General features: G+C 42.9%; 53 protein-coding genes and 2 pseudogenes. 35 read left to right on the plus strand and 20 right to left on the minus strand.

Annotated elements, in window-relative coordinates:
- The first annotated feature begins 719 nt into the window (after window positions 1–719).
- Window positions 720–2,201, plus strand: coding sequence for a family 10 glycosylhydrolase (locus F6K49_RS05270; RefSeq protein ID WP_293021865.1), 1,482 nt, complete (start codon window positions 720–722; stop codon window positions 2,199–2,201).
- Here the strand turns inward: F6K49_RS05270 and F6K49_RS05275 are convergent.
- Both F6K49_RS05275 and rpe read right to left on the minus strand, forming a co-directional pair.
- Window positions 2,134–2,319, minus strand: a complete 186-nt coding sequence (locus F6K49_RS05275; RefSeq protein ID WP_293042749.1) for a hypothetical protein — start codon at window positions 2,317–2,319, stop codon at window positions 2,134–2,136. The genes F6K49_RS05270 and F6K49_RS05275 overlap by 68 nt on opposite strands.
- A gap of 105 nt (window positions 2,320–2,424) precedes the next feature.
- The gene (gene rpe / locus F6K49_RS05280; RefSeq protein WP_293094776.1) at window positions 2,425–3,132 is read right to left on the minus strand and encodes a ribulose-phosphate 3-epimerase; all 708 of its coding nucleotides are present in this window, start codon (window positions 3,130–3,132) and stop codon (window positions 2,425–2,427) included.
- 273 nt (window positions 3,133–3,405) lie between these two features.
- Between rpe and F6K49_RS05285 the strand changes: the two genes are divergently transcribed.
- Window positions 3,406–3,870 (plus strand): CAAD domain-containing protein, encoded by a 465-nt coding sequence (locus F6K49_RS05285; protein ID WP_293021868.1) that lies wholly within the window; start codon window positions 3,406–3,408, stop codon window positions 3,868–3,870.
- 598 nt (window positions 3,871–4,468) lie between these two features.
- Here the strand turns inward: F6K49_RS05285 and F6K49_RS05290 are convergent.
- Window positions 4,469–5,659 carry a HetZ-related protein 2 gene (locus F6K49_RS05290; protein ID WP_293065499.1) on the minus strand — a complete coding sequence of 397 codons (1,191 nt, stop codon included), beginning with the start codon at window positions 5,657–5,659 and terminating at the stop codon, window positions 4,469–4,471.
- A gap of 989 nt (window positions 5,660–6,648) precedes the next feature.
- Between F6K49_RS05290 and F6K49_RS05295 the strand changes: the two genes are divergently transcribed.
- Window positions 6,649–6,945: a DUF2470 domain-containing protein gene (locus F6K49_RS05295; protein ID WP_293021872.1), complete on the plus strand. Its 297-nt coding sequence runs from the start codon at window positions 6,649–6,651 to the stop codon at window positions 6,943–6,945.
- A gap of 77 nt (window positions 6,946–7,022) precedes the next feature.
- Here the strand turns inward: F6K49_RS05295 and F6K49_RS05300 are convergent, their stop codons facing one another.
- Both F6K49_RS05300 and F6K49_RS05305 read right to left on the minus strand, forming a co-directional pair.
- Window positions 7,023–7,424 carry an Hsp20/alpha crystallin family protein gene (locus F6K49_RS05300; protein ID WP_293021873.1) on the minus strand — a complete coding sequence of 134 codons (402 nt, stop codon included), beginning with the start codon at window positions 7,422–7,424 and terminating at the stop codon, window positions 7,023–7,025.
- A gap of 1,077 nt (window positions 7,425–8,501) precedes the next feature.
- Window positions 8,502–8,699 (minus strand): annotated as a pseudogene (locus tag F6K49_RS05305) (IS1 family transposase); the annotation flags it as partial.
- A 492-nt stretch (window positions 8,700–9,191) separates the two neighbouring features.
- Between F6K49_RS05305 and F6K49_RS53200 the strand changes: the two are divergent.
- A complete protein-coding gene (locus F6K49_RS53200) occupies window positions 9,192–9,437 on the plus strand; it encodes a TIGR03985 family CRISPR-associated protein (RefSeq protein WP_366514129.1) in 246 nt (81 codons plus the stop codon).
- A gap of 456 nt (window positions 9,438–9,893) precedes the next feature.
- Window positions 9,894–10,016, plus strand: coding sequence for a hypothetical protein (locus F6K49_RS05310; RefSeq protein WP_293021874.1), 123 nt, complete (start codon window positions 9,894–9,896; stop codon window positions 10,014–10,016).
- A 27-nt stretch (window positions 10,017–10,043) separates the two neighbouring features.
- Here the strand turns inward: F6K49_RS05310 and crtH are convergent, their stop codons facing one another.
- Window positions 10,044–11,594 carry a carotenoid isomerase gene (gene crtH, locus F6K49_RS05315; protein WP_293094780.1) on the minus strand — a complete coding sequence of 517 codons (1,551 nt, stop codon included), beginning with the start codon at window positions 11,592–11,594 and terminating at the stop codon, window positions 10,044–10,046.
- Window positions 11,595–11,980: 386 nt separating this feature from the next.
- A complete protein-coding gene (locus F6K49_RS05320) occupies window positions 11,981–12,148 on the minus strand; it encodes a hypothetical protein (protein WP_293021876.1) in 168 nt (55 codons plus the stop codon).
- A 126-nt stretch (window positions 12,149–12,274) separates the two neighbouring features.
- On the opposite strand from F6K49_RS05320, the gene upp reads away from it, so the two are divergent.
- The 3 genes from upp (at window position 12,275) to F6K49_RS05335 (ending at window position 13,938) form a co-directional block, all read left to right on the plus strand.
- A complete protein-coding gene (gene upp, locus F6K49_RS05325; protein WP_071104472.1) occupies window positions 12,275–12,925 on the plus strand; it encodes a uracil phosphoribosyltransferase in 651 nt (216 codons plus the stop codon).
- 300 nt (window positions 12,926–13,225) lie between these two features.
- Window positions 13,226–13,561 (plus strand): hypothetical protein, encoded by a 336-nt coding sequence (locus F6K49_RS05330; protein ID WP_293021879.1) that lies wholly within the window; start codon window positions 13,226–13,228, stop codon window positions 13,559–13,561.
- Between the two features lie 128 nt (window positions 13,562–13,689).
- Window positions 13,690–13,938, plus strand: a complete 249-nt coding sequence (locus F6K49_RS05335) for a YggT family protein (protein WP_293021881.1) — start codon at window positions 13,690–13,692, stop codon at window positions 13,936–13,938.
- A 69-nt stretch (window positions 13,939–14,007) separates the two neighbouring features.
- On the opposite strand, the gene F6K49_RS05340 is transcribed toward F6K49_RS05335, so the two are convergent.
- Both F6K49_RS05340 and F6K49_RS05345 read right to left on the minus strand, forming a co-directional pair.
- Window positions 14,008–14,448, minus strand: coding sequence for a hypothetical protein (locus tag F6K49_RS05340; RefSeq protein ID WP_293021883.1), 441 nt, complete (start codon window positions 14,446–14,448; stop codon window positions 14,008–14,010).
- A 151-nt stretch (window positions 14,449–14,599) separates the two neighbouring features.
- Entirely contained in the window at window positions 14,600–15,826 is a 1,227-nt protein-coding gene (locus F6K49_RS05345; RefSeq protein ID WP_293065512.1) for a sulfite exporter TauE/SafE family protein, read from the minus strand.
- Between the two features lie 192 nt (window positions 15,827–16,018).
- On the opposite strand from F6K49_RS05345, the gene F6K49_RS05350 reads away from it, so the two are divergent.
- Entirely contained in the window at window positions 16,019–16,660 is a 642-nt protein-coding gene (locus tag F6K49_RS05350; RefSeq protein WP_293065515.1) for a hypothetical protein, read from the plus strand.
- A gap of 18 nt (window positions 16,661–16,678) precedes the next feature.
- On the opposite strand, the gene F6K49_RS05355 is transcribed toward F6K49_RS05350, so the two are convergent.
- Complete coding sequence (locus F6K49_RS05355) at window positions 16,679–17,131, minus strand: helix-turn-helix domain-containing protein (RefSeq protein WP_293021888.1); 453 nt, start codon at window positions 17,129–17,131, stop codon at window positions 16,679–16,681.
- 252 nt (window positions 17,132–17,383) lie between these two features.
- Between F6K49_RS05355 and map the strand changes: the two genes are divergently transcribed.
- From map to F6K49_RS05400, 9 genes are all read left to right on the plus strand, one after another.
- Window positions 17,384–18,217, plus strand: coding sequence for a type I methionyl aminopeptidase (map, locus tag F6K49_RS05360; RefSeq protein WP_293094785.1), 834 nt, complete (start codon window positions 17,384–17,386; stop codon window positions 18,215–18,217).
- A gap of 271 nt (window positions 18,218–18,488) precedes the next feature.
- The gene (locus tag F6K49_RS05365) at window positions 18,489–18,617 is read left to right on the plus strand and encodes a hypothetical protein (protein ID WP_293065522.1); all 129 of its coding nucleotides are present in this window, start codon (window positions 18,489–18,491) and stop codon (window positions 18,615–18,617) included.
- A gap of 248 nt (window positions 18,618–18,865) precedes the next feature.
- On the plus strand, window positions 18,866–19,015 hold the full coding sequence (locus F6K49_RS05370; RefSeq protein ID WP_158069737.1) for a hypothetical protein: 150 nt from the start codon (window positions 18,866–18,868) through the stop codon (window positions 19,013–19,015).
- A 951-nt stretch (window positions 19,016–19,966) separates the two neighbouring features.
- A complete protein-coding gene (locus F6K49_RS05375) occupies window positions 19,967–20,656 on the plus strand; it encodes a Uma2 family endonuclease (protein ID WP_293021892.1) in 690 nt (229 codons plus the stop codon).
- Window positions 20,657–21,307: 651 nt separating this feature from the next.
- Window positions 21,308–21,829: a photosystem I assembly protein Ycf3 gene (locus F6K49_RS05380; RefSeq protein WP_293021894.1), complete on the plus strand. Its 522-nt coding sequence runs from the start codon at window positions 21,308–21,310 to the stop codon at window positions 21,827–21,829.
- A gap of 116 nt (window positions 21,830–21,945) precedes the next feature.
- Complete coding sequence (gatC, locus tag F6K49_RS05385; protein ID WP_293038553.1) at window positions 21,946–22,236, plus strand: Asp-tRNA(Asn)/Glu-tRNA(Gln) amidotransferase subunit GatC; 291 nt, start codon at window positions 21,946–21,948, stop codon at window positions 22,234–22,236.
- A gap of 177 nt (window positions 22,237–22,413) precedes the next feature.
- Window positions 22,414–24,324 carry a tRNA uridine-5-carboxymethylaminomethyl(34) synthesis enzyme MnmG gene (gene mnmG / locus F6K49_RS05390; protein ID WP_293094791.1) on the plus strand — a complete coding sequence of 637 codons (1,911 nt, stop codon included), beginning with the start codon at window positions 22,414–22,416 and terminating at the stop codon, window positions 24,322–24,324.
- 80 nt (window positions 24,325–24,404) lie between these two features.
- Window positions 24,405–25,583 carry a hypothetical protein gene (locus F6K49_RS05395; RefSeq protein WP_293094795.1) on the plus strand — a complete coding sequence of 393 codons (1,179 nt, stop codon included), beginning with the start codon at window positions 24,405–24,407 and terminating at the stop codon, window positions 25,581–25,583.
- A gap of 305 nt (window positions 25,584–25,888) precedes the next feature.
- Entirely contained in the window at window positions 25,889–26,476 is a 588-nt protein-coding gene (locus F6K49_RS05400) for a TIGR04376 family protein (RefSeq protein ID WP_293094798.1), read from the plus strand.
- Window positions 26,477–26,618: 142 nt separating this feature from the next.
- Here F6K49_RS05400 and F6K49_RS05405 read toward each other — a convergent pair whose 3' ends face one another.
- Both F6K49_RS05405 and F6K49_RS05410 read right to left on the minus strand, forming a co-directional pair.
- Window positions 26,619–26,975: a hypothetical protein gene (locus tag F6K49_RS05405; protein WP_293094801.1), complete on the minus strand. Its 357-nt coding sequence runs from the start codon at window positions 26,973–26,975 to the stop codon at window positions 26,619–26,621.
- 96 nt (window positions 26,976–27,071) lie between these two features.
- A complete protein-coding gene (locus tag F6K49_RS05410; RefSeq protein WP_293021906.1) occupies window positions 27,072–28,082 on the minus strand; it encodes a phosphoribulokinase in 1,011 nt (336 codons plus the stop codon).
- A gap of 565 nt (window positions 28,083–28,647) precedes the next feature.
- Between F6K49_RS05410 and petH the strand changes: the two genes are divergently transcribed.
- The 5 genes from petH to ftsH2 all read left to right on the plus strand — a co-directional run bounded on the left by petH (window position 28,648) and on the right by ftsH2 (window position 35,365).
- Window positions 28,648–29,859: a ferredoxin--NADP reductase gene (gene petH / locus F6K49_RS05415; RefSeq protein ID WP_293094804.1), complete on the plus strand. Its 1,212-nt coding sequence runs from the start codon at window positions 28,648–28,650 to the stop codon at window positions 29,857–29,859.
- Window positions 29,860–30,353: 494 nt separating this feature from the next.
- Window positions 30,354–30,785, plus strand: a complete 432-nt coding sequence (locus F6K49_RS05420; RefSeq protein WP_293094807.1) for a hypothetical protein — start codon at window positions 30,354–30,356, stop codon at window positions 30,783–30,785.
- Window positions 30,786–30,833: 48 nt separating this feature from the next.
- Window positions 30,834–31,850 (plus strand): hypothetical protein, encoded by a 1,017-nt coding sequence (locus F6K49_RS05425; protein WP_293094810.1) that lies wholly within the window; start codon window positions 30,834–30,836, stop codon window positions 31,848–31,850.
- Window positions 31,843–32,985, plus strand: coding sequence for a pentapeptide repeat-containing protein (locus F6K49_RS05430; RefSeq protein ID WP_293094813.1), 1,143 nt, complete (start codon window positions 31,843–31,845; stop codon window positions 32,983–32,985). The genes F6K49_RS05425 and F6K49_RS05430 overlap by 8 nt, the downstream gene beginning before the upstream one ends.
- A gap of 493 nt (window positions 32,986–33,478) precedes the next feature.
- A complete protein-coding gene (ftsH2, locus tag F6K49_RS05435; protein ID WP_293021913.1) occupies window positions 33,479–35,365 on the plus strand; it encodes an ATP-dependent zinc metalloprotease FtsH2 in 1,887 nt (628 codons plus the stop codon).
- Between the two features lie 690 nt (window positions 35,366–36,055).
- On the opposite strand, the gene F6K49_RS05440 is transcribed toward ftsH2, so the two are convergent.
- Window positions 36,056–37,615: an ATP-binding protein gene (locus F6K49_RS05440; RefSeq protein WP_293094817.1), complete on the minus strand. Its 1,560-nt coding sequence runs from the start codon at window positions 37,613–37,615 to the stop codon at window positions 36,056–36,058.
- Between the two features lie 726 nt (window positions 37,616–38,341).
- Between F6K49_RS05440 and F6K49_RS05445 the strand changes: the two genes are divergently transcribed.
- The 3 genes from F6K49_RS05445 to F6K49_RS05455 all read left to right on the plus strand — a co-directional run bounded on the left by F6K49_RS05445 (window position 38,342) and on the right by F6K49_RS05455 (window position 41,557).
- Entirely contained in the window at window positions 38,342–39,403 is a 1,062-nt protein-coding gene (locus F6K49_RS05445) for an ABC transporter substrate-binding protein (protein WP_293094820.1), read from the plus strand.
- 161 nt (window positions 39,404–39,564) lie between these two features.
- Complete coding sequence (locus F6K49_RS05450; protein WP_293021922.1) at window positions 39,565–40,404, plus strand: ABC transporter permease; 840 nt, start codon at window positions 39,565–39,567, stop codon at window positions 40,402–40,404.
- Window positions 40,405–40,786: 382 nt separating this feature from the next.
- Window positions 40,787–41,557, plus strand: coding sequence for an ABC transporter ATP-binding protein (locus F6K49_RS05455; protein ID WP_293094823.1), 771 nt, complete (start codon window positions 40,787–40,789; stop codon window positions 41,555–41,557).
- A 9-nt stretch (window positions 41,558–41,566) separates the two neighbouring features.
- Here the strand turns inward: F6K49_RS05455 and F6K49_RS05460 are convergent, their stop codons facing one another.
- The 4 genes from F6K49_RS05460 to F6K49_RS05475 all read right to left on the minus strand — a co-directional run bounded on the left by F6K49_RS05460 (window position 41,567) and on the right by F6K49_RS05475 (window position 44,592).
- Window positions 41,567–41,935 (minus strand): hypothetical protein, encoded by a 369-nt coding sequence (locus F6K49_RS05460; RefSeq protein WP_293094826.1) that lies wholly within the window; start codon window positions 41,933–41,935, stop codon window positions 41,567–41,569.
- A 9-nt stretch (window positions 41,936–41,944) separates the two neighbouring features.
- Complete coding sequence (locus tag F6K49_RS05465) at window positions 41,945–42,217, minus strand: hypothetical protein (protein ID WP_293094829.1); 273 nt, start codon at window positions 42,215–42,217, stop codon at window positions 41,945–41,947.
- A gap of 169 nt (window positions 42,218–42,386) precedes the next feature.
- Window positions 42,387–42,527, minus strand: a complete 141-nt coding sequence (locus tag F6K49_RS05470; protein ID WP_293065563.1) for a hypothetical protein — start codon at window positions 42,525–42,527, stop codon at window positions 42,387–42,389.
- The gene (locus F6K49_RS05475) at window positions 42,514–44,592 is read right to left on the minus strand and encodes a dynamin family protein (RefSeq protein WP_293094833.1); all 2,079 of its coding nucleotides are present in this window, start codon (window positions 44,590–44,592) and stop codon (window positions 42,514–42,516) included. The genes F6K49_RS05470 and F6K49_RS05475 overlap by 14 nt, the downstream gene beginning before the upstream one ends.
- 548 nt (window positions 44,593–45,140) lie before the next feature.
- Between F6K49_RS05475 and F6K49_RS05480 the strand changes: the two genes are divergently transcribed.
- The 5 genes from F6K49_RS05480 (at window position 45,141) to F6K49_RS05490 (ending at window position 47,231) form a co-directional block, all read left to right on the plus strand.
- Window positions 45,141–45,794 (plus strand): hypothetical protein, encoded by a 654-nt coding sequence (locus tag F6K49_RS05480; RefSeq protein WP_293094836.1) that lies wholly within the window; start codon window positions 45,141–45,143, stop codon window positions 45,792–45,794.
- Between the two features lie 83 nt (window positions 45,795–45,877).
- A complete protein-coding gene (locus F6K49_RS53205) occupies window positions 45,878–46,171 on the plus strand; it encodes a hypothetical protein (protein WP_366514125.1) in 294 nt (97 codons plus the stop codon).
- Between the two features lie 53 nt (window positions 46,172–46,224).
- Window positions 46,225–46,422, plus strand: a complete 198-nt coding sequence (locus tag F6K49_RS53210) for a class I SAM-dependent methyltransferase (protein WP_366514126.1) — start codon at window positions 46,225–46,227, stop codon at window positions 46,420–46,422.
- On the plus strand, window positions 46,423–46,644 hold the full coding sequence (locus F6K49_RS53215) for a hypothetical protein (protein ID WP_366514127.1): 222 nt from the start codon (window positions 46,423–46,425) through the stop codon (window positions 46,642–46,644).
- A gap of 278 nt (window positions 46,645–46,922) precedes the next feature.
- A complete protein-coding gene (locus tag F6K49_RS05490) occupies window positions 46,923–47,231 on the plus strand; it encodes a hypothetical protein (protein ID WP_293071301.1) in 309 nt (102 codons plus the stop codon).
- 317 nt (window positions 47,232–47,548) lie between these two features.
- Here F6K49_RS05490 and F6K49_RS05495 read toward each other — a convergent pair.
- Window positions 47,549–47,818, minus strand: a pseudogene (locus tag F6K49_RS05495) (transposase); the annotation flags it as partial.
- 296 nt (window positions 47,819–48,114) lie between these two features.
- On the opposite strand from F6K49_RS05495, the gene F6K49_RS05500 reads away from it, so the two are divergent.
- Entirely contained in the window at window positions 48,115–48,423 is a 309-nt protein-coding gene (locus F6K49_RS05500) for a hypothetical protein (RefSeq protein WP_293094839.1), read from the plus strand.
- A 743-nt stretch (window positions 48,424–49,166) separates the two neighbouring features.
- The gene (locus F6K49_RS05505) at window positions 49,167–49,499 is read left to right on the plus strand and encodes a hypothetical protein (protein ID WP_293094845.1); all 333 of its coding nucleotides are present in this window, start codon (window positions 49,167–49,169) and stop codon (window positions 49,497–49,499) included.
- A gap of 389 nt (window positions 49,500–49,888) precedes the next feature.
- On the opposite strand, the gene F6K49_RS05510 is transcribed toward F6K49_RS05505, so the two are convergent.
- Together F6K49_RS05510 and F6K49_RS05515 are read right to left on the minus strand one after the other, a co-directional pair.
- Window positions 49,889–52,891, minus strand: coding sequence for an AAA-like domain-containing protein (locus F6K49_RS05510; RefSeq protein WP_293094848.1), 3,003 nt, complete (start codon window positions 52,889–52,891; stop codon window positions 49,889–49,891).
- Window positions 52,892–53,293: 402 nt separating this feature from the next.
- Entirely contained in the window at window positions 53,294–54,658 is a 1,365-nt protein-coding gene (locus tag F6K49_RS05515) for an AAA-like domain-containing protein (protein WP_293094852.1), read from the minus strand.
- Between the two features lie 962 nt (window positions 54,659–55,620).
- On the opposite strand from F6K49_RS05515, the gene F6K49_RS05520 reads away from it, so the two are divergent.
- Both F6K49_RS05520 and F6K49_RS05525 read left to right on the plus strand, forming a co-directional pair.
- Entirely contained in the window at window positions 55,621–56,520 is a 900-nt protein-coding gene (locus tag F6K49_RS05520) for an Npun_R2479 family HD domain-containing metalloprotein (protein WP_293071306.1), read from the plus strand.
- A 115-nt stretch (window positions 56,521–56,635) separates the two neighbouring features.
- Entirely contained in the window at window positions 56,636–57,640 is a 1,005-nt protein-coding gene (locus F6K49_RS05525; RefSeq protein WP_293022043.1) for a zinc-dependent alcohol dehydrogenase family protein, read from the plus strand.
- Window positions 57,641–57,671 lie beyond the last annotated feature (31 nt).

Here is a 57,671-nt window from a genome sequence, read left to right on the forward strand (position 1 = left end):
GAAAAAGGTGAAGGATCGTCTAGAGCAGGAATTTTCCCAAGTAGAGCGTTCTCTCAAACGGGGCGCTTAAGCTGTCGATACCTCGCCTATTGTAGGCGAGGCATAACCTGGGTTAACAAAAAAACTGCGAGTAGAAACCTGTCCTATCTTCAGGTTTCTTGAGAACATCCCAGGTAAGGGAGGGTAGGATTATCGATGATCTCAAAGTTTTGGCCAATTTTTTGATCTGCTCTCCCCCTAACTCTCATTATAAGTAAGAATTTTCCGGAACAGTAGGTAAGAGAGCTGAAAACAGTTAAAGATAATGCCAGCCGAAGCGCGGTTAGGGGTTAGACTAATGATTATATGGTTTATCACTACTACTAGGGCTTTAGTTAGCTAATAATCGACAATAATCAAACTTGCTTGACAAATTTAATGATATATGCATCAAATAAAACGATATAGATTTACCTCTGACCCCTCCCTTGGTGTTTCCCTTTCTATCCCTAAACCATATAATAACTAGCTAAAGCTAATTTTACCAAAAATCCCAGTTAAAAACCCCTGTGCAATAACGGCGGGGATGAAAACGAGTTAGTGACTTGCTGACCCTCTCGTAGTATCCGTTTAGAATCCCTGATGCTGCACCTGGGGCAGATTTCAAAAATATTGAACCAATCGGGGATGAGTTAGCTGGCTTTTGGCTAACTTTCTGTTCTTTTGTAGTGTTTCTAGGAATGTATAACAGTTTTGTTAAACGGAGGCAACACCGGCAAGGTCTACATCGTAGCTTGATTGCCGCCTTTGCAGTAGGAAGTAGTCTGTTGAGTCAGTGTTGGTTGGTACCAACCGCTGAGGCAAAAACAAAAGCTTATTGCCACTTTACTCAGGAAGCGATCGCTCAAAAAGAAAGCTTAAGAGTTAATTCCTTAAAGGACAACTCAAACTCTAAAATCAGCTACCAAACCATTATCCAGGAACACGCCAGTTTCTTACAGCAGTGTCGTTCCCAAACCTGGCCGAAGAATCAAGCCATTTGGGTGCGCTTATATCCCTGTGATGCTCGTCCTGGAGCCCTTGAGGAAACCCTCGACCGTATTGTTAACCAAGGCTACAATCAGGTCTACGTTGAAGTATTTTACGATGGTCGCGTTCTTTTACCAAAGGCAGATAATCGTACTCCTTGGCCGTCAGTCATACAACAACCGGGGAATGAGAACGTAGATTTATTAGCCCAGGCGATTCAAAAAGGTCGTGAGCGGGGTTTGCAGGTATATGCCTGGATGTTTACCATGAATTTTGGTTATACCTACGGTCATCGTGCCGAGCGGCAACAGATTCTTGCCCGCAATGGTCGGGGAGAGACCAGTTTGTCGGTAGTTAAGAATGGCTCTCAAGTATTTATCGACCCTTATAATCGACAAGCCCAGGTAGACTACTATGAGATGCTTAAGGGTGTATTAAAGCGACGCCCCGATGGGATTTTATTCGACTACATTCGCTATCCCCGTGGTTCAGGTTCCCAGTCTGTGGCCAGCAGTGTCAAGGATCTTTGGATTTACAGTGATGCAGCTAAGCAAGCCCTGTATCAACGGGCTGGTAACAATCAAGGTAAGGAGCTAATTCGGCGCTATCTGAGTAAGGGTTCCATTAGTACTAGGGATATAAAAGCTGTCAAAAAGCTCTACCCTGATGAAAAAACTCCCCTGTGGCAAGGTCGCACTCCTTCCCCAAGAGAGAGTACTCGAACTATACAATGGCAGTTGTGGCAACTCAGTGTTGCTCACGCTGCCCAAGGGATATTAGACTTTCTCAAATTAGGTGAATTGGCAGCAGAGCGAGCTGGGGTACAAGCCGGTGCAGTGTTTTTCCCTGATGGCAACCAAGTTGTAGGTCGCATGGGTTATGATTCGAGACTACAGCCTTGGGAACATTTTCCCCGTTCCCTGGAATGGCATCCCATGTCTTATGGTGTTTGTGGTCACACCGGTTGTATTGCCAATTTAGTCAAACGGGTGTTTAAGTGGGCATCGTCGGAAACAGACGTAAAACCAGCATTAGCAGGAACTTGGGGAAGATCCATAAAAAATCGTCCTTCCCTAGAAAACCAGATGCAGGCATTGCGCCGAGTGACACCACAAATTAACTCAGTCAGCCATTTTGCTTTCTCTTGGCAAAATCCAGAATTTGACCGCGAGCGAAAGTTTTGCAGATTATAGCAGTTCGACCTTGACTGAGGTACTTATGACCTGAGGGGAGTAGGGAGTAGGGAGTAGGGAGTAGGTTTTTTAGATCAGGGTCAAACCCAACCCCAACCCCCTCATGAAGCTGCTGCATCGCTTCGACACACCCTACACCCCATACTCACGTCTTTGTTAAAAACCTACCCTTATCAGCCCCCTCGACCTCTGATTAAGATTGGCCTAATGGGGATAGTTCTGATTAAGCAGTTACTAACTGGGGTTCAGGACGCTTGCTGTTACGAATACCGCTAATGGCCTCTGCGTAATCTGGTGCCTTGAATACAGCTGAGCCAGCCACAATCGCATTCGCTCCGGCTTCTAGCACTTCCCAGGTATTGTTCACCTTGAGTCCCCCATCAACTTCAATCCAGGGAGAAAGACCACGCTCATCACACATCTGACGCAGTTTGCGGATTTTTGGCACAACTTCTTTGATAAAGCTTTGACCACCAAAGCCAGGATTGACGCTCATAATCAGGATCAAGTCACAGACTTCTAGGACGTACTCAATTAAATCCAAGGATGAGGAGGGGTTAAGTACAACACCTGCTTGCTTACCCAATTCTTTAATCTGACAGAGAGTGCGGTGCAGATGGGGTGAAGCGTTGTGTTCAGCATGAACGGATATTATATCAGCCCCTGCCTTAGCAAAGTCTGCGACATACTTTTCTGGTTCCACAATCATCAAGTGGACATCCAGTGGCTTTTCGGTAATCGGGCGAATGGCTTTAACAACTAGAGGACCAATGGTGATGTTAGGGACAAATCTACCATCCATTACATCAACATGAATCCAATCAGCCCCTGCGGCATCCACAGCCTTAATTTCTTCTCCCAGTCGGCTAAAATCAGCTGACAGGATAGAAGGGGCAATAACAACTTGGTTTTCGGATAGGGTGTTGCTCATGATTGGAGGTGTTCTCCTGGAAGCTTATTTTTTAGTATTTTAACAAAATCTTTAGATTTTCCCTAACCAGTTGTTGTGGTGCTGACCTACTTAGTGAGCACTGGTCACCAGACCAGTTGGCTATAAATCAGCCCATACCTACGGATGCTCACCCCTAGCAGGTCATGATGAAACTTTTGATAACATGGGCAACAGTTAGTCAGTCTGTCATCTTATGCAGCTGCCTTGCTCAAACGATAGAATATCCTGCTTTAATAGAATTTTGGAGGAAATATGGCGTCAAATCCCCAAGCATCTGCATATACTCAGAGCAGCACCAATGAAACTACCCTTGAGGATGAAAAACAGCTGAAAGTAGACCTCAAAGTTGACAAACCTGGTGCTATAGCCAAACTCACTGCTCCTGAGCCAGGACTGACCCAACCGTGGCAGGAATGGTTGCAAACTCTTACAGAAATTTTGTCACAATTGCCGGAATATATCGGCGGATTTGTTAGCAATTACCAAAAACCCTTGCTTACCGTTGGTCTTTTGCTGGCTGGGTTCATTACTGTTAAGGTCACGTTGGCGGTGCTGGATGCAATTAACGATATTCCCCTGATGGCACCGTTGTTTGAATTAGTGGGTATTGGCTATACAATCTGGTTTGTAGCTCGTTATCTACTCAAAGTCGAAACACGCCAAGAATTATCAGGGGAGATTCAATCCCTTAAAGGTCAGTTTATAGCTAAAAAGTGATATCTAGTTTGGTGGCATTAGCCCTTGTCAGGTGAGGAGTATAAAAAATAGGGCATGGACAATTGTCTCAATTGCTTTCCATGCCCTATTCCAGTAAATTAGTTTGACTAAATTAGTTTGACACTCCCCGGCCTAAAGGCGCGAGGATTATTTAGAGGAGGTACCCTTTTGGGGCATTGCTCGTAACAACTACCAACATGGGGTTGATAGTCCACTTGGCGGTGCCAATTGCCTCTACTCTCTCCGACAGAAATGTCATTGAGTCTACTTTTTTTTGAAGTACTTTGATTCGCTTTCCGAAAAGACTCTTGCGTGGCATTGGGCTGGAATTGGAGTCTTAGACCGAGTCCCCATTTCGAGTAACTACCATTTAACCAAGGCGTCCCACTGCTGGGTTTCACCCTTCCTTTTCGCTTGATTGCGTTTTATGAAATTATAGCACAAAGCCGTCCTAGAAGGACGGGGTTTCAGACCCATTTTTTTTTGATGACAGTAAATTAGTGTTTTTTTGCTGTAGCTCCTTGTAGCTATACTAATTAATACCTATCACTTATTGATCAATAATTAGCGGGATTGATTGGATAATAAAATTCAAACCTCAACTTGCTGAAGCACTGCGCAGGGCTTGAGCTGCTAGATAGAGTTTGTTCCATTCACCCATCACCTGGTTAGTTCTCCAGTTAAGATCGTTAGCGATCGCTTCGAAGGTATGACCAGCTTTCATCTTATCCAGCAACTGCTGTTGTTCAGGGGTCAGTTTTTGCTGATATTCTTGCCATTGCCTTGGGGTTAGTCCAAACCTGTGCTCAGTGTAGGATGTTTCCAGCCAACTGGCTACTAAGTCTGGCTGGCCTTTTACCCCATTGATGGAAAAGACACGAATGGCATGGTAGCTAATTTTTTCCCGTAGACGATAGACCTTCTTGATCGGCCAATTTAGGCGACGAGCGATCGCCTCTTGAGATTGACCTTGCAAGTAAAGTCGCAGCCAAAGGGCCGCCTCAGACCCTAAGTTTTTCTCTAAGTAAGCCTCAAATTCCTTAGATACGGACATCCTTAGGCTTTGTTTGTCTTCCCAAGCCTGCTTATGTTGATAATTAGTAATGGCTTGGTTATCCAATAGACTTACTGGGGCATCGGTTTCCCCTTCCGGGTTGATTGACTCTGACACTAAACGTACCATGTCTCCTTCTGGCACATGGGTCATACCGCCACGTTGAGACCGACGCAGAAAGTTGACAAACCGATAGACAACTAAGGGCTGGTTGCGAATCGGGCGCAGACAATACTCTTCAAGAGTAGTTAATAATAAAGCATTGCGCAGCGGTTCTTCCTTGGTACATTGTCTAATCCAGGCAATTTGCTTTTGGATATAGCGATCGCTATTTAATAATTCCTGAATCACTTCTTGGAGAACATCCACCACAGCCCTTTGGCGATCGCGACTTAGGGACACCCAAGTGCGGATTTTATTGCGTAAGGTAACTAGACTAGCTAAGCGGGTGGTCAAATTGCGATAGCAACGTTCTGGTGGCACCCCCAAGTAACGCTGTTGCAAAATTCTGTAACGATACTCCATTGCTTGGACAGCGATTACCAGTTTGCTCTGAGTGAGAGTGTCAAACCCCTCTTTATCTTCTCCAATTAACCACTGTACAATACTGGAGCTGGTGGCTGGATTTTGGTTGGGACAGTCACTCAACAAGCGCGACTGCCATTCTCTTTCCAGTTTATCCGCCAACTTTGCCATGACATTGCACTCCTTGGATCCCTGTTTTAAAGTTTGCATGACAACCCTCCCTGTTTCTACTCACTCGAAGTGGGTAGTGACTGCTTTCTATTTGACCACTAATTTCTAGGTATTGGAAGTGATCAAACTCCCATAACTACGCTTACGAAAGTCACACCAGTAGGATGATAGATAGCACGCCTGTCTGGAGATCTAGATCCTCTTTTAGATGTGTTCTAGATCACAAGCCCTAAATAGACTTCTGGGACATCCAGCAAGTTTTAGCTTCGTAAACTAGGGTAAGCACCACTATTTAGATATCACTGAGAATGATATGAATTATGCTGATAGCAGCCAATTGATATACCGTCACAGTATCTTCATAAGTATTTATCAAGCTTTTAGTTTAAAGGTGTTTCACCAGGGTAAACGCATCTTGTTGGGTAAGCGGGGGTAGTTCTCAATAAACCTAGCCTTATTGTGCTTATTGACAATTATTTTTATACATATAGTGTTTATTTAATTTGAAAAACACTATATATAGGATTTAAAAAATTAGATGGGTTTACCCTGGGTGTTTCACTGATTCGTCTACCCTGATAATCTAACCCTGACGATTTAGCTGAGTACACCCGATATCCCGGTAGCTCTTGACCTTAGGGATTACTATTTAACATACCTTCTTGAATCAGAGGAAATGCTCATACCTAATATTGAATATATCAGAAAACGCCCATCAGATCAGCTAACTTGATGCTGAAACAGGCACCCTGGGAATTTTACACAGGTTGGAATTACCGCTGTGCCTATGAATTCTATCCTCCAAGCTAGTCAACTGCTAATAGGTAAATCAGGAGTTCCCCATAGACAGTATATCCACCCAGACCTATCAAACGTCTGTAATTCTGATATCCCCGTTCGCCGTTGGCGGTTACCTATTGGCTAAAACCTTAATTTTTCCTTTCAGCTGGGTAAGTCCTGACTGTTTTGAGAGGGGAAACCTGATATCTTGATAAAGATGTTTTGATAACTATATTTCTTGACTAAGCATGTCTGACCCATTTTCTCCTGAGGTAAGCGATCGCATTTGTAAGCACATGAACGATGATCATGCTGATGCTGTGGCACTGTATGCTCAGACTTTCGGCAATTCCCCGGATACAGAAGAAGCAGAAATGGTTTCGATTGATGCTCAAGGCATGAATATAATCACAAAAGTCAAGGGGGAGTCTTCCACTGTGCGCATCAGGTTTGATCATGAACTTAAAGATTCTGAAGATGCTCACTACACCTTAATTGACATGATCAAACAGGCAAGGCAGTCAGTAACCAACCTGAAGGGGTGACAAGCAGCAATGAAGCGCCTTGTTGTCACCCCCTCAGGTCACCAACTTTCACCTTAGAAAAGGTTGAAGATTCAAGCTTACCCTTTAGGCAGGGTGAGTTTGAGCATGCCGTTATGATATTCAGCTTCAACCTGATTTCTGTTAATCTTGGCTGGTATTGGAATAACCCGTTTGAATTTCCCATAGCGTAGTTCCGAGCGTACCATACCTATTGCTTTAGTCCTAGCTGCTGACTGGCGCTCGCCACTGATGCAAACAGAGTCTTCCGTGAGTTCAACATCAAGGTCTTTGGCTTCCATGCCTGGAATTTCTAGTCTCAGGTAAACGGCTTTAGGAGTTTCCTCGATCTCTGCATAGGGCATAAACGTCATCCCTGGAAATCCTCCCTCGTCGCTATTCATGAAATGGGTGAGTCGGCGGTTGAGTTCCCGATGCACACTTTCTAGATCTGGCAGATGTTCCGAACGAGTAATAGCCATTATGGTTATCTCCAACTATCCAGTTTTTTTACCTTCACCTCTAATTTCCGCCCAGTTTATTGTTGCCCAACTAGCCACACTCTAGATAGAAGAAAGTTCCAGACTGGCAGGAATTGATTCACAGAAAATCTTAGGATGTTTGGAAGCCCCGTCTATGCACAAGCGGGGTCCTTACTTTAGTATCTGATTTTACTGTTTGGGCTGCGGTGAGCAGATGTTACTCTTTTGAGATCTACTTTTTTGAGATCTATCTATTTTTGAGATCTATCTATTTTTTGATATCTAATTATGAGTATTTATTTCTAATAATCCTATTATAACTAAATCTTATAAAAACTGCTGGACCCTTTGACAAACTTGTTTAATATTTTTAATACTAATTTAATATTTTTAATACTTAGAGCCTTGATTAAACACTCTATCATGGCCTAATTAGCTATTTATGCATCAAGACAGGGAATAAGCAACTTGGGATCAGGGAACTTCGGCTCAGGAGACAATACGCCATAGGGAATACGCCATAGGGAATACGCCAAAAATACTGTGTATCTCATTAATATGAGAAGCGCTCAATGAAATAGTCACAAATTTTCACAAATGCCTAAAATCAGGGATCCTGTCACTTGTCTCTGGCAGAGAAAACTAGAGAAATGCGATGCTCCAAAAGGGTCGCTGCGGGATTGGCCTACGGCCACGCTACGCGATTGACCTACGGTCACGCTACTTGAGGAGCAACTAGGGTTGAGATTCCAGGGTAAACGCCTCGTAATTTGTATCAAAAATTACATAAAAAAAATCTACAATAGTATCAAAAATCTATAATCGACCGGTTGATTGTCAACAAGCCCGAAACATTGCTCAATTATTTGCCGTGTTATCCTTGGTGGATTTGATATCAAGTCAGGTTGAATACCCATAATTAGAGGGAGGGTGATACCCACCCCTAACCCCTCCCAGGAGGGGAATATGGGGAGATGGGGAGATTTTTATTAAGGGTAATTATCCCGATCATGATATGAGAGATCTGGAAATTATCGTTGCGTAAGCGGTAGTGATACACAAGTAGTGATAGCCTAATCAACCCGACAAACACTTATTATAGTGATGAATAAAATTCCAAATAGCTCCTAAGTGATTTTCTATTTTTTTTGAAAATGACAAAGTTTTTATTACCAGACGACTAATCCTTTGTATTAAAGTATTATTTAAGCTTTCAATATGATTAGTTTTACCAGTTTTTTTTGCTACTGGTTTGTGACGTTTCTTTGGTATTACTGTTCTTGATGCAGTCGCTCATGGTTTGAATTTACCGTAAGATAGGGTCGCCTTATTAAAAAATATTTAACCCTTTTCTGCATAACCTGCTAACTATAAAGGCTCCACTATCTAAGGTTTTGTCTCCGGGGGAAACCCCCTGTTCCCTTGCTGCATCGCTTTTTAACTGTTCGCTCACAGTTGCAGTAAGGGCAATTGGGTCGCGTTATTAAATCTGAGACTGTATTCATTGTTATGATGGTGTATTGATCACTAACCTTTTTGTTAATAATAAAAATTTAGCAGTTTTCTAAGGATTATTTAATCATTATTTCTGATTACTTAGATAATTATACCTAATTAATTGATAGTAAAATTACTATATTTTTCAATAAAAAAATGCCTTATTTAAAGTCCATGTAATGTTGCATCACTACTTATTTATCACTACCTAAATTTGGAATATTGCTCCTAAACTACATATCAAAAATATCTATAACAGTGCTTGCTTAAATAAAAAAAAAATACACTGTTTACCCAGTTTTTATTTACTATTATCATCGGGCTTATTACCTCTGTGCCTTTGGTCAAAGACCTGATCGAACTGAAAACCAACCGCCCTTGGGATGGTATAACTACCGTTTAGAACGAATAACCGAATTCAAAAAATTGTCTTGGGATACTCCCAATTTCCCTTGGTCAAAATCAGAAATTATTAACCATACCGAAAAATACAGTACTGATTATATTCAACAATAATTACACTCTGCTTATGGCTTTGATTTCTATGAAAAATCCCGTTTAATGCTCCTCCGTTTTGATGCAAATTTTGCCCAACACTACATCTAAAAATCCTTCCGTAATCCCACCTTTGATAAACTCGATAGCTATCAAGATGCTAAAGCTTTAGCTGATAAACTCCACAATATTCGTTCACTTCTTGCTGATTGCCACAGAGAAGGGGAACAAGTTTGGCAAAAGTTTACAGGTGGTAAAGAGGGCACCCTTTGGTTTTATCAGAGCTTACTCAAAGTTTATCAGGAAAAACGTTCGGATTTTTTGACCCAGGAATTGGCCAGATTAATTTCTCAACTAGAAGTTATTGCCCTCCGCCGGTGGGAATAGGGAATAGGGAAACAGAGGGAGGTGTGGGAAGTGTGGCGAGTGTGATCTAATTTGCGTTTGAATACTTACTTTATAGCGATTCTCATATTAATGACGTACACAGGATTTTTTCCCTATTGCCTATTGCTAGCTTGCCTATTGCCTGTTCCCTATTGCCTATTGCTAGCTTGCCTATTGCCTATTCCGGTGATCCGCTGTTCCCTATTCCGGTGATCCGCTGTTCCCTAAAAAGCATTCTACCTAGAATCCCAAATCCACAGCAATACGGTGAGCACAAGCAAATCCCGAAAACGCTACTGCATTTAAACCCTGCCCCGGAAAGGTACTATCACCAACACAATAAAGCCCTGGAATAGCAGTGCGATTAAACGGCATTCCCAACAATCCCATTAACTTGCGGTTAGGAATTGGCCCATAGGTTCCATCCATACGGTTCAAAAATCGTCGATGACTGCGTGGTGTGCCCACCTCCATGTAATCCAATCCAGCATCTAAGCCAGGAAAAATCGTCTCCAGTCGCTCAATTAAGCATCCAGCCGCCTCTTCCTTCTTATTTTCGTACTGACGAGGGGATAACCCTTGCCAATCTTCCATCCAGCTCGGGGTAAAGGTGTGGAAAACATGATAGCCTTCTGGAGCTAAATTGGGATCAAGCAAGGTCGGAATAGAAACAAAAATAGTCCCCTCCGCATCCTCCATATTTTCCCAGTCTTCTAGGACAATATGGTGACACTCTGTACCAGGTGGTAAAACATCTGCCTTTACCCCTAAATGTAAACTCAAAAAACCCGGTGATTTCTGATAACGCTGTTGCCATTTCCGCTCAGCTACTGGCATCTGGTCAGCTGGCACCAATTTCTCAAAGGTATCCCAACGGGTAGCATTGGAAACAATTCGTTTTGCTCGATACTCTTTACCATTCACTAGCTGGACACCCACTGCCTTGCCCTTTTCCAGCAGAATTTTCTTCACTCGAGCTTTATAAAGAATCTGACCTCCAGCTTTCTCCAATCCCTCCACTAGTTTTTGGGCGATTTTTCCTACACCTCCTACCGGATAATTAATTCCACCGTAATGTCGGTCAGAAAACACCATCCCAGCATTAATCATCGGTGTTTTGTCAGCAGGTACCACAGACCAGCAATAACATTCCATGTCTATAAATTTCAGCAACTGGAGGTCGCTAATATACTTGCGAGCAATGTCTCCCACATTTTGGGGCAGGTACTTTACTAAACCCAAACAAGCCAAGGGATGCTGGAAAAATACCCTGGTCAAATAGCGAATTTCTTCCAAGGACAGTAAGTCCATGGCATTCAGGCAATTAAAGACCTTCCAGCATTCATCGTAAAATTTGCGAATTCCTTGGCGTTGGTCAGGGAAGTGAGCAGTAAGTTCTTGCAAAAAATTCTCATAGTCTCGGTGGACTTTGAGCTCTAGATCACCAGGGAGATGATAGTGAATCTGTACTGGATCTGGAATTGTTTCGAGACTGACATTGACAGCCTCAAGGGCTCGGGTAAGTAGATTGGTTGTCCCCTTTGTGCCAAACCCAAAAATCATTGATGCTCCAACATCAAAGCGATACCCCTCTCGCTCAAAGTAACCCGAACTACCACCAGGAATGATATAGCTTTCTAGCACCAGCACACTCGCTCCCTTCGCTGCCAACTGAGTTGCGGTGACTAGCCCCCCAATACCAGAGCCAATAACAATAGTATCAAATACCGATTGATTGGAAATGGTATGGGATTGATTGCTTGATGGGCAAGGTTGGGATCCAGCAGTCATGGAATTAGCAATTTAAATATATTAACTGATGGATCTGAGTTTAGCGTTTCTTGTTGATATAAGAGTTCATTACTAATGCAAAAAAAAAAGTGGGCACCAGCCTGCTGCTGCGTACCGGTCCCACCCGCCTATCCTTAATGAGAGGAGAACACTTATTACTACTATAGTCTTGTTGAAAAAAAATGTCAACATATTGAAAAGCATTTTCCCGAAAAGGGGAGTGTCGGGAGTGCCGGGAGTGGGAGGAGTGTTAGCTAACCATCCCACCGGGGAGGGTAACAAGCAGCCTTGTTACCCTTACTGGGTGTCGGCGAACCTGTAGGGAAAACTTTTTGGGAACTAAGGCAATCATTACACCCCGCGCCCCCGCCACACCACACACCCCCTCAGGTGTAGATCTGAGTCTCTATGGTGTTTTTGCTTGTAATTGACCACTTGACAGTATTATTGGCATAGTTAAAAGCATGCCCAAACCCTTTGAGTGCTGTCTGTATTTTGACAACTTGTTTAGGGTTTGCTTGAATCAAGCAAACACTAGTTAATACTGTATTCATCAATGTAAAACTTGAAACTATCATCGACTAGATCAAAACTTGTGGTTATTCCCAAAAACCCTGCTGCCCAATTCCTCTGACACTACCTAATTTGTTTCTCACTAATTCTTATAGTTACGACCTGTTATGACTCTCCAACTACGTGTCTATGTTCCACCCCATCCCCTAGTTAAGCACTGGCTAGGGGTTGCCCGTGATGCCTCGACACCACCTCCATTGTTCAAAAGCGCTATGACCGAGTTGGGACGCTGGTTGACCTATGAAGCAATGCGGGATTGGTTGCCGAATGAAGAACTAACAGTGCAAACTCCCCTAGCTCCGTGCAAGGTAACTATGGTTAACCCAGAAGTGCCCATAGTAGTTGTGCCAATTTTGCGGGCTGGACTAGCGCTCTTAGATGGAGCCCAAACTTTGCTGCCCTTGGCATCGGTTTATCACCTTGGTCTGGTCAGAAATGAGGAAACCTTACAAGCCAGTTTTTACCTGAATACCTTACCGAATCAGTTTGACCCAAATACACGAGTCCTAGTTCTCGACCCAATGCTGGCTACTGGTGGCACAATGATGTTGGCAATGTCAGAACTTAAAAAACGAGGAGCAACACCAGACTTAACACGGATTATTAGCGTGGTAGCAGCACCACCAGCCTTACAAAAGTTGGGGGCAGATTATCCTAGTTTGACCATCTACACTGGCATGATTGATGAGGAAGTCAATGCTAAGGGATATATCGTACCAGGCTTGGGTGATGCAGGCGATCGCGCTTTTGGAACTTGACCTGAGCAGCAAATAACCCCTATTACCCTGAGCAACTTAGACAGCAAATCCAACTAACTGATAGTAGAGGTGTTCCAGGCAACACCTCTACCTAGACTGGCTGATCACGGTGCCAAACTTCACACTCTCCGCTCCCTCACCAGACCGGGCTTTCAAAGCTTTGTCTAAAAGCCTTGCGATACGATACAATTAATTATGGGCTGGTAGCAAACCCCTTGTCTAATCAGCAAGATCCTCTCAAACTTGATGGGTTAATCTGGATAAAAGCTGCATTTTGAAAATCAAGGGCAACAGAGCAACATGAGTCAGCAAGATGGTTTTGCAAGTGGATTCCTGACTGGAGCAGTAGTCGGGGGATTGATAGGTGGATTAATCGGCGCTTTGGTTACTGCTGGCAAAAGTAATCAAAACGATGAGGAAGATCGGTCTATGTTAAATTCTGAGCGCTCAGACCCTAAGGCAATTAGGGCCAGAAGGCGCGAACTAAAGGCAGAAGCAAGTATTGAAGCGGCACGTCAGAGTTTGGAAGACAAAATTGCCCAGCTCAATTCAGCCATTGACGATGTACGTCAACAAGTCAGCACAGTGAAAGGTACAGCTGAGGCAAATACACATGAACGGGTGCTTGAGCCGTGAAAAAAATTATGTTGTAGGTATGTTTTAGCTTTACTGACTTGGTATTCAGGCACAGGTTGATCAAATTCGTTAAACTTAACATCAAGGCATAACACTCACACAAACTTACTAAGAAAGCTTATAAATCTATGGCTACAGAACTGTTGACTAGCACTCTCCAGAGCTTTATCAAAATCTATTTCTATCTATTAATTGTCCGAGTTGTGTTAACTTGGTTTCAAACAATGGATTGGGCGAATCAGATAACTTCTGTGTTAAGTCCCATTACTGACCCTTACCTGAATATTTTCCGTTCCTTCATTCCACCCCTTGGAGGTATAGATGTTTCCCCCATACTCGCGATTTTGCTTCTAGAATTTTTAGGTGGGCTGTTTTAGCTTAAACGGGGAGAAGCCCCACGTCTGAAAGGGAAGCGTCAGCGTGGGCTTAATCCCCCTTTAAGCTAATCACCGACCGATTTTGTGCTTAAAACCGGATGCCTTAAACTTCTTAAGCTTGAGAGGCGTTTTTACATTAGCAGGAACTGTAACCCGGATTTCAAAATCACTGATGCCTGGTGGCACTTCATCAATTGATCCCACGCGACCCCGGTTTTGGAAGGTATTATTGCCATTGGCATCGTAGATACGACCAAAAACATCAGCATCAAATACGTTTATTTTCTTGGTATTCTTGGCTTTACCCTTGATCAGATAGCAACTAGCCTGCCTCGCCGAACCCCCACCAACGGTCACCGTGCCTTGCCCGATTTCTGAGGGACACTCCTGGGAATGCAAGTCTAAGAGTTTAATGGGGATCTTAGCAAAAGCAGGGGGCGCAAATGCCGAGCTGATCACCCAAATCAGACAAGCTACTGCTGTAGCCGTTAACCAATTTCGAAATCCCATAAAGCCAACCAAAAAATAACCTTATAGCTACTTTACATCTAAATTGGATAGGTTTAGCTTGGAGCAGAGAAAATATCGCTAACTATAGGTAATACTGAATAGATAATACTGAAGTGGATGGGTCCAAAGCTCAGTTTAGAATCAGTGACCATTACCAAGATTTGGGGGGAAGGTAGAACTTTTCTAGGGATAACCCTGACCAAACAATACGCGATCGCACTAGCAAAACTCCTAAGGTAATTATTCCCAAACTCACAGCTCTGAGTTGGTGGTTTCCAGTCCAAGCTAACTGTCCAAGGTAGCTCGAACCAATCATCACGGTATGAATTGCAGCTAGGACTAAAGCAGGGATACTCAATAAATGAATCCGTCGCCAAAGCTTGCCCAAACCCTTCTGTAAGCGGTCAAAACTCGTGAGGGCGGCTGGGGTAATCAACACGAGCGCTAAAATTCCTGCTAACAGACCCCACTTATGCTGCGGTAGCATATACCCCATAGCATCTAACTTCCAGTTCAAGGCATGGTCTAGCCTAAAAAATGTATGAGCGATCGCCAACACAAATGCCCCCACTCCTAAAGCCCGACGATAGCGTAACAGCCCAGCCCACAAACGACTAATCGGACGAGCAATCAAAGATAACATCAGTAACAGCAGCGCCCCATGACCGGTGTAATCCACCATAGCATCGGTACGCAGAAGGGTTAAAATACCAATGGTGAGGGTAACCCAGCCTCCTAGGCGAAACAACTGGCTGCGCTTGCTAACACTGAGTCTAGATGCAGATACACCCACTCCTAGCATCATGGGCATAGTTCCCAGTCCAAAGGCCAGCATCGTTGCTGCTCCCCACCAGAGATTACCCATTTCCGCTGCTTTAATCTGAGCAGCATACAGGAAGCCACAGGGCATCAAACCCCAGACTCCTCCTAAAAGGGCTGGTGTCCACCACTGAGATTCCCCAGACAATTTAGTCATCGCGACCGTCAGCCGTTGATGCCCAATCCCTTTAGATAGGGGGTGTAATAGGGGCAGACGGGGAATCCAATCGGGTTTAAGCTGCACACAGCCAAACCAAATAAGCATTAAACCAGTCAGAATTGCCATGGCTTGGCGCAATCCACTGCCAATCCCAGCCAACTGACCACTGGCAATCAAGACCGAACCCATACCCCCAAGTCCAGCTCCGACGAGAGCATAACTAATTGTTCGTCCTAGGTTCAGTAGACTATGAAAACCCAGCTGATGCAGCCACTTTGGAGACTTTTCCTGCTGCTGAGATAGGGAAAACGCCACTGCCAGAGGTCCACACATCGCCACACAGTGACCAAAACTCCCCAGAAACCCTAGGGTCATGACCAGCAGCAAATCTAAAACCATTCCGTGCTTATGTTCCTTACCTATAGACTATGGTAAATATTATCATCAGCCATTCATGCTTATTGTGAACTTATAGCAAGTTGTCATGAAAAGATTCATGTGTGATCTTCTATATCCTCTGTATCTCCGGCATTTTATGGTTAGGAGGTAAGAGCATCTTTGAAGAAATTTTAGCATTAAGAGTTAACCCCCATGACCATTCAACTGCCATCAAACATTTCCTCTACTGAAAACTCAGCACTCACAACTCAGCAGTATTTTCCGATAATTTCTCACAACATTAAAACCTCTGCTGATGTCGGTGCTACCTTCCACATTGAACCCAATCACAATCCTCGCGCTAGAGAACCTGCTCTAGCGTGGTTTGCCCTTACTCGCCAAGGGGGCCAACTCATTCCCCTAGACCAATGTGACTGTCAACTAGCCGTTTACTCTAAATCCTCATCAGAGTTAGGGAGTTCCCCCATCCTTGAGCCACAGCTGAAAGCTATATCAGCCGAACAATATCAAGGTATTCCTGGAGCTGATCTAGTCTTTCCTAAAGCGGGAGTCTATGAGTTAGTTTTAAGCGGTACTCCTAAATCAGGAGCTAGTTTTAAGCCATTTGAGATCAAGTACGACGTTACAGTCACTCCTGGGAAAAAAACTGCAACTGTGCCAAGTCCTGCCACTGAACCTGGATTTAACCAGCAGTCAGAATCCTTCTCAGAAGAGGATACGGCACCATCAGAGCCTCAACTATTACAGTGGTGGTTGCCCGTAGGGATTTTTGCCTTAGTCATCCTAGGTATTGCGAGTGTATTGTTATGGAAAAAGGCAACAGGAAAAAGGTAAATATAACCCCACCCTCTACTAGGCAGTGGCCGGAAAACTCCCACCGATAAAGTGAATATCACTAAAGGTTTCAATCCACAGACGAGCACCACAATCAAGAGGGTTATCCGGTTGATACACAATCCGACACGGGCCAAGAATTTCTACCTGATTGCCGTATAGATTGTTGCCGCTTCGTTTTACCGAAATCACTGGCTGACGCTCTTCGGGAGGTTTAGTTTTGTTGGTGCCAATGCGATTGCGATTGACATTGATCTTAGCTAGAGCCGGAGGACGACTTTTACTCCATGTGCCAATCGGTCCACGGCTGGCCTTGATAATTTGCGGTAAATGGTTGAACAGAGGAATAATCCAGAATTTACCGCTTTTATAGGCACCCCGGACGCGACCGTCTTGGAGGAGTTGTCTCAACCGTCTCGAAGATATTCCTAAAAGAGATGCTGCTTCAGTAGTACAAACGCACTTATTCATCAGTTAACTTTAAACCTTGTTTTATTAACTATTCCGATATCTGTAGTATAAATAAAATCGACCATTAATGTCAAGTTGTGGTTAACTGGAATAGCTCTTTATTGAAATAAAGGATTTATCCTCTTCTTACTGAAGTGTTGGAGACCATCCTGCTAAGAATTTTTACTCAATAGAGCTAGGAACCGAAAATAGAAAGAAAATCGAAAGATATAATAATTCTTTAATAATTCTTAATTAACTAATAATTATCAAATGAACATTCTAAGTAACCTGCTTTCCGGTGCCACTAATCCCTCCCGTGCCAAGAAAAAACGCCGACGGATTGAAATCAAATCTGAGCGTGAAATTGAGATCATGCGGCAGGCGGCAACTATTGTGGCAACAGTACTCAAAGAAATTTCTGAGATGGTTGAGCCAGGAATGAGCACAGCAGATTTAGATGTCTATGCCGAAAAGCGGATCCGTCAGATGGGAGCAACCCCAAGTTTCAAAGGCTACTACGGCTTTCCTGGGTCGATCTGCACCTGCCTGAATCACGAAGTAGTTCATGGTATTCCTAGTCCTAAGAAAGTAATTTGCAGTGGTGATGTGTTGAAAGTGGATACAGGTGCCTTCTATCAGGGATTTCACGGGGACTCATGCATTACTATTCCGATTGAGGAGGTGAAACCAGAAGCGAGTCAATTAATTCGGGTGGCAAATGAATCTCTCTACAAGGGCATCGAACAGGTGAAAGCAGGGAAGTACTTGCTAGACATTGCTGGTGCGATTGAAGACCATGCCCAAACTTATGGCTATAGTATAGTGGAGGATTATACGGGTCACGGTGTGGGGCGAAATCTACACGAAGACCCCTCAGTATTCAACTTCCGCACCCGCGAATTGCCGAATGTCAAGCTCCGTGCTGGGATGACTCTGGCGATTGAGCCAATTTTGAATGCTGGTACTAAGTTCACACGCACCCTATCTGACCGTTGGACAGTCGTTACGGTCGATAATTCTCTATCCGCTCAGTTTGAACATACGGTTTTGGTAACAACTGATGGCTACGAAATTTTGACTGACCGTGCCAAGGTTATGAACTAGTTAAGGACTTGCTGGTAGATGGAACTTATCAGTGGGTATTTGGTCAATTAAATAGAGGAGCGTCTCCTACTCCAGGGGAAATATCTAGGTGTACCATTTTCTCCCAAGCCATAGCTATTGCTTACCAGATAAGGTTATGATATATTGGGTTGGGGCTATTTATAGAAACTACCAAATTTTTGGCAGTTGACAGCTAGCAGGATTGATCACAAGTAAGCGCGAAGTTTTAAAACCCAGTCTCGTCAGAGCTGGGATTAAAAACGATTAACTTGTGAATATACTTCGCACTCACTCTTTTCTGAGTAATCATCGTTCGCGTAGCGTGACCTACGGTCAATCGCTTTTAGCGGAAGCTGAGGCCTTTGGCCACGCTACGCGAACGCTTCATCGCGTAGCGTGACCTACGGTCAATCCCATCAATGTAGCCTTATAATAAGGAAGTTTGCTCTAGGCGGTGAGAGCATCAACATCGGAACCGCACTCAGAAAGGTAAATGGGTAAAAAACACTCTTAGACGGTGCTTCTAGTAACTAGTGACATAGATCGCAATTGATCTACTGCTAAAAAACTCCCGATCAGATCTCAGGGGTGTTGATCAGGTGGCATCTAATTTCTTTCTTCTTAGTTACTTCACTATTCTCCGGAACTATGACCAATAAAATAGTCGAAAAAATTGCCGGAATATCTCTGGTAACTATTAGCTTTGATAGGGATTCGACAGCTGTTTCAAAAGAAAACCCCCAAACCGTTGAGCCTAGGGGTAATTATCAGGGTGCATCTACCATTTATTTCTTCTGATTGATGGGATTGATATCCGGAAGGATTACTAGTAAATTTACTAGTCAATCAATAACAAAACCCACGGGATAAATTTGCTCAAAGCCAACAGCCAGCTAAGGCGCTGATGGCAACATCTACCAAAAAAAATCCCCCGAACCGTGAGCTTCAGGGGTAATTATCAGGGTGCATCTACCATTTATTTCTTCTGATTGATGGGATTGATATCCGGAAGGATTACTAGTAAATTTACTAGTCAATCAATAACAAAACCCACGGGATAAATTTGCTCAAAGCCAACAGCCAGCTAAGGCGCTGATGGCAACATCTACCAAAAAAAATCCCCCGAACCGTGAGCTTCAGGGGTAATTATTAGGGTGCATCTACCATTTCTTTCTTCTGATTGATGTTACCAAGATCCGGAAGCTAAGGTATGGCTTAAAATTCTATATGATCACTAAACCTAGATAAAACCTAGATAAAACTTTACTTTTAGCTGACGGCCAAGTTATGGTTTATGGCAGCATCTACAGGTGCGACCCGTGGCGAATTTAATAATTAGATGCGGAAAGCGCACCTACAAAGAAAACCCCCGAACCGTGAGCTTCGGGGGTAATTATTAGGGTGCATCTACCATTTCTTTCTTCTGAGTTACTTCTTCAGTATCCGGAAGGTTTAGCAGGGGATGATTGACGACTGGCGGCAAGACCGTTCCTCGAAAGCTGTATTAATTATCAATTATCAATTGACCCATAGGACTACTCCTTGATGTGTTATTGTATATTACAGCTTGAAGCACGTAGGGTGGGTTAATTGATTGGCGTTCGCGTAGCGTGACCTACGGTCAATCGCACTCTCACAGCTTCCAAGGGGCGATTGCCATAAAATAGCGGTGCGACAAGGCGCGAGGTTCCAACGCCCACACCAAACGCGCACCAAGACAGAAGCAGGTTAATCGGAAGGTAATGCTCAATGGTAACATTACAGCTCAGGCAGTTAAGTGTTCCTCCAGGACAGCGGATTCTTTTGACTGATGTAAGCTGGTCAAAGTTCGAGGAGATTTTGGAAGAACTCGGTGAAAAAAGAGCTAATAGAGTAGCTTACTATCAAAATCAATTAGAAATTAGAATGCCATTGCCAGAACATGAGTTTGATAAAGAAATTATTGGTGATATGGTGAAAATTTTACTAGAAGAATTGGAATTCAATCGCGAATGTTACGGCTCAACTACTTTCAAGCGGAAGGATATGGCAGCAGGAATCGAGCCGGATAATTGTTTTTATATTCAAAATTATCGTTTAATGATTGGCAAAAGAAGATTAGATTTAAGTAGTGATCCACCTCCCGATATAGCCATTGAGGTTGATGTTACTTCCAAAACACAACTGAGTGCTTATGAAGCTTTGGGAGTGCCTGAGTTATGGCAGTTTTCTAAGGGAAGTTTAAAAATCAATGTACTCCAAGCAGGTAAGGGGGGTAGCTATGTTGAGTCTTCTTTGAGTCGTACTTTTCCTAATTTTCCCATTATTGAAGGGGTTGAGCAGTTTGTCCAAATGAGTTTGACTCAAGGTTCAAGTGCTGCTTTAAGGGCTTTTCGGAAGCGATGCAGCGCGGTCTTGGGGGTTCCCCCCATGAGCGACTGCATCAAGACAGTGGGTTAGGCAGAGAATCGATTGAGGGAATGAGCGTCAAAGAAGACTGTACCTCATTGGCCAATCCCGAGTATTTATACTTAAAATAAGAAATGCAGAATATCGGTACTAAATAAAACCCCCGAACCGTGAGCTTCGGGGAGTAACTATCAGGGTGCATCTACCATTTCTCTTTTCTCGGTGATTTCACGCATATCCGGAAAAGTGACTCACTAATTGATCCAGAGGAATCTACAAAACCCTGATCTAGCTCGGATCGGATTAGTGTGGGAACTATAGGCAATACAGAAAACCCCGGAAACTTCAGCTCCGGGGGTAATTATCAGGGTTCATCTACCATGCTTTTATTCTAAGTGATTTTACTGAGATTTTAACAAATATCTTTATTGACATATATAACCAGATATGCTAAAGAATAATCAAGTTATAGAACAGTAAGTCAGTTGACGCTCTAGGTAACACAGGCATTACTTGAGCTATAGCACTACAAGCTATATCACCTGATTGAGGGGTGTTCAGGATAAGTCATGACTTGCAGCAGTCAGCCCAATGCTTAAGTTTTCCTAGATTGTCGAGCTAACTGCTGATAGGTTCATAGCTAAATGCTCACATCACGAGATAGGATTATCTACAAGGTGAAGACTATAGACCCACGCAACTATGCCACGCACTCAACGCAACGATAACTTTATCGATAAAACCTTTACGGTGATGGCAGACATCCTCTTAAAGATTCTGCCTACTAATAAGCAAGCCAAGGAAGCTTTTGTCTATTACCGAGATGGTATGTCAGCTCAAGCGGATGGGGAATATGCTGAAGCTATGGATAATTACAAAAAAGCCTTGGAACTGGAGGAAGACCCCAACGACCGCAGCTTTATTATCTACAACATGGGGCTGATTCAAGCGAGTAATGGTGAGCATGAGCGTGCTTTAGAACTATATCATCAGGCCCTTGATATCAACCCCCGTATGCCTCAGGCCCTTAATAATGTAGCCGTAATTTACCATTATCAAGGTGAACAGTCTAAAGAAGCTGGGGATAGTGAGGGGGCAGAAGCTTTGTATGACAAAGCGGCTGATTATTGGAAACGAGCTATTCGCCTTGCTCCTAATAACTACATTGAAGCCCAAAACTGGCTGAAAACTACAGGTCGTTCTACGATTGATGTTTACTTCTAGCGGCTAGCTTCTAGTTAATAAACTTGATAGTCTTGATAGTCTTTGATTTGGGCTAAGCCTTTACTGTTGAGTGTTGAGGAGTTCATTAGTAACCAAGAATATAATATAACTAAATTATGATTGACCGCGAACAAGTCCAAAAAGTTGCCAATCTTGCTCGTTTAGAACTGAAAGCAGAGGAAGAGGAGAAATTTGCAGCTCAGATGAGCAGTATTTTCGAATATTTTCAACAGCTTAGTGAATTAGATACTGAGGATGTGCCGCCGACTACACGGGCGATTGATATTAGTAATGTGACTCGACTGGATACTCTCAAACCCTATACTGACAGGGATTGTATGTTCAGGGAAGCTCCTGAGCAGGATGGTGATTTCTTCAAAGTGCCAAAAATTCTCACTGAAGGGTAACTGGGGTTGAAAGGGTTAACTAATAGTTGGTTGTTGACGGTTGAGGGTTGACGATTGAAGGCTAGTAGACAGTAAACTATCAAACCAAACCCTTAATTTTTAAATTAAACTATAAAAAATGAACCATTTTATGGTATGAAATTCCTCACCTTTGATTTCTGATCCTTCCTTAGACCCATGCATTCCCAAGTAGATTTCCAAGATGCCTTTGATGTGATTGTAGTTGGCGCGGGACACGCTGGTTGTGAAGCCGCCCTAGCTTCAGCACGGTTGGGCTGTCGTACTATCCTACTTACCCTCAACCTAGACAAAATTGCTTGGCAACCCTGTAACCCAGCAGTGGGAGCACCGGCCAAGTCTCAACTCACCCATGAGGTAGATGCTTTGGGTGGAGAAATTGGCAAAATGGCTGACCGTACCTACCTGCAAAAGCGGGTACTTAACTGTTCACGGGGACCAGCGGTTTGGGCTTTGCGAGCGCAGACGGATAAGCGAGAATATGCGGCTGTGATGAAGGAGATTGTAGAAAATCAAGAAAACTTGACTCTCCGGGAAGCCATGGTCACGGATTTGGTGCTGGGGGCTAATGATGAGGTGATAGGTGTCCAGACTTACTTCGGTGTAGCTTTGAGAGCATCGGCAGTAATCTTGACAACAGGCACTTTCCTGGGTGGACGGATCTGGGTGGGAAACAAGTCGATGTCAGCAGGACGGGCTGGGGAATTTGCGGCAATTGGCTTGACGGAAACCCTTAACCGCTTAGGCTTTGAAACGGGACGACTCAAGACGGGAACTCCCGCACGGGTAGATAAGCGCTCCGTGGATTACAGCAACTTGGAACCTCAACCAGGGGATGAGAAGGTGCGCTGGTTTAGCTTTGACCCAGATGTGTGGGTGGAACGAGAGCAGATGTATTGCTATCTGACCCGCACGACTTCTGAGACTCATCGGTTGATTCGGGACAATCTTCATCTGTCCCCCATCTATGGAGGCTGGGTGGATGCTAAAGGACCCCGCTACTGCCCTAGTATTGAAGATAAAATTGTGCGCTTTGCTGATAAGGAAAGCCACCAGATTTTTATTGAACCAGAAGGACGAGATATTCCAGAACTCTATATCCAGGGATTTTCTACTGGATTACCAGAGAATTTGCAGTTGCAGCTATTGCGAACTCTTCCGGGATTAGAAAATTGTGCTATGCTCCGTCCTGCTTATGCGGTTGAGTATGATTATTTACCAGCAACTCAGTGTTATCCGACACTGATGACTAAAAAAATTGAGGGATTGTTCTGCGCTGGACAAATTAATGGTACCACTGGCTACGAAGAAGCAGCAGCTCAGGGGATTGTAGCGGGAATTAATGCAGTGCGCTATGTCCGCCATCAGGAAATGGTGGTGTTTCCTAGGGAAGAAAGCTATATGGGTACATTAATTGACGATTTGTGTACCAAAGACCTGCGGGAACCTTACCGAATGCTGACTAGCCGTTCGGAGTATCGGTTACTATTGCGTTCCGATAACGCTGACCGCCGTATGACTCCTTTAGGACGGAAACTGGGTTTGATTGATGACCGTAGGTGGCAGCTGTATCAACAAAAACAGGCCAACATTACTACAGAAAAAACCCGACTCCAGTCAGTGCGGATTAAGGCACATGATCAAATCGGAATTGCGATCGCATCCGATACCCAGCAAAAGATCAAAGGCTCGATTACCTTAGCTGAGTTACTACGTCGTCCTGGTTTCCACTATGTCAATCTAGACCAATATGGACTGGGTGACCCTAACCTGAATCAGTCGGAACGAGAAGGAGCAGAAATTGATCTAAAATATCAAGGTTATCTTAAGCGTCAGCAAAACCAAATTGACCAAGTTTCTCGGCAAGCTAATCGGCAGTTACCACCAGATTTGGATTATGCTGCTATTGAAACTCTATCCAAAGAGTCTCGTGAAAAGCTTAGCCAAGTCAAACCTATGACTATTGGTCAGGCATCTAGAGTTGGTGGGGTTAATCCAGCAGATATCAATGCGTTGCTGGTATATCTAGAGGTACGGGAACGAAAGTTCAGCGCTGTTGTGGCTCCCTAATCTCAGGGTAATCTGTTAGAGATCCCTAGATAATCTTCTGAAGTATATAGTCAAAGTCATAGTAACGAGAGATACCATCGATGTCTCAGGATGTGATTACCAAAGAAAAATCAACAGAGCGGTTGAACCCTCCCCTTCCCATTCAGCCATGGTCGGTCGATGCTGAAGCCGATAGGTTAATGGATGATTTATTTGGGGATCTGTACCAAATGATTGAAAACGGCTGCGAGTTGCCGACAGAACCCCCTGAGCCAGACTATGTCTCCTTGGAACCGATAGCAATCCAGAAAATTCCCATATCAGCGGCAATTATTCCCTTTCTGGAATCGCCACTCCCCTCAACCCAGGAGTTAGCCGAAACCACATCAAGTGAGTTGCAAACCACAACGGCAGATACTAACTCTAGTACTGTCGCGGATAACTCTGGTCGGTTTTTAGACAAGCTCCTATGGACTTTAGCCTTACTTTCCCTATCAGCAATCACAATGATGTGGCTGACTAGCCAGGGAAAGCTAACTTGGTCATGGTTGAACAACTTGGTAGCTTTAGTATCAGTTCAACAAGGCAAAGTATCAGAACCTGATGCCCAGTTTATTAACTATATGTTGCGATCGCTAGAAGTGATTGACCGCAAAGCACAAGCTATCAAAAAGACTGTGATCGCCCAATCATTACCAGACCCCACCCTTGCCAATCCTCCGGTAGCTCGTAACTCAGCAGCAACTGCACCACCAACTGCTATCAAAGAACGTGTCTTAGAACGAGTTTATTACATACCGATTGAAAAGGTTCCAACCCCTGATCCTGCCATAGCATCCTCAGCGCCATCAGCGCCAGTTAAACCATCCCCTCCTACCACCCCTGAACTTACACCATCTCCATCACCAATCCCGAAACCTCCGTCAGCAACTGCTATAGAACCACCGCCACCAAATGTTCTAGAATCACCGCCACCAATTACTCTAGAATTACCGCCACCACCAACCCCAGACCCCCTGCCCACCGCTACTCTTGACCGACTCCCTGCCCCACCACCACCTCCACCATCATCACCTGCCATCAAACATACCTTGGTGGGATTACTGGAGCTAGGAGAGCAATCTGCTGCTTTGTTTAAAATTGATGGTGTTACCCAACGGATTAAGCTGGGGGAAGCCATTGGTAATAGCGGTTGGACTCTAGTATCTGTGGATAATCAGGAAGCAGTGATTCGACGCAATGGTGAAGTTCGTTCAATTTACGTTGGACAACATTTTTAGTTAGATGAAATACGGGTGATAAATCCCTGTATCTACTCCAAAAAAAACAGCCCTCACCCTCTGCCAAAATTAACAACAGGATGGCTCGGTTGCCAATTGCCAATGGTATTTTGTAGTGGGTTATATTATGTTTGCGATCGCATACCCGATTTGTGCGATCGCACAAAGCCCAATGGCCGGTTTCAAATTAACTATTATCAACTCACTATAGTTAGCATTCCTGTAGCTATTTCAGATAACCTGAGATATGTTGATATAACAGAGTGAAAGATATATGATCTAATAGGATCTAGGATAGTAGTGCAGTGGGACTATTTGAAGACCTGAATCGATTTCTAGAAAGTCGTCTAGAAGAATTTCTCCGCAACAATCCTCATCTAGAGCTACAGGCACTAGAGGAGCAGTTACGGGAGCAAGAAAAAGACACACTGCGACTAATTATTGACTTACAGCAACAGGAAAAGCGGTTGCAAGACCAAATTCTCGCCGTTGCCAAAGACATTCAACGTTGGCATGAGCGTATTAAAAAGGCTAAGTCCCACAACAGATTTGATTGGGCTCAAGCAGCTCAAGAGCGAGAAGCAGCTCTGTTACGTCAAGGCAATCAGCTTTGGGGCCAGATGGAAGGGGTTAAACAGCGCATTACTAAAGCCAAGGAACTCCAAGAACAGATTAAAAACCGTCGCGCTGAAGTGCAGGCTAAAGCTAGAGATACAGCAGCAGCTCGCGCAAGTGCTCAGCCGAAGGGGAGCTCCCAGACATTTGCCTGGAATCAGACTACCAACAGTAACCAATACAATATTCCTTCTGGTGTAGACCCTTTAGAGCAACAGTTTCAAAGCTGGGAAATGGATGAAGAGTTGGAGCAAATGAAGCGGAATATGAACGGTTAATGTAAGCTATCAGCTATCAGCTATAGCAGCAATCTTAAATCAATTAAGAGAATGTTTGTTTCCTGTTCCCTACTCCCTGCTCCCTGCTCCCTGCTCCCTGTTCCCTGCTGACAGCTGAGTGCTGAATGCTTAGATGAATTCTTCACTCATCCTTTTTTTTAAAAGGACGATTGATAATAAAAGAAATTGATTTTTGTGGGATAGGCAAGGTAGGAAATAAGGACTGCTTTGTAGGGTTTAATTTAGCAGTATTGGTAAGGTCTTGGTCTTGGCTGTCTTGGCTTGGATTAGGAGCAGGTGAATCAGATGGGAAAGAAGGCTGGCGAAAAATCCAGCCTGGATGCTTGCCATAGTTAGAAGCGATCGCTAATAAGGCTCCTCCTAAGATAAACACCGGTAGTGGTAGAGTTACGTGTCTAACCCACTGGTAGATTTCCACCATCACAAAAAACACCAAAACGCTAGCTATCCAAATTTTTATAACTCTATCCGATACCATGCCAATCTTATGCTCTGATTCGGTTTGTTCCGTCTGAGGAAGCTGATGGAATTGGAGTCACGCAAACATTGTTTCCATCAGCTCCTGTAGACCATACTACACCTTGGCTGCTACTTTGGCTGGAGCGGATATCAAGGTTTCATAAGTTGACCGCATCTTCAGACCAACCAGAACCTGGAACAACCCAGAACCGTTGTTAGAGCCAGGATAATCGGTGTGCTTGAGCAATAACTCGGTCATCTCTCCATCGTACTTGGTTGAGGTATTGCTGAGGTGACTTTCGATGTAAATCATCTCGTTTAGGTTATCAAACTGACCATCTACCTCTAGTACAGAGACTTCGTTACCCATGTAGCTGTCTGGCCCATAGTACATTTTCAGACCAGGATAAGCACAGGTTAGCTTCCGACCACAAGGTCTCCAGTCGATGGTTGACCCTTCATCAAACAGATAAACTGGGTCGAAGTTTTCCACCCCTTCCTTCTGAACTAGGCGCACCCGCAGTAGATTGCTTTCCTTAGCTGCCTCTCCCTGAAGCAGCTGGGTGGGAAAGATTTGAATGACCACATCAGCGTATTGCTTCTGGACTTCAATGTAAGCTTCAAAGTCTGGACGTCTAGCTTCAATGGACGCTAGGATATCCTCATAACGATGGCCCCGTTCTGCCATATCCCGCTGGATTTTCCATTGGATTTTGACTTCATCGCTAATGTCTAGGTAAACGCCGAAGTCAACCAGCTCACGCACCCGCTCATCATAAAGAGGGTGCAGACCTTCAATGACTATGACTTTATTAGGCTCAACCCGCTCTGGTGGATCAATTTCACCGGTCTCATGGTTGTAGATAGGTTTGTCTATGACCCCACCTTCTTTGAGCGTTTTGATTTGCTCATACATCAAGTCAAAGTTATTGGCCTTAGGATTAAGGGCAGTAACTTTTTTTTCTTTGCGCTGTTTGCGATCCAGACTGTGATAGTCATCCAGACAAATCACCGTCATGAACTCCTTGCCAAATAGATCGGTCAAACGCTTCAGAAACGTTGATTTACCGCATCCTGAGTCTCCAGCAACTCCTATAACTACCACCCTCTCCAGATCTGTGGTCATATCTTCCCTCTAACGTAAAACATATTCTCAAATCAGTTTTCAGTAAGCCAAAGCCCAAGCCTGGGAGCAATCTGACACACGCTTATAGTGGTGCTTGATAACATGCCACCATAAATCCACTCGCTTAAGTACTAACCACTAAGGAAGACCAAAGCCAAGCTCTGCTTAAGTATTTACTACTAGCTGCTCATAGTGGATTTTACCAAAACCAGATTGCTTATACAAGGCTGATTGTCAGTAGCATTACCTCGCTTAGTACTTATGCTAAGGTTTGTTGGGCATTTTTTAAAGAAAAAATTAAATTGAGTCAGGATTTACAGTTTTTGAGTTACTCATCATGTAACTTGAGAGTAGTGCCTAGCAGTGCCTCTACACTAATTCTCTCCCTGATAAACCAAAAACATTACTGGGCATAGCTTTACAATGTTACGCTAATAAGGCATTATTCGGGGTTATTACTAGCCGCTCACCCATCGGACCGTGAGTCTGTTTGTGGTGCCAAGGCAAGTCTTAGCAATACATAGTTAGCAATACATAGTCAGTTTGGTTTGGAGCAATAGAAGCAATGTATAGTCCTAGCGAGTCTACTAATTCCAGCACTGTTACAGAATTTGGTAGTCGCACTTACGTTTATGAGGTAGTCGGTCTTCGTCAAAATGGACCGATTCGCCAGAGTGGCACCGTTTTGTTGACGGTGCCCTATAACCGCATGAAGCAGGAAATGCAGCGGATTGCTCGCATGGGAGGGAAGATTGTCAGCATTAAACCTTTATCCAGTAGTGCTGCTAATGGGTCAGTGGCTCAAACACAACCTACCCAGTCAGAAAACACAACTAAGCCTACCCAGTCAAAAAACACAACTAAGCCTATGACTCAAGCGAAACCCAAAAAGGCCAAAGATGATATCCCTGTCAATACCTATCGACCCAAAAACCCCTTCATTGGTAAGTGTATATCAAACGAACAACTAGTCCGGGAAGGGGGTATTGGTAATTGCCGTCACATCAAATTTGACCTTTCTGGAGGTGATCTGCGGTATCTCGAAGGTCAAAGTATTGGGATTATTCCCGATGGTACTGATGACAAAGGCAAACCCCACAAGCTTCGTCTGTACTCCATTGCTTCTACTCGTCACGGCGATGACTTGGATGATAAGACAGTATCCCTCTGTGTCAGACAGCTGCAGTACAAACATCCGGAAACTGGGGAAACCGTAAACGGTGTCTGCTCTACCTTCCTGTGCAATATGAATCCAGGGGATGATGTCAAAATCACTGGACCGGTCGGTAAGGAGATGTTGCTGCCATCAGACCCCAATGCCAATATCATCATGATGGCAACGGGAACTGGTATTGCACCATTCCGCGCTTTCCTATGGCGGATGTTTAAAGAGCAGCACGAAGATTACAAGTTCAAGGGCTTGGCTTGGCTGATCTTTGGTATTTCTACTACCCCTAACATCCTCTATAAAGATGATTTAGAAGCAATGCAGCAGAATAACCCAGATAACTTCCGCCTCACCTATGCCATTAGCCGTGAGCAGAAGAATTCTGAAGGGGGCAAGATGTATATCCAGCACAGGGTGGCGGAACATGCTGACGAGTTGTGGAAGCTGATGCAGCAACCCAACACCCATACCTACATCTGCGGATTAAAAGGTATGGAAGGTGGTATTGATGAGGCTTTGACCGCTGCAGCGGCTAAGGAGGATGTAGATTGGACTACATACCGACAGCAAATGAAGAAAGCACATCGCTGGCACGTTGAAACCTACTAGGTTACGGCTGGTCTAAAGTAAATCCTCCTTTTGGAGGATTTAGATCAAATTAGCGCGTCTGTTTTTTTTGGCCATAGGGCTGAGTAAAACAGGCGCGCTAATGTTTTTTTGAGGTTATTCTATAGGGCTGCGGGCAGGGAATAGGGATGCAGCAGGGTTTTGGGTAAATAAAAACAAGTTTAACATGGCTACACATTTGCCTTGACTGTTGTGCTCACTTGATATAGAAATCGATTCTTGCTCGTACGTCATGGGGCTCTTTACATCGCTATTGTGATTAAACTCAAGGTATCTCGACAAGCCAGCCATTTCCAACTTCAACGGAAATATTATGCCAGGCATGAGCTTATTTGCCTCTGTACGACCCAAATAAGCTCATGCCTGACACTGAGGCTATAGTTACAAAAATAATTAAGACAGTGCAATAAAATCCGGGTACACGTATATAAACCTTACACAATCAAGGAATAGTAATTACAGGAGGTAGCGTCAGCATGAGTAACAGTCACAACACCAACACAGGTGGTGACAATTACAACAACAATGTCCAAGGCGACTATGTTCAGGGCGACAAAGGAGATACCATCACCCAAACAGGTAGTTCACTCGGCGTGGGTGTCAGCAAAGGCACTACTAATATTGACAATTTACACCATTTAAGTGTAAACACCAACGAATCTAAGTCTCAATCCCTCCCCCAAGCAGCAGCAGAAATCCAACAATTACTCAAACAACTAGAGCAAACCAATCCTACCGCCACAGAAGCACAGCAGGAAGCCTTTGTCAGTGCAGCTATTGCACCAACCAAGAAGGAAAGGCTAATTAATGCTCTCAAAGAAGGTGGCCAAGGAGCAATTGAAGAATTTCTTGATAACCCATATTTGAACGTAGCAATTAGAATTATTGAAGGGTGGAGAAACCCTTAATTTTACAGGTGCGTCTATCGGTAAACTGCTGGAGCTTGAAATGTGGACATGGCGGAGAACAAATTGCCTGGAAAGCCCAACATCAACACCGAGGGCGGTAATTATAGCGATCGCATCGGGGGTGACTATATCCAGGGCGACAAAGGAGACACCACCACCCAAAGTGGTTCACTCGGCATGGGCATTAGCGAAGGCACTACCAATGCCCACAATCTAGGCGGAACCATCAATCAGAAGGTTGAGAGCAATTGTAACCAAGCCCAGAACATATACAACATAGAAAATTTGAACTTTGTCGCTCCAGACGTAGCCAGTGGAGCTAATAGGCTCCAAACTCCTGTAAATAAACCCCAACAAACAACTGAGCATAGTGAGGCGGCTGGACAAGACCAGTCCACACCTGGGAGCTATCTTACCCAAAACAATGGTAAAAATCCATCGAATACCCCACATTTGGGCAAGTTAGTATCTTCTGACCATAAATATAAAGGTCATCTAGTACATATTAACCTGCAATTTGTTAGGAAATCAGGAGTTATTGACAATAAAGAAATCGCCATTAAACTCGACATTTCATTTGGGGAAGTTGAACAGGTTGTTGTATACAAAAAAAAACCATTACTTGGTAAGAATACAGAAGCCCATATTAGATTTGGGGTTAAGCGCGGTGAACTAGAAATCGAGTTTACAAATGGAACCATGCCTCCCGAAAAAAGGAGGTTAAAAGAAGATCCAAAAGGGGAATGTAAGATAAACGCGACAGGAATTAATGAAGCTCCCACATGGCAATTTAAAGCTAGGGAAAAATCAGGAATATTAGAAGGTCAACGCACTGTTGAAGAGTTAGGAATTGTTGAGTTATCGGACAGTCCCTGTATTGCAGAAGCAACTTTCAATGTCAGCATTAGCAGCAATGGTCTTGAAATAACTGCCCAAGATGGCGCATGGAATAGCGAAACTGAATCTAAGCTCAAGATAGAAACCAAACGCCGTGCATTCTTCAAGCGTTTTGTTGAGCCTATATTAAAAGACTATGTGAGCAAGGTAGTGTTGCAGTATGACTGAGCCAATGACACCCGAAGAACTTGGTGACTTGTTCCAAGCAATTGACAATGAACCAACAGGAAAGCTTTCTGAGTTAGCAAAAATTGCTGGTCTTAGTCTGGAGTCCGATTATATTGGTGCAGATCTTAGTGGTGAAGATCTTAGCGAAGATAACCTCGAAGGTGCTAATCTCAGTGATGCCAATCTCAGCAATGCTAATTTCCAACGTGTCAATCTCCAACGTGCCAATCTCCAACGTGCCAATCTCAGTGGGGCAAACCTTAGTAATGCAAACCTTATCGACGCAAACCTTATCGACGCAAACCTTAGTAATGCAAACCTTAGTAATGCAAACCTTAGTAATGCAAACCTTAGTAATGCAAACCTTAGTAATGCAAACCTGATCGGTGCAGACCTTAATGGCGCTAATACTAGTGGTATAAAAACTAACAAGGAGACTAAAACTGATAGCATTAATAACATTAAAATAGGCAAAATGGGGGTCAGTACCTTTTCTGGTAGCAGTGTGGAAGTTGCAGCATTTAGTTCAAAGTCCTCTTCTTTGACTGCTCCGGTTTCTGTGCTCCTAAACCACAAACAGATCCAGTATCTCAAAGGCTACTACGACAAGCTCTTGTGGGGGTGCAAATTGCTACATCGGTGTGACTCAGATGACATCCTCAGCCAGGTATGGGAGAAGGCAGCGGAAGTCGAGCGCTTACAACGCCCGATTGAAAACCCTATGGCGTGGGCGAAGAGAGTCGGGGAGCGCATTATTTTGCAAGAGAAAAGAAGGGAACTATCGGAAAAAAAGTTCATCCAGAAACTCAAGCCCATGATGCAAAGCCAAATTTTTGGTAGCCCAAGGGACGACCTTGAGGGTGATGGCAGACTAGAACAGATGCTAGCTTTAGCCCTCAAGGAACTCAAGCAAACCAAGCCAGACTTTTACCAACTACTGGTCATGCGCTTCATTGATGAGCTGAGCTGGGAGCAGATATCGTCAGAGTTGGAACCAGACACTGCCATTACCCAAACAACTATTAACAGGGTGCGTCGCAGGGAAAGTAGCGCTTTGGAAAAACTGAGGAAAATTTTCTTTAGAAACCTCAATAAACTTAATAACATAACCGATAAAAATGAACCTCCCCCCTAACTAACCACCTTAGCGGTAATCATCCCAATCCCATACTGACCCCTTAAAACACCCATCGCCCTCTCAAACAGAACCCAAACCACTCGCCCTTTGCTTCAAGACGGGAACAGGGAATCAAAAAGCTTGTTACATAAAGGTTTTATCAATTAAATCATGTCAGGATCATTACCCTTGATAAAAATCTACCCCATCCTCCCTACACATCCCACATCTCCCACCCTCCTGGGAAACACCATTACAAGCCTTGCTATCACTCCCTTGCTCACAGAATGAGAGTTATGTTAAATTTAGTTAAAATAACGTTACAATAACTTGTGTTATCACCAGTTATGTGGCAATACCCCTCATGGGTATTGACCAAAAATACAAACATACTATAGGCAAACGGTTTTAGGGTATTGAATGGATATTTGATCTTGATTTGCTTTGTAATCAGATCCTCCCTCACAGGGTGATACCAGCATTCGTTACCAGTAATAGAGGCGAATAAGACATGAAATTTTCTTGGAGAATACTCCTACTCTGGACATTACCTGCCCTAGTCATTGGTTTTTTCTTTTGGCAGGGAACATTTGCCAGTACTACCGGGAATATGGGTAGTAATACCGCCAGTACTCGCATGACCTACGGTCGGTTCTTGGACTATATTGATTCCGGTAGAGTCACTAGTGTTGACCTCTATGATAGTGGTCGCACAGCGATTGTAGAAGCTGTGGATGTGGATCTTGATAACCGCTTACAGCGGCTGCGAGTAGATCTGCCCATTAGTGCGCCGGAACTGATTTCTAAGCTCAGAGAGTCTAATATTGCTCTGACTTCCCATCCCGCTCGCAATGATGGGGCAATTTGGGGACTGCTGGGGAATTTAATTTTTCCGATTCTCTTGATTGCGGGATTATTTTTCCTATTCCGTCGCTCCAGCAACATGAATGGTGGTCCTGGTCAAGCGATGAATTTCGGGAAATCCCGGGCGCGGTTCATGATGGAAGCCAAAACTGGGGTCCTGTTTGATGATGTGGCCGGTATCGAAGAAGCGAAAGAGGAACTCGAAGAAGTAGTTACCTTCCTCAAGCAACCGGAAAGGTTTACCGCTGTCGGAGCACGAATACCAAAAGGTGTGCTGCTCGTCGGTCCTCCTGGAACTGGTAAAACCCTCTTAGCAAAAGCGATCGCTGGTGAAGCAGGAGTGCCTTTCTTTAGTATCTCTGGTTCCGAATTCGTGGAAATGTTCGTGGGTGTTGGTGCCTCTAGGGTTCGTGACTTGTTCAAAAAAGCTAAGGAAAATGCCCCTTGCTTGATATTTATCGATGAAATTGATGCGGTAGGACGGCAACGGGGAGCTGGAATTGGTGGTGGTAATGATGAACGGGAGCAAACCCTAAACCAATTGCTGACGGAAATGGACGGGTTTGAAGGAAACACCGGCATTATCGTGATTGCGGCTACTAACCGTGCGGATGTGCTAGATACAGCTCTGTTACGTCCCGGACGCTTTGACCGCCAGGTAATGGTAGATCCCCCAGACCTGAAAGGGCGGGTTAAGATTTTAGAAGTCCATGCTCGGGATAAAAAACTGGCTTCAGAAATTTCCATCGAAGTGATCGCAAGACGGACTCCTGGATTCACTGGTGCTGATTTATCCAACCTCCTCAATGAAGCCGCTATCCTGACTGCTCGCCGTCGCAAAGAAGCGATTACAATGCTGGAAATCAATGATGCGGTTGACCGGGTAGTGGCTGGAATGGAAGGTACTCCCCTGGTAGATAGCAAGAACAAGCGATTGATTGCTTATCATGAAATTGGTCACGCTATTATTGGTACCCTAGTCAAGGATCACGATCCCGTACAGAAAGTTACCCTGATTCCCCGAGGACAAGCTCAAGGTCTAACCTGGTTTACTCCTAGTGAAGAACAAGGTTTAATTACCAGAGCTCAGCTTTTGGCTCGGATTACTGGAGCGTTAGGGGGTCGAGCTGCCGAAGAAGAAGTATTCGGTCATGCTGAAGTCACTACTGGTGCCGGTGGTGATTTGCAGCAGTTGACTGGGATCGCACGGCAAATGGTAACTCGCTACGGCATGAGTGACTTAGGTTCTCTGTCCTTGGAAAGCCAAGAGGGAGAAGTCTTTCTCGGTGCGGGATTAATGTCTAGGGCAGAGTACTCTGAAGAGGTTGCTGCTCGGATTGATCAGCAAGTTCGTCAAATTGTAGAACATTGCCATCAAGAAGCACGAGATATCATTCGGCAGAATCGAGATGCGGTTGACCGATTAGTGGATCTGTTGATTGAGAAAGAAACTATTGATGGTGATGAGTTCCGTCAAATTGTGGCTGAGTACACCGATGTGCCTGAAAAGCCACAGTATGTACCTCAGTTATAAGGGCTTGTTGAAGGTTTAAGGTTGAAGAAGGTTGTTCGCGTAGCGTGGCCGAAAGGCCAAGGTTGAAGGTTGTTCGCGTAGCGTGGCCGAAAGGCCAAGGTTTAATGTTGTTCGCGTAGCGTGGCCGAAAGGCCAAGGTTTGAGGTTAGTGGACAGTAGGCAAAAGTATCACAAAGCTTGGCCATTGCCTCAAGTAATTTGCTATACTTTAACTATGAAATTAGTGCAATGACCTTGTCTCAATTCAATAAATTTCCCGAAAACCAAGGGTTTTGTAGTGAGATTGGATCTGGTTTACGCACTTTTATGATGGCGCACAGTGAGGCGAGCAATCCCTCGCCTCACTGTGCTTTGGGAGATACCCCCTGGCTGAGCAATCAGCTTGCATTGGCGGGCTAAAGTTGATATTGGTAGACTTTGGTAGCTAAAAAGTATCGGTTACAGCAAAATTTAATCGGTAGTTGAGTGGGCATCGAACCCATACAACTACCTACTATCAATCCCCGGCTTTTTCACAAGTCGGGGATTGTTGTAATTTTGTTCATTTTCCACAACCCCGACTCCCGACTCCCGACTCCCGACTCCCGACTCCCGACTCCCTACTCCCTACTCCCTACTCCCTACTCCCTACTCCCTGTTCCCTATTCCCTTTACTAAACTATCTCACCCAATTGAAAACCGCTATATTGATTAATCCAAATATGGCAAAATGACTTGAAACTTTGTTCCCACGCCAACTTCGCTGTCCAGGTTAATCTTACCCCGATGCAATTCAACACATTTTTTAGCAATAGCCAAACCTAATCCTGTTCCTTTTATAGCACCAACATTAGTGGCTCGATAGAAAGAGTCAAACACTCGTTGCTTTTCTTTTGCTGGAATACCAATCCCTGAATCCCGAATAGTTAAAATAGCTTCTTCTGGCTGACAAAATACGTCAAATTTAATGATGCCTCCTTGGGGAGAATATTTAACTGCATTAGATAGTATATTAGTCAAAATTTGTCCAACTAGCTGTTCATCTAAATTAACTTGACTAGAATTACTATGACTAGAAAAATCAATTTTATAGTCACTATTTAAAGTAACCTGTAAATTATTAATAATTTTTTGGCATAGTTTATCTAGATTCAAGTATTCAGGATGACAATCAAGTTCCCCTGATTCAGTTTTATCTAGGAATATCACATTGCTCAGGAGTTGGTTCATGTGTTCAACCGCCCATCCAATTTGTTTAAAATGTTTCAGTTTTTTATCGTCTGACAGTTTCTCACTGTACTTAGCTAGTAATTCAGTAGAGGATTGAATCATCGTCAGTGGAGTACGAAACTCATGAGATATCGTACTAATAACCCGAGATTTAAGTTCACTCAGTTCTTTTTCCTGCTCTAGAGATTTGCGAATGATTTCTGAGCGACGTTCTCGTTCTTGGATATCCGCTTCCAATTTTATTTTCTCTTTTTCTAAAGCTTGAGCTTTTCTAAGTTCAGTGGTGTCTTGTAGCATACCAGAAAAACCGGTAACTACACCATCAATTATCAAGCTTGACTGAATATTAATCTCCCCCCAGCTGCACTTCCCTGTTTTGGTAACATATCTTATTTCATGTTTAAAGGAATCCTTTTCACCGTTGACTAGAGACTCCCACAATTGTTGATAACGTTCCTGATCATCAGGATCAATAAATTTTAGACAATTTTTACCTAGACTTTCTTCTACAGTAAAGCCAGTGAAAGTAGTCCAGGCGGAATTGAGAAATATCCAGTGTCCAGTGGCATCGATTTGAAAAAACACTTCTTTAACACTTTCTACGACAGAACGATATTGTTTCTCCCTCTCCCGTAAGGTTTTTTCGGCTCGATTAGCTTCGATAAGACGACGGACACGCTGCCTTAGCACTGATGGTTGGATGGGTTTAGTTATATAATCCGTTGCTCCGACTTGAAATGCCCAATCAACGGAAGCTTGGTCATTAAGTCCAGTAATCATTAATACTGGTGTTGATTCATTTTTAAGTAGCTTTTGCATTTGGGAGCAACACATAAACCCATCCATCACTGGCATCATAGCATCCAGCAATACTATATCCGGTTTTAGCTCAGTATAAGCTGCCAGACACTGCTCGCCATCTCCTACATCTTCGACGTTATATCCCTCATTTTCCATAAGTTTACACAGCATTGTCCGGGTTGGGATATCATCATCTGCGACCAGGATTATAGGAGCATGGTTTTGTTCAGTATTCATCATAGTTAAGTTACTTAGTTTATACTGTTAATTTTCAATAGTTAAATTTTTTAAAAATTACGTTACATTTTTTTATTTTTGTTTAGGGATAGATAATAATTTTAATATATTTTTAATCAGATTTTTTATACTAACTTACTAACCTAAAGTACTTGTAAATACCTTGATAAAACTTGCTATAGTTGTAAACCTTAGGACAGGAATTTTGCCTGCACGAGCATGATGCTAACAGGAAAAATTTATTTGACGAATCAAATCGGATGGTAGTTTGAGAAGGTTTAAAAGTCCCCTGCTTTATCTTCCTGGATCATCTCTAGTTGCTAAAACCGTATTTTTGGGGATTTTTTTGAGCTTGTAGTCAATTAAGATCTAGCAGAAATTACTCAAAGTGTTGACTATTTACTTTTGACTGTTAACTGTTGACTAGCAATAGTCAACTTAAGCCAATGCATAGCCCTACCCAAATTCTGGTAAGGCACACACCAAATTTCTTTCCTCTGGTCTGCTTCTTCTCACTCTGCCCCTCTGACCCTAAAAAAAAAGAAGAGAGTCACTACTGCGGCTCTCTTAATCATCAGGGTGCATCTACTGATCTAAATATAACACCAATAATGAGGGGTGCAACCCCTCACCCCAAAAAAATAACAAAATGTTATTTTAGATACCGTCTTCAGGAGTTAACTGGAAACGGATGGGTTAACCCATGTAACGGATATAACGGAAGATGATATGGTTCTACAAAGACTCAAGTTGTGGTCAAGACGTCAAACTCTGCAATGGCTAATCTTCGCATCCAGCACCGTTATCCTGGGGGCATGTACTCCCTTACAGCAAGCATCTTCTGGGAATGACTTGGGTGATGCTAAGCCTAGCCCATTGATGTCTTTATCCCTAGGGGTGACCACTTGGATTGGTTTGACTCCTCTTTTGATTGCGCTCAAAAAAGGCTTCTTTGAGGAACTGGGGCTAAGGGTTGACCTGAAAACCTTTGGGTATAATCCCGATTATATCTCTGCCTTTTTAGCAGGAAAACTGGATGCTATTGCCCCTGTAACCTCTGAAGCAGTCTTATTGGCAACTAAGGGCAAAGACTATCGCATTGTTTTGGTAGAGGATAACTCCGTTGGTGGGGATGGCATCTTAGCCCGCAACAGTATTAGTAGCATTAAGGACTTTAAGGGCAAGAAGATTGCTGTTGAAAAAGGGGCAGTTAGCCATTTCTTTCTACTAAAAGTACTCACAGCAGTTGGGTTGAGTGAAGCTGATGTTACCTTGGTGAACGTGGATCCAGCGGGAGCAGCAGCAGCTTACCAGGTGGGGAATGTGGACATTGCTGTTACCTATGCACCATTCCTAAAACAGGCTAACTTGGCTCAACCTGATGGACGCATTATCTACGACTCGTCCCAAATACCGACAGCGATTACGGATGTTTATCTGTTTGCCACTGAGTATATCGAAGCCAACCCGGAGGCGGTGGAAGCCTTTGTCAAAGGGGTTTTCAAAGGACTAGGGTTTCTCAATCAATATCCATCGGAAGGGTTAGCGATCGCAGCTAAGGAGTTGAAAATTGAGCCGGATGCCCTAGCTGCTGATCTAAAAGGGATTCGTCTCCCAGATGCTCGTGCCAATCTGGAAATGCTAGGAAATAAGCAGAGTGATTCCTACTTACTGGAGCCCTTGATGGATGTGGCGAGGTTTTTGGCAAAGCAAGGCAAGATTGATACTATTCCTGATATGGAGCAATTTCTGGAACCGAAATTTGTGAAAGCCGCTTTAGAAGCATTTTAGTTCATGTAGGGTGGGCAGTGCACCAGACAGATTCAGAAGCTTGCAAAGCGCGTTGGTAGGCACTGCCCACCCTACGATTAATGACAATGGTGCAAGATCTCAGTCAAAGCCGCTTTAGAAACATTACACATTACCTAAATTTGCTGTCACTTAAGACCCCTGTGCCACAACCTATATCTTCTCCCCGCAAACGTTACCTACGACCATCTGTATTTTGGAGTATCCGTCAGGGCTTTCCTGGCTGGCTCAGTGTCCTGCTCACCATCATTGCCTTAGTGGTACCCCTGCTAGTTTGGATCTTCCTAAGCTATCAAGAATTAGTAGACCCAAGATTCTTGCCAAGTCCGATGGTTGTCCTGAAAGCTGGCTGGAAGATGTTGACAGAAGAGGAGTTACTGACTGATATTATCGCCAGTTTTACCCGTGTGCTAGTTGGTTTTCTGTTTGCGGCAGTAGTTGGTATTCCCATTGGCATTGCCATGGGGACATTCTACAGCATGGAGAGCCTGTTTGGTACGATTGTCGGTATTGTACGCTATATGCCAGTGGCGGCGTTTATGCCCCTAATTGTTCTATGGGCAGGGTTAGGTGAAACCGCAAAGATCATAATTATTTTCTTAGGAATTGTGTTCTACAACGCGATAATGATTGCTGATGCTGTCAAGTTTATCCCTGATGAAATGCTTAATGTAGCTTACACCTTGGGGGCGAATCGGGTTGATCTATTATTTCGAGTGATTCTACCAGCAACTCTACCAAATATTATTGATACGATGCGGGTTAATGTTGCTGGTGCCTGGAATTTTCTGGTGATTGCGGAATTAATTGCTGCTGAAAATGGTTTGGGCTTCAAGATTATCTATTTTCAACGATTCCTAGAAACCGATAAAGTTCTCTTTTGTATTTTAGTCATTGGATTGATTGGGTTGATGCTGGATTTTGGGTTTAGGTTACTTTTTCGCTTAACTGTTCCTTGGTCGGAACAATTTGTTGATCGTTAAAGGTTTAAGAAGGTTTAAGAAGGTTTAAGAAGGTTTAAGAAGGTTGAAGGTTGAAGGTTTAATAAGGTTGAAGGTTGAAGGTTGAAGGTTGAAGGTTTAATAAGGTTGACTGTTTAAGGTTTAATAAGGTTGAAGGTTGAAGGTTTAAGGGTTAATAAGGTTGAAGGTTTAAGGTTTAATAAAGTTGAAGGTTTAAGGTTTAATAAAGTTGAAGGTTTAAGGTTTAATAAAGTTGAAGGATAAGTATTCAGCTGATAGCTGATAGCTGTTCGCGTAGCGTGCGCGTAGCGCTTAAGCTGATAGCTGATAGCTGTTCGCGTAGCGTGCGCGTAGCGCTTAAGCTGATAGCTGACAAGGTTATTATGTTCAAGGTTATTTAAAAATGACCAATAATCACAATTTGCCTAAGCTACAGGTGTGTGATATTTCCAAAAGTTTTCGGCACCGACGGGAAGAATTGGTAGTGCTAAAGGATATTAATCTCGATCTTGAAGCGAATGAATTTGTCTGTATAGTTGGACCGTCTGGCTGCGGCAAATCAACCTTGCTCAACATTATCGCTGGACTAATTCCTCCCTCTAAAGGACATGTAAAGGTAGATGGTGAGGTGGTTTTAGGTCCTGGTCGGGATCGGGGCATGGTTTTCCAGAACTATACCCTATTTCCCTGGCTAACGATTGCTGATAATATCGGTTTTGGTCTGAGGTTACAACGATTGCCTAAAGCGGAATCCCAAGAACGGATTGCTTACTATTTGGATGTAATCGGTCTAAGCCGCTTTGCTAATGCCTACCCCAAACAGCTGTCAGGGGGGATGAAACAGCGGGTTGCGATCGCACGAGCGTTGGCTAATGAACCGGAAGTGCTGTTGATGGATGAGCCCTTTGGAGCCTTAGATGCCCAAACTAAGGAGGAATTGCAGGAATTCTTCCTCGGACTTTGGCAGAAGACCCATATTACCGTTTTGATGATTACCCATGATGTGGAAGAAGCAGTGTTCTTATCCCAGCGTATCTATGTGATGGGAGCTCATCCCGGTTGTATCCGGGATAAAATTATGATTGATTTGCCAGCTGTTCGTACTCTGGATACAAAGCTAACCCTGGAATTTGTGGAATTGAAACGGCAGGTAATTCAGGGTTTGCGCATTTGATCATGGTTATTAATTGGAGATAATCGCTATTTTATTAACTCTTTTATAGTCTTTATTAAGATTAGAATAGTTGTCCAATTTCTCTCCAGAAAGCCAGGTTTTGACGATATCTACAACTTCTGCTGTAGCCTCGACAGTAATCCGAGCAACAGCGTTATCCCATTCCCTTTCATCCTGCCAATCTTCTAAATCAATTGCTATTCCATCACCATCTGTGTCAATCCAAATGTGTCTTTCTGGATAATTTAGGCTTTGGAAAGATAAGGTAGATAGACAGGCTTCAGCACGATCTGTTTCATAGGCTATTGGGATGATATCCCCAATCATTTGCCTAAGAGTTTCGGTAATATCATCCTTTGGATCAGTTCTCAAAGTCATCAGGTTACCTCATTTTTTTAATTTTTCTCTGTTATCTGTCAGTAGCTTGCGAATGTTTATCCCTGCTACTCTTCCAGCTTTAAGAGCTTCTTCAACTGTCATGGTTTTTGCTTCATCAGGAAGAACTTGGTTAATATTAGCTCTTCGGAATCTAGCAATATACTCTTGGACAGTGAGAAAGCGATTTTTGTAAAGCTGGCCAGTTATAGGTGAGTTGAGATTACCAAGTTTACATTGTTTAGCCCAATCCTCAAATTCTTTGTCTGGTTGTTCAACTGCCACTGGGCAAGGATTACTATAGAAGTATACAATATCAATTATATACCGATTCAGATCTTCCGTAAATCAAGATGCTAAATACTGCACTAAATATAGGATAGTAGTTGTTATGGTTTTTGCTTCTATTATCGATTACCCAAGACTAATTATTACTCTTGGGTAATCGATAGTATCACGTTAAGCGATCGCATTGTAAGCGAACAGCTAATGCGCTACTTGAGGTGCCAAAAGCCAACGGCTGACCGCTGACCACTGACCGCTGACCGCTGACCGCTGATAGCTGAATGCTTACTAGAAGGTTAAGCGATCGCATTCACAAAATTCTGATAAGCGCTCTCAACATTCTGGGCTTGGGAGGCGACATCAGCCTCTAACTGTTTCAACCGAGCTAATTCTTGCTCCCGATTAATTTCATGAGATTCTTTTTGCTTCATTAAATTATCTAATTCCGCTTTGCGAGCTTTAATATCATCATCCATCCGCTCAGTTACTTCCTGCTCATACATATCAAAACATTCTTTGATAGCATCATAAATTGGTTGCCATTGCTCTTGTGCTACCTGAGGCAAATATTTCACCAACTCTTTTCTAGCTGCTTTCACCAATTCCTTACGAGCTTGATCGGCTTGCACGACTCCAACTCCTAATCCTAATAAGGCTAGACCCACTGGTCCGAGAGCAATCCCAGAAACATAGGTAATGATGCTACCAATTCCCATGACTGTGATGAAATTCAGCACAATATTTTTCCAATCGAAACCAGCTCCAGCCATGGCGACTCCTGCTAGATTACCTCTAGCTAAGGAAAATAATCCTGCTGCCCATTTTGCCCAAGCGGGAGCGTTATCTTCTGTGGTGTAGCTACTCACCGGTCTTACGGTTTGTCCGGTTAACTTTTGATTAATTTTATCCGTGACTTTAGTATAGGAAGCCCCGTAGGTTACCGCACTGCGAGATAGCTGTTCAAAGGCAGCATCCATCTCTTTTTCAGCCGTCTTACTCCACTCTGACAATTTATCATTAATATACCGTTCAAATGCCTGTCTCAACTCGGATTCAAAGGCTTCTCGTTTGCCTGTACTCAAGAAATCCATAAATCGGAGTTCAGGTTGATAGTGTAAAAAATCCGACTCAAAGGTATTGCCTAAATTTAAAACATAGGTACGAAAGGAATCTGCGATCGCTTTCGCTTTACTATCACGAACAGTTTTAATTTCATCCTTGAATTGCTCACCAATATCCTTGAGTTTATTAAATTCTGGTTCAACGGAATTAATCCGTTCCTTCAATTCATTTAAATCTTGCTCTAGCAAGGGGATGCGACGTTCAATAGCTTCATGAACATGGTTACTACCTTGACGGGCTAAGGTTCTCGCTTGTCGTAATTCAGAAATAGCTCGTTCCTTCGTTAAAAATGTATTGAGTGCTCCCATAAACTCTGGAAATCCTGTGCCATCAAGAGACACGTCTGGATTTTTAACTCGCTTGCGCAGGGCATTTATTGCTGATATTTCAAACACTCGTTCATCATAGATATCATAGCCATCTACCTGACAATAGTCTGCCAAGTTAGCCTGAAATACTCGCCTTAGTCTATCTTCAGCTTCTTCTAATTCTTCTGTATCATCCGGGTCAATCAAACTTTCCCGAATCTGGTCCCAAGCATTAATTAGAAAGAAAACCGTTAATCCCCGGTCTTTTAGATAATTTTCTAGATAACGACGTTCCCCTAAAGTACAGGGCTGAGTTGCTCTGAGGACAAACAGGATAGCGTGACAATTATTAATGTAACCGAGGGATAACTCATTGCGCGCTTCCGTATCATTCAGTCCTGGACTATCTACAATTTCAATCCCTTTTTCTAGCAATGGTAAGGGATACTCCACCACGGCATGACTAACATTCGGAAACGCTAACTTCTTCTGTTGTTCCAGTCGCTTTGCTTCAGCTGGATCGATGGTATAGCGATGCTTAAAGGATTTAAAATCAATTTCTTCTGGTGGTGTGTCATCATTAAAGTACACTGTCACCTTCTTTTGAGCACCATAGCGTAAAACTGTCAGTAAAGCTGTGCAAGGATTGACATCACTGGGGAGTAAATTCTCACCAATTAAGGCATTGATAAATGTACTTTTTCCCCGCTTCATATCCCCTAATACCAGTAGTCGGAATCGCCCCTGCTGTAAATTTTTACTAGCTTTAGAAATATCTTCAATATCTCTATCCAAGCCTAATTTACCAGAATTTTGCTCCCCTGCGGATTCCGATTGTTCTAGTATATTACTGATTTGACTCAAGTAACTAGCTATTTCACCACGCACCGTGGCAACTCGATCGAGATCATTGAGAAAATTTGTGGTTTCGATTTTAGTACTCATATTTATATAGCGTTTGTATCTAGGTTGTCAACACAAGTATTGTAAAAAAAGGCAAAAGGCAAGAGGCAAAAGGCAAGAGGGGCAAGAGCTCCGTAGTTTTATTGTCCAATAAAAAAAACCTTCTAGGTTTACATCTCAAATACAAACCCTATAGTATTTATATTTGAGATGTAAAGATAGGAGTGATAGAAAAAGGGAACAGGTAACAGGGAACAGGGAACAGGAAATAGGGAAGAGTACTCAAGATATCGGAGGAGTTTTTGGTGTTATGCTAAATTAGCTTCATGATCTATTTAGAAATGCTATAGTTTGAGTTTAGCTAATTAATGGTTTCAACACTCTCTACTCCCTACTCCCTAGGGGAGCATGTAACTTTTGTTAATCTCTGATTTAGATCCCCCTAAATCCCCCTTAATAAGATACGGCTGGCGAAATTAATATTTGTTTACAAAAGGATGAGCAGATGTGGAAAAGATCCTTTGTTCGTAGTTGGTTTGGGAGTTACAGTTGAAACAATTGTATCAGTTATCAAACTGAGGAGTTGCNCCATGGAACAAGTGTCTGGGGTGATTGGTGCTGCTCCCCTCTGGCATCGGATTATGTTACACCTGCATCAATCTCAAGAACCTGCTCCGTTTCAAGCTCCTCCCGGTTTAGTCCAACGTCCAGTGTGCGCCCTTTCCGGTTTGCGTCCCACTCCTGCTTGTCCAACTGTTGTCCAGGAATACTTCTATCCAGACGACCTCCAGGATTACGAACGTCAATCCGATACGTTTTATCAGATGACCAGTGTTGGAACTAATCAGCAATCGCCCCAGTACATCGTTAATTTACCTGATGAGTACAACGAGTGGTTAGCAAGACAACCGCAAGGAAATCTAGCGCCAGGGAAACTAAAAATTTTGTCTCCTCGGGAGGGGGATTTGTACATGCTATACCCTACTGAATCGGATCAAGATAGCAACAGTGCTGTTCAACGGCTAGAGTTCAAGGTGGCTGGGCTAAAGTCTGAGTCGGTCGAGTGGTGGTTGAATGGAGAAAAGCTAACTAGCAACTCATCCAATTCCTTCTTTTGGCCTCTGGGTCCTGGTGATTGGACATTGGAGGTAAAAAGCGGTGACATTAGCGATCGCGTCACTTTCAAGGTGCAGTTAGCGGAAAATCCACCAACTCGCCGGGGGTTTTCTATTGCTGGCCCTTAGTAATTTGTTAATTGTAAATAGTTAATTGATAATTTACCTGCATCCATCGCTTATATCGGGGAGTTTCAGTGGTTCGATTTTTTATGGCAAATTTCAGGAAATATCTGTTGGCAGCTGCGATCGCTGTCTTACTCATCCCAGTACTGATACTAACGAATTATACCTATACTCGGCAACTAAAATCAAACATCAATGCTAGTGAAGTCTATAAAATCCGCTCTTTTCATAGCAAAGATTGCATTGGCAAATTCTATATGGGTCGAGAAATTGCTAAAGTGATGGGACATCAGGGAATGTTGTGGCTGGAACGCCCTAGCAGGGAATCCCAAGAGCCACCTTCTGTAGTTATTGATGCTCTTAATTTAAGACCTACATAACTGTTGCAGATATTGGAGCAGGGACTGGTTACTTTAGCTTCCGATTCGCTCCGTTGGTACCGCAAGTAAAAGTATTATCAGTAGACATTCAGCCAGAAATGATCGACGTCATTGACTTTTTGACAGAAGATAACCATGTTAATAAAGTCGAAACAATATTAGGAAGTTTAACTGACCCTAAAATTCCGGAAAATAGTATTGACTTAGCCTTAATGGTAGATCTTTACCATGAGCTTGAATATCCCCAATAAATGATGGAATCAATTGTTAAAGCTCTCAAACCAAGTGGGAGAGTCGTGCTGGTGGAATATCGAAAAGAAAATCCACTTATTCCTATTAAGGGCTTGCATAAAATGACTCAAAAGCAAATTAAAAAAGAAATGGAAGCTGTAAATTTAATTTGGCAAGAAACCAAAAATGATTTACCGAGCCAACATTTGATGGTGTTTCAAGTTAGTGACAAGTCATTATAGCAGTTCTCAATTAGGTGATATACTTTCATTCTGGGAGTAGGGAGTAGGCAGTAGGGATGCATCTCTACTTGATTAATTCTTACCTCTTGCCTCTTGCTCTTTTTTAAGGAATTATGTTCAAATCTTAAATTTAAGTTATATAAATTAAATTTAAACTAACAAGTTTTTTTTGAATAGGGTGTCAGTGATCAAGATCAGACCAGAAGTTGATTTAGATCACAGACAATTACTCAAACTATATTTACACTGAAGCCAATTAATTCCAGAGGAATAAGTAGGTGCTAGAAGACTTAAACGATATTGAATCGACTCTAAAACAGATAGCTGATAAAGTCGAGGCTGGACTAAAGCCAAAATTTAAGTGTAATGTTGATCAGAACAACATTAATGTTAAAGATCATAACAGCTGTTATGAAAAAGTCAAAGAACTTGGCTATAAGGAGTTAATTGTGGAAAATGATGGTTGTATTGGAGCCCCAAATCTATATCGCTATAAAGTTCTTGATAATGACGAAAAGAAAGTCGCTGAATTTTATACATTAAAAGGGGTTAAGGACTATTTAGATAAAAAAAATAAAAAAGCTTAAGTTTGTGGCTTTCTTGATAAAAACTTGGTGGTAATTTGTATTTACAGGACTTTTGTATATACAGTTTCATCAAGATTTTAATCAAGGAATACAGACATTTTAGATACTGCTAGCGAAATATAAGTTAACATCAAAAAAAATGATTTTGCCGTTGATTAAGTTGTAAAACTATAAAATGTTTTTCGACAATTACACGGAATATCAATGCTTTCAGGATGTTAAGAAATGTTTCGCCAGCAGTATCATTTTTCCGGGGTTTTGCATCTACAGTTTAACCACCAAACATGACCCTTAATTAAATATAGCGTTTATAGGACTCATGAGGTACAGTAACAACAATGAGTAAACCAGTTATGAATATTTTCTTGAGTCACCTTCAGCATTGCGGAGGTAATCCCATCAATTAAATCTTTATAGGTTCTTGCTCCGATTTTTTTCAAAGTACTTTTAACTTTTGAGCAAAAATTTTCTATCGGTTAAAATTCCGGAGAGTAGGGGGGTAAATAAACTAGTTTAGCTCCAGCTTCTTCAATCACTTCTCTTACCATTTATCCCACATTAATTTGGGCATTATCCATAACAACACAGGCATCTGGGGGGGCGACAAGCGCCCCCCCAGGCAGTAGACAGTAGACAGTAGACAGTCAACTGTGGTAATACATCGCTAGTTGATTAACTCTTGCCTCTTGCCTTTTTTGAAGAGATTATATTCACTATTCAAAGAAAAATATTATAGCTTACATTGAGAGTAAAAAGTTTTTTTTTTGAATAGGATATCGGTGATCAAAATCGGACCATAAGTTGATTCAGATCACAGGCACTTACTGAAACTCTATTTACATTGAATGAAATAAATGAAATTAAATTCCGGAGAAATAAGTAGGTGCCAGAAGACTTAAACGAGATTAAATCGACTCTAAAACAGATAGCTGATAAAGTCGAGGCTGGACTAAAGCCAAAATTTAAGTGTAATGTTGATCAGAACAACATTAATGTTAAAGAGCATAACAGCTGTTATGACAAAGTCAAAGAACTTGGCTATAAGGAGTTAATTGTGGAAAATGATGGTTGTATTGGAGCCCCAAATCTATATCGGTATAAAGTTCTTGATAACGACGAAAAGAAAGTCGCTGAATTTTATACATTAAAAGGGGTCAAAGACTATTTAGAGAAACAACCTAAAAACGCTTAAGCCTCTGATAATCTTGATTTGAAATTGGTGATAATTTGTCTTTTCAGGAGTTTTGCATCTACAGTAAAATCAAGATTTTAATCAAGAAATATGGACATTTTTAATTCACTGGACTTTAGACTAAATTTTGGGATTTAACGAAACTTCATAAAAAGTATAGGACTTACGCAAATCCCTCAATTTAAATCTACCTGTAGGGTGGGCAAAACCTTGTCCACCCTACCCATGGAGTCTGTGCGTAAGTCCTGAAGTAATTAGGAATTGAAACCCATGCCTCAAGCACCAAAGAGCGTTTGAGATAGTCTTGGGTGATTTGATTATAGCGTTTATAGGATTTATGAGGTACACTTTTCAACCTCAAAGTCCCCCTTGATAAGGGGGACCAACGGAGGAGCCCTTTGTACCTCATGGCATATAAAATTGCTATATTTGTCTTTTTTGCCGAGTTTGGATTAGGGCTGCATTATCCAAACTCTTCAACTCGTCTTGCGTACACACAATTCCGTTATAGCACTGCCTAAAGACAAGTGCCTTAAAAATTGCTGTAATGACTATTTATCAAGGGTTTCAGTTGAGTAAGTCAATGTGACTACTCAAGGGAGGCAAGTTTCTGATAAACGAGAATTAGTCTAAACTCCAGTGATAAAGATCAGAACAAAAGTTGATTTAGATCACAAACACTTACTGAAACTCTATTTACATTGAATGAAATAAATGAAATTAAATTCCGGAGAAATAAGTAAGTGCAAGAAGAGTTAAACGATCTTAAATCAAGGGTAAAAGCTCTAGAGGAAAAAGTTGATCATAAAGCTGATCAAGTCGAGGCTGAAGAAAAACCAAAATTTCAGTGTTATGTTGATACTAAAAAAATTGATGTCAAAGAGCATAACATCTGTTATGACATACTCAAAGAACTTGGCTATAATGACTTAATTGTGAAAGATGATGGTTGTATTGGACCCCCAGGTCTATATCGGTATAAAGTTATTGATAACGACGAAAAAAAAGTCCATGAATGTTTTTCATTAGAAGGGATCAAGAAATTTATAATAAAAGAACAGAGGAAAAAGGCTTAGAGGATATCTGAAAAGTTTTTTATACTGAATTTTGCCCCCCTAACCCCCCAACTTTGGGGGGAACAAGAGTCAATTTGCTTGTAAAAGTCCCCCAGAATTGGGGGATTTAGGGGGCTTGGATGTAGCAAATGAGACTTCTCAGACAACCTCTTAAGCCTCTGATAATATTGATTATAAATTGGTGATTATTTGTATTTTCATTAATTTTGCATCTACAGTTTCATCAAGAGTTTAATCAAGAAATACAGACATTTTTGATTCAGGGATTTTGCATCTACAGTTTTATACCCAAACATGACCCTGAATTAAATAATTTAATTAAATAACTGGGTTCTAATCCAAATTTATCACTTAATTGAAGCCACGTCATCTCTAATTATGAAATAATTTCAACCATAAAGATTGCCGACCATAGACACACTACGCACTAGCTTTTGCTGCTCCTGTTTTTGTTTCTCATCGCCACTATCATTAATAATTACTAGGATAGTAGAAATCTGATTAACATCAGAAGCATCAGGACAAGAGATAATACATAGATTCACACTGTGCTCTGCTTGAGTATTATGGGATACTAAGGTTTGAGCTGAATAATCTTGCCGACGTTCTTCTTCATTATTGGCCACTAATGCTAGATCGAACCATTCGGCAAAATTACCTTCTTTAATGTGGAGCAAGTCCCGTAAAGACTTCTCCTCAATATCTTTTAAACCAATAAAATCCTTAGCATGATCATTGGCTAGGATAATCTGACCGGTTTTATTGGTAAAAATTACACCACTAGATACATTAAAGACTAAATCTCGCTGCTCTAACTGTTGTTGCTTGACTTTACTAAACAGCTTGGCATTTTGGAGCGCTACACCCGCTTGAATATTAAATGCTTCCATCAAGTCTTGATCCCTACGATCAAAACTTGCCTTCCAGCAATCGGGAGGGTTAGGCCAATCGGCGGGATTGTATGGGGGAAAATTGCCCTGCTTCTTTTTATTGACTAATTGGGTAACAGCAATTAATTCATTATCGGCATTAAACACAGGCATCCCTAACAAACTACAGGTGCGATAACCGGTTTGACTATCAGTTTGTTTGGCAGTTTCTGAATTGGGATGGTCATAGAGATCAAACGGAATTATCAGTGGCTGTTTAGTAGTAACAACTTGACCAGCAAAGCCAGCTCCTTTGGGAATCCGAATTTCTTTTAATGTGCCATCAGCAACCGTTATTTTTGTCCATAATTCATCCTTTTCCTCATCTAACATCCAAACTGTGCTGCGATCAGCAGACATTAGCTCTTGAGCCTGATTCATCACTTTATTCAACGTTTCTTCTAGATCCAAGCTACTTTGACCCAGAGATTGTGTCGCATTTATCAATGCTGAAGCTATTCGTTGTTTCTGAGCTGCTTTATAAAATAAGCGAGAGGATTTAAGAATCATTTGAATGGAGCGGGCGAATTGCGCAAAAAGTTCTTCATCCTCTGGGGTAAAGCCTTTTGTATTAATTTTATCAGCTAAGGGCGCGTCTAAAACCGGCGGTTGTTTTAACTTATTGAGTAATTGGACAACAGCCACTAAATCTCCGTGTTCATCCAGTAAGGGTAAAGCCAGCATGGTATAAGTACGGTATCCAGTTTTGGTATCCCATTGCTTAGCAGTATTAGAACGGGTATCGTCATATAAATCGTAAGGAATATTGACAGTTTTCTTAGTTTGAGCAACATAACCAGCAATCCCTTTATCCGCAGGCACCCGAATCTCTTCTGAGTCTCCTCCTTCCCCCTTAGCCACAATTGACCAGAGTTCATTTTTGGCTTCATCTAATAAAAAAATAGTCGTGCGATCCGCCTGGAGTATCTCTCCAGTTTTGAAGGTGATAGACCGTAACATTTCATTGAAAATGGAATCAAACCCTTCTCTGTCGATCAGAGTATCCATCATGGATAAGGTTTGATTAAAAACTCGTAAGTCTAATTCAAGGTTGGAAACAATATGTTTAAAACTTTCTGGGGTCAGGTGTTGAAGAGACTCATAGATAGTTTCCTTAGTCGTAGCCGCTAGGGCTGGATTAAGTTTCCCTTGTCGTCTGGCTTCTGAATACCGTTGAATTTCTTCTAACGCCTTTTTAAATTCTCGCTTTTCCCATTCTTGGCTAGTGGTCAAAAACTGATAATCTTGATGGCTTAAGCTTTTCCCAAGCGCCCATCTTAATGCATCCTGTAACTGTTGTCCTCGCAGAAGACAGGATGTATCCTGACAATCGGAGTCTAACCAAGCAGCAATTTCATTACTATATGGTCGCCAATTAGCTAACTCTTTATCTACCCAATTTTGGTTAAAAACAGCTTGATAAATACGGTTATAACTTATTAAGTTTCCTTGCTCTTCAACCACTAATCCCGATAGCCGCAATTCTATTTGCTCAGAACTGTTATCAGAAACAATTTCTCCTTGTTGCAGAATTTGCTGATACAATCCCAGTAATCGCCCAACCCGTTGCTGATTCTTAAGAAGACGATCACGAATAGTTTTCAGATGCTCCGGATTATCATGAGATTTCCAATCATCAATCACTTGCGATCGCACTAATTGGTCAACCCACTCTGACTCACCACCTGTGGGGATAGTAGATACAGAATCCAACAAGAGTTTACAAAGCTTTTGGGTCAAAAAAGGTTGACCTCCACTCCAGTACAAGACCTGTTTCAGGACATCCTGGGGATTACTAATTTTTCCTTGTAATCCTTGCGCTAATCCCTGGGCTTCGTGCAACTGAAAGCCATATAGCTGAATCGCCTGACCAATATTAAAGGGTGTGCGTTTTTTATCTTGAATTAAATCTGATGGTGTTGCTACTCCAAGTAGCGCAAACGTAAGGCGTTGGTATTCTGACTTATCCACACGTTGGTTATAGCAGGCGCGAATAAAGGCGAAAAAATCATCAGTTGGGAAATCGAGACTAAGAACGCTATCAATTTCATCAATAAAAATTACAATATTTTGAGTAACTTGCTGGAGCAAAACCTCTTCAAGAAATTCTCTCAATCGCCGCACCGCAAATATCATTTCTCGCTCGCGCCACCAAGTGCGTAAATTAATATCTAGCTCGAAGTCTCTAGCCAGAGAGCGGACAATATTGGCATACCATTGATCGAGAGTGACATGCTGAGTACCATCCATGGATAAATCAATTACTGCACAGGCAACCCCATCCGCTTCAAGTCGGCGCATTACTTGCACTCGTAAGCTAGATTTTCCAGTCTGTCTTGAGTTCAATACATAACAAAACTTTCCAGCCTTCAATCCTTCATATAAATCATTATCTGCTTGTCGCTTAACATAGGTAAGAGCATCGGCTGGTAAAGTCCCTGAGTATATATATTCGTAGGTCATTTTATTTGTTAACTGTTGTTCGCGTAGGGTGGCCTTTTGGCCAAGGTTTAAGGTTGACGGTTTAAGGTTGAACGCGCACGCGTGGCCTTTTGGCCAAGGTTAACTGTTTAAGGTTGAAGGTTAACTGTTTAAGGTTGAAGGTTAACTGTTTAAGGTTGAACGCGCACGCGTGGCCTTTTGGCCAAGGTTGTTCGCCTTTGGCGTCCGTTGTCGGGTAGGTTTAAGGCTTAAGGTTTAAGGTTTAAAATTTAAGGTTGAACGCGCACGCGTGGCCTTTTGGCCAAGGTTGTTGGCCCTAGGCGTTCCCTTCGGGTAGGTTGAAGGTTGTTCGCCCATGGCGTCCCAATTCCTGTAAGTTTAAGGTTTAAGGTTATATGAAGTATGGATTCTGAACTGACCCACTCAGCACTCAGGCTCAAGCCGCTGCCAAAGGCGATCGCAAAAATACTTATGATATAAATCACAGCGAGGCATGACGCTATTCCCTTGCAACTTTACTAACCCCATGCTATATAACTTAAAGGCTTGCTCCGATGGGATAGTTACCCAGCTGTGTGCTTGAACCACTTTCTCCAACGCAGTTTCCAATTCTGGAGACTGTTTGAGATTTCCTAGGTGGCGTCGCAGATGGTCACTGAATGGTCCGGCTTCTGTGGGTGCCACCTCTAACAGTTGCGCTAGGGTAATATGATGATATTTAATATAAGCTAAACCTTTCCGCAACAGATAAGGATGTCCTCCCACCATCGCCATCAGTTCCTCGACTTGTCTGGGATTCCCATTCAGTCCATAACGTCTGACTAACTCCTGTACTTGCTCTGTGCTAAACTCTGGCAACTCAATTTCCAATCCGACATTAGCCAGTGGTGAGTGATTGATATCCAAGGAGCCATAAATTTCTGTAGAATGTACTATCACCAACCGGAGTTTTTTCCAGATAGCGCTACTGCGATCGCCCCGCCTAGCGATGTCATACCAACCACGGAGAAGGCGACAAAAATCATCAGCAATAACGGGGTGTTCAAACACCAGATCAACTTTATCTATAACGAGCACTATCTGGCTTTCAATTTCTGCCAATAAATACTCCTGAAAGTAATCTGTGGTGTTACTATTACATCCAAAAATATCATCCCAATACTCATCCAACTTATTTGACAGCCCTAGAGTCTGACCAACTCTGGCACAGAACCACCGTGAGAATTTGCCGAGGTCCCTATAGACGGTACTATCGGCTAACTCAAAGCTTAAGGTCACAGCTTGATAACCTTGCTGCCTGAGCTCAGCCAGAACTCGTTCAATCACGGAGGTTTTGCCCATCTGCTGGGGTGCTTTGATCCGAATTAGAGCACCAGGCTTGACAATTGCCTCTAACAACTGATCTTCATAAGGAATGCGCTTGACATAAAAGTCAGCATAGAGAGGAACTGGCTTTTGTTGCCCTTCTGACTCTGGCATCGGTGGGACGATGAAAGATTTATATTTACTTAATAACTCTGGATTGACTAACTTAGGCTGATATTGACTAAATAGGTCAATTAACTGATTTCGGAGTGAGTAGTGTTCACCTGGTGCATTCCTCAGCTCAAATTTCTCACACAGCTGCTGCACATGTTTTCTGACAGTAGCTTCTGTGATGTGTAGCGACTTAGCGATCGCTTGATCGCTTTGGCCCGCTAACATTTTCTTCAAGACCTCTCGTTTACGAGGTGTTAGCTGATCAAATGCTACAGTCAAATCTAGTTGATTCAATTTTTCTAAGAACATCTCAGTCTTGCCGATAGAGATTTTGAATAATTGGTTTTGTCCCCTAGACATAGCGTTTAGGTGGTTATCAAGATGCACCAAAAAAAGATAGTATTTATGCTAATTTTAAACCAATCCTAACTAGCTTATCGAAAAGCTGAGCTAGCCATGGGTTTGTGAAGATTTTTACACAAATTATGGATTAGACGTGGCTTGTGAGCCTTTTTCCACAAATTACCCTGATGTCTTCAACGCAGTATAAAGTTTGATTAATGGCAATCAAACCTATACGATGTTATAGATGTCTCAGTACTCTTTTGCCTTTTCCCTCAAGCTAAAACCCTGCGTCTGATGGCACTGAGTACTGGTAATATCATATCACTCCCTGTTGCACTTGTATTACCCAAAATTGGGAGCTTGATGGGTTGTGTTGATAAAGCGATCAACTTTTAGCTATCAGCTATCAGCTTGGTAGATACCTGATCCGAAGTGGGTGAAAACTTGACAAACCTAAGGTTAATACCTCGCCCCTTGTGCCGAACCTAACAAAGCTAAGTGCCTCAGGGCGAATGCTGAGGACTTTGATCTAGCGTTGATCTATATATAGGGATTGAGAGCTGCAAAACAAAACGTCGTTAGTAGTTAGTCAGACCAATGGCATTGCTGAAGGGCGGAATTAATATCAGTGGGGTGGGCATCCTGCCTGCGAAATGAAACGGGCAAGATGCCCGTTCCACGGCAAGATATCCGTTCCACAGGTGCGACCCGTGGCGAATTTAATTCTTAATGGGTCAAGCGCACCTAAAAGATGCCGGTTCCACCAAGATGCCCATTCAAAAAAACTATTAAAATCATTGCATAATTAAGCAATACCAGACCAATTAACTAACTACTAACCCCTAACCCCTAACCTGAAATCCCCCGGATGTGACCGTGGGGATGATCTGAAATCTAAATCAGGAGTTGCTGATATGTCTACTATGATGTTTAATCCTACCGAGATAATCATTGATACCTGTGTTAAAAATCTAGAGACAGGTTTCCACAGCACTTACGGCAGCCTTAAATCAGACTACTGTGAGCTGATTACTTGGGCTACCCACATGGCTCTGGAAAATATTGCTAATAGTGACGCTCTTTATCACAACATTGAACACACCGTCCTAGTCACCGTAGTTGGACAGGAAATCTTGTGGGGTAAGCACATCTGCGAAGGGAGCGTCTCCTGTGAAGACTGGTTGCACGTGATTATCTCCTTGTTGTGCCATGACATTGGCTATATCAAAGGCATCTGTCGCCAAGACCAACCAGACCAAGGATTGTATGCCACAGGAATAGACAATTTTATGATTACTCTCCCTACAGGTGCCACTGATGCCAGCCTTACTCCCTACCATGTAGACCGGGGTAAGCAGTTTATTGATGAACACTTTGGTAATCACCTGCTGATTGATACTAAGCAGATTAAGCACAATATTGAATTAACCCGTTTCCCAGTACCTGATGATCAGGATCATCAAGACACGGTTAACTATCCTGGTTTAGTCAGAGCAGCAGATTTGATTGGTCAGCTGGCTGATCCCCGCTACTTACAAAAAATTAGTGCCTTGTTCTACGAGTTTGAAGAAATCGGGAAAAATCAGATTTTAGGCTATCGTAATCCCGGTGATTTGCGCCGGAACTACCCAAACTTTTACTGGAATGTTGTCTATCCTTATATCAAACCCGCATTGCCCTACCTAGACCGAAGCCTTTCTGGTAAACAAATCCTGGCTAATCTCTATGCCAATGTCTTTCGAGTAGAACACCAATCCCAGCCTAAAGCAATCTTCAGCCATCCCTGTCGCTATAGTCAAACTACAGCACAATTATGTACAGCATGATCACTGTAAAAGGCAAATCATCAAGGCAAATCATCAATGGCGGTTTTGTCTAAAGTTAATTGAAAATTGACCATTGATCATTGACAATTAACAATTAACAATTAACAAATGACCAATGAAAGCCATTTTAATGACTGCTCCTGGTACACCTGAAGTGCTACAACTTCAGGATGTACCAGCTCCCAAAATTAAAAACGACACAGAAATCCTGGTGCGTCTTCACGCTGCTGGTGTTAATCCCATTGACACCAAACTGCGGCGTAGAGGCACCTTTTACCGTGACCAAATGCCAGCTATCCTAGGCTGCGATGGTGCTGGTGTGGTAGAAGCTGTTGGTGCTGGTGTCCAGAAATTCCAGGTGGGTGATGAGGTATATTTCTGTGCTGGGGGATTAGGATTATCTGGTACGGGTAACTATGCCGAACTAGCCGTTGTTGATCAGTCCTTAGTTGCCCACAAGCCTAAATCCCTCTCCTTCCCTGAAGCGGCTGCTGCTCCTCTAGTACTGATCACTGCCTGGGAATCATTGTATGACCGAGGACGGTTGGAAGCAGGACAAAAGGTGCTGATTCAGGCAGGTGCTGGTGGTGTTGGTCACGTTGCTATTCAGCTAGCTAAGCTCAAAGGTGCTGAGGTTTGTACTACTGTCGGTTCTCAAGAAAAAGCTAGATTAGTGCGTCAGTTAGGTGCTGACTATCCTATCCTTTACAAACAAACTAGCTTTGTGAAAGCTGCCTTGGATTGGACTGGGGGAGAGGGAGTAGATTTGGCGTTCGATACTGTGGGCGGTAAAACCTTTTATGACACCTGTGAAGCAGTGCGGGTATATGGCGATATTGTGACTATCCTCCAACCAGACCCAGCCGAAGGTAATTTGAAGACAGCGCGATCGCATAATTTGCGCATCAGTCTAGAACTCATGCTCACCCCAGCCTTGAAAGGACTCACTACAGCTCAACAGCACCAAACCGAGATTCTCCAGCAGTGTGCTAATTGGATTGATGAAGGTAAACTGAAAATTCACCTCAGCCAACGGTTTCCCCTCAAAGAAGCTGCTGCTGCTCACAACGCTATCGAAGCTGGTTCCATGACAGGTAAGGTGGCACTAATTATCCGCTAAAGACAATAGTCACTAATACAACTAATCCCTA

This window comes from Moorena sp. SIO3I6 (assembly GCF_010672095.1).

Bases quoted from the DNA above. Each gene is read 5' to 3' on its own strand.
- F6K49_RS05270 (WP_293021865.1), top strand. From the start codon at position 720: ATGTATAACAGTTTTGTTAAACGGAGGCAACACCGGCAAGGTCTACAT.
- F6K49_RS05275 (WP_293042749.1), bottom strand. From the start codon at position 2,319: ATGCAGCAGCTTCATGAGGGGGTTGGGGTTGGGTTTGACCCTGATCTA.
- rpe (WP_293094776.1), bottom strand. From the start codon at position 3,132: ATGAGCAACACCCTATCCGAAAACCAAGTTGTTATTGCCCCTTCTATC.
- F6K49_RS05285 (WP_293021868.1), top strand. From the start codon at position 3,406: ATGGCGTCAAATCCCCAAGCATCTGCATATACTCAGAGCAGCACCAAT.
- F6K49_RS05290 (WP_293065499.1), bottom strand. From the start codon at position 5,659: ATGCAAACTTTAAAACAGGGATCCAAGGAGTGCAATGTCATGGCAAAG.
- F6K49_RS05295 (WP_293021872.1), top strand. From the start codon at position 6,649: ATGTCTGACCCATTTTCTCCTGAGGTAAGCGATCGCATTTGTAAGCAC.
- F6K49_RS05300 (WP_293021873.1), bottom strand. From the start codon at position 7,424: ATGGCTATTACTCGTTCGGAACATCTGCCAGATCTAGAAAGTGTGCAT.
- F6K49_RS05310 (WP_293021874.1), top strand. From the start codon at position 9,894: ATGACGTACACAGGATTTTTTCCCTATTGCCTATTGCTAGCTTGCCTA.
- crtH (WP_293094780.1), bottom strand. From the start codon at position 11,594: ATGACTGCTGGATCCCAACCTTGCCCATCAAGCAATCAATCCCATACC.
- F6K49_RS05320 (WP_293021876.1), bottom strand. From the start codon at position 12,148: ATGAATACAGTATTAACTAGTGTTTGCTTGATTCAAGCAAACCCTAAA.
- upp (WP_071104472.1), top strand. From the start codon at position 12,275: ATGACTCTCCAACTACGTGTCTATGTTCCACCCCATCCCCTAGTTAAG.
- F6K49_RS05330 (WP_293021879.1), top strand. From the start codon at position 13,226: ATGAGTCAGCAAGATGGTTTTGCAAGTGGATTCCTGACTGGAGCAGTA.
- F6K49_RS05335 (WP_293021881.1), top strand. From the start codon at position 13,690: ATGGCTACAGAACTGTTGACTAGCACTCTCCAGAGCTTTATCAAAATC.
- F6K49_RS05340 (WP_293021883.1), bottom strand. From the start codon at position 14,448: ATGGGATTTCGAAATTGGTTAACGGCTACAGCAGTAGCTTGTCTGATT.
- F6K49_RS05345 (WP_293065512.1), bottom strand. From the start codon at position 15,826: ATGGTTTTAGATTTGCTGCTGGTCATGACCCTAGGGTTTCTGGGGAGT.
- F6K49_RS05350 (WP_293065515.1), top strand. From the start codon at position 16,019: ATGACCATTCAACTGCCATCAAACATTTCCTCTACTGAAAACTCAGCA.
- F6K49_RS05355 (WP_293021888.1), bottom strand. From the start codon at position 17,131: ATGAATAAGTGCGTTTGTACTACTGAAGCAGCATCTCTTTTAGGAATA.
- map (WP_293094785.1), top strand. From the start codon at position 17,384: ATGAACATTCTAAGTAACCTGCTTTCCGGTGCCACTAATCCCTCCCGT.
- F6K49_RS05370 (WP_158069737.1), top strand. From the start codon at position 18,866: ATGACCAATAAAATAGTCGAAAAAATTGCCGGAATATCTCTGGTAACT.
- F6K49_RS05375 (WP_293021892.1), top strand. From the start codon at position 19,967: ATGGTAACATTACAGCTCAGGCAGTTAAGTGTTCCTCCAGGACAGCGG.
- F6K49_RS05380 (WP_293021894.1), top strand. From the start codon at position 21,308: ATGCCACGCACTCAACGCAACGATAACTTTATCGATAAAACCTTTACG.
- gatC (WP_293038553.1), top strand. From the start codon at position 21,946: ATGATTGACCGCGAACAAGTCCAAAAAGTTGCCAATCTTGCTCGTTTA.
- mnmG (WP_293094791.1), top strand. From the start codon at position 22,414: ATGCATTCCCAAGTAGATTTCCAAGATGCCTTTGATGTGATTGTAGTT.
- F6K49_RS05395 (WP_293094795.1), top strand. From the start codon at position 24,405: ATGTCTCAGGATGTGATTACCAAAGAAAAATCAACAGAGCGGTTGAAC.
- F6K49_RS05405 (WP_293094801.1), bottom strand. From the start codon at position 26,975: ATGGTATCGGATAGAGTTATAAAAATTTGGATAGCTAGCGTTTTGGTG.
- F6K49_RS05410 (WP_293021906.1), bottom strand. From the start codon at position 28,082: ATGACCACAGATCTGGAGAGGGTGGTAGTTATAGGAGTTGCTGGAGAC.
- petH (WP_293094804.1), top strand. From the start codon at position 28,648: ATGTATAGTCCTAGCGAGTCTACTAATTCCAGCACTGTTACAGAATTT.
- F6K49_RS05420 (WP_293094807.1), top strand. From the start codon at position 30,354: ATGAGTAACAGTCACAACACCAACACAGGTGGTGACAATTACAACAAC.
- F6K49_RS05425 (WP_293094810.1), top strand. From the start codon at position 30,834: ATGGCGGAGAACAAATTGCCTGGAAAGCCCAACATCAACACCGAGGGC.
- F6K49_RS05430 (WP_293094813.1), top strand. From the start codon at position 31,843: ATGACTGAGCCAATGACACCCGAAGAACTTGGTGACTTGTTCCAAGCA.
- ftsH2 (WP_293021913.1), top strand. From the start codon at position 33,479: ATGAAATTTTCTTGGAGAATACTCCTACTCTGGACATTACCTGCCCTA.
- F6K49_RS05440 (WP_293094817.1), bottom strand. From the start codon at position 37,615: ATGATGAATACTGAACAAAACCATGCTCCTATAATCCTGGTCGCAGAT.
- F6K49_RS05445 (WP_293094820.1), top strand. From the start codon at position 38,342: ATGGTTCTACAAAGACTCAAGTTGTGGTCAAGACGTCAAACTCTGCAA.
- F6K49_RS05455 (WP_293094823.1), top strand. From the start codon at position 40,787: ATGACCAATAATCACAATTTGCCTAAGCTACAGGTGTGTGATATTTCC.
- F6K49_RS05460 (WP_293094826.1), bottom strand. From the start codon at position 41,935: ATGACTTTGAGAACTGATCCAAAGGATGATATTACCGAAACTCTTAGG.
- F6K49_RS05470 (WP_293065563.1), bottom strand. From the start codon at position 42,527: ATGCGATCGCTTAACCTTCTAGTAAGCATTCAGCTATCAGCGGTCAGC.
- F6K49_RS05475 (WP_293094833.1), bottom strand. From the start codon at position 44,592: ATGAGTACTAAAATCGAAACCACAAATTTTCTCAATGATCTCGATCGA.
- F6K49_RS05480 (WP_293094836.1), top strand. From the start codon at position 45,141: ATGGAACAAGTGTCTGGGGTGATTGGTGCTGCTCCCCTCTGGCATCGG.
- F6K49_RS53205 (WP_366514125.1), top strand. From the start codon at position 45,878: ATGGCAAATTTCAGGAAATATCTGTTGGCAGCTGCGATCGCTGTCTTA.
- F6K49_RS53215 (WP_366514127.1), top strand. From the start codon at position 46,423: ATGATGGAATCAATTGTTAAAGCTCTCAAACCAAGTGGGAGAGTCGTG.
- F6K49_RS05510 (WP_293094848.1), bottom strand. From the start codon at position 52,891: ATGACCTACGAATATATATACTCAGGGACTTTACCAGCCGATGCTCTT.
- F6K49_RS05515 (WP_293094852.1), bottom strand. From the start codon at position 54,658: ATGTTCTTAGAAAAATTGAATCAACTAGATTTGACTGTAGCATTTGAT.
- F6K49_RS05520 (WP_293071306.1), top strand. From the start codon at position 55,621: ATGTTTAATCCTACCGAGATAATCATTGATACCTGTGTTAAAAATCTA.
- F6K49_RS05525 (WP_293022043.1), top strand. From the start codon at position 56,636: ATGAAAGCCATTTTAATGACTGCTCCTGGTACACCTGAAGTGCTACAA.